We start from the raw sequence: 46200 nt of genomic DNA, 5'->3' as shown, positions 1-46200 counted from the left end.
ACCGTCCGCGTCTGCCACCTTCCCCCGGCCACCAGCAAATGGAACAAGATCGAACATCGGCTGTTCAGCTTTATCACCATCAACTGGCGCGGCAAACCGCTGGAGAGCCGCCAGGTGATCATCGACCTGATCGCCTCGACCACCACCCGCACCGGGCTGAAGGTCTACGCCCGCCTGGACGAGGGCTCCTATCCCGACAAGATCAAGGTCACCGATGCCGAACTCGCCGACGTCCGGCTCGACGGCGATCCGTTCCACCCAGAGTGGAACTACACGATCACACCGCGAACCATCGACGACGAATTACACTGATGTAATTCCCTTCCAAGCTCTTAGTGCGCTCGTCGTCCGTACTGCCGGCATACCTGGCCAGCGGGTGTTCGGGAGCGTCGGGTCCCTCCTCCGCGCCCTCCTCCGACGGCGGGTGCATGCGGGGATCCACCCCCGGCAGGCTCGCCCCCGCCACGAGGTCGGCCACGATCCCGCAGACCCGGGTGTCGTACGGCCGGTCGGTCAGGTCGACCTCCGGGATGGGGATCCCGTCGTACGACCCGTAGCAGGCGACCGGCACCCCGGTCTGCAGCACCACCACGTCGCCCTGCTCGACCGTGTCGCCGGCGGCGTTGACGAAGTAGTCGGTGACGTAGCCGCCCTTGCCTCCGGCGAAGAAGGCATGCCCCTCCTGGTCCACGCCGAACAGCCGCACGAAGTCGTTGCGGAAACCGAGGTGACCGAAAGGTCCACCACCGGAGCGGAAGAAGCTGTAACCGATCATGAACTCGAACGGTCGCTGCCCCACGATGAGCCCTCGGCTGTCCATCTGCAGCTTGAGGTTGTTGGGGGTCAACTGACCCTCGTTGAAGTACGTGCCGTGGGTCAAGATCGCGGCATCGCCGCCGGTCTTGGGCAGCCAGAGATCGCCTTTGAGCGCGACGGCGAGGCTGCCCACGTCCATGGTCAGGCCCCAGTCCGAGGCGACGTTGCCCCAGAGGCCCACCGCGTCGTTCCCGGCCATGCCGACGAAGGCGCGGTCCGCGGCCGCGTCGGTCTGGAACAGCCACAGCCCCGCCGAGGACTCCGATGCCTGCCGCAGCCGGATGCGACCGTTCACGTCGAGCAGGAAGTCCGGGTGGTCGTGGCCGATCCCGACCTGTCCGGCAGGCGTCACCGCCAGCTTGTCGCTTCCCGACCACAGCCGGGCCTTGCCCTCCTTGGCGTACCAGATCCAGCGCTCTCCGTTCCCGGGGTTGCTCACCAGACTCGTCGCGGCGCGATCGGCGAAGGAGAAGCCGGCCCCCACGCCACCGCTGTGGATCTCGGTGTTGCCCTCGACCTGCAGCAGCCGACTGGGCGGCCGGTTCCCGAGCCCGATCCCGACCCGCCCGTCGAACCGCCCTGCCCCGGAGACGGTCAACGCGCCACCGAGCGACAGGTCGCCGTCCAGCCGGGCGTCCCCCCGGACCGTGAGCCCGCCGCTCAGCTCGGCGTCCCCGCCGGGCCCGACGGTGAGCAGGGGTTCGGGCTCCTGCTCACCGAGCCGGCTGAGGACCACGTCGCCCTCAGGGGTGACGGTGAGGGCAGCCACGGGTGCCTGGTCGACCCGCAGCGGCGGCCCGCCGGCGGCACGAGGGGCACTCAACTCGAGCCGGCCGCTCGGCGTGCCGACGGACCGTCGGGGGCCGGGGGTGAGCGCGCCCACCCCGCCCGCCGCGTCCACCGTCACCGCCGCCAGCACCACCGTGTCGCCGCCGTCGACGAACCCGTCGGCGGTGACCAGTCGCAGCCACGGCGCGTGCAGCAGCGCGGGCGCGTTGGCCAGCGAGTTCTCCCCCGCCACCTCCCGCCAGGTGATGGTCAGCAGGCAGTCGCTCGGCAGATCCGTGGTCACCACGGGCACGCCATCCGATCCGACCGGCACCGTGGGCACGTCCTGGATCTGCAGCGGGTCCAGCGACCGCTCCACCACGGCCAGCCCCTGGGGGGCCAGCACGATCGTGCGTCCCGCGGCGTCCAGCGCCACGCCGGGGCTCACCGTGACCCCGGGACTCCCGGAGGTCGCGGTGACGGCCAAGCCGTGTGCCACGCCCCAGCCGAACAGGCCGCTGCCCCGGGCCCGGTCCTGCGGCAGCAGGTAGTTCTCGAGGTCGGTCAGGCTCTCGCCGTGCCCGGTGGCGCCGGTCCGCACCGTGTGGGCGACCGACAGATTCCAGTACTGCGTACGCCTGACCACGCCTTCATCCATGCGCCACCTCCAGGTGGGTCGGCCCGACCGGCAGCGGAACCGGCCGGGGCGTCGTCGTCAGCGGGTCGCTGGTCCCGTGGTGCCGTGCCCCGCCGCGCGTCGGCGGGCGGCCGGCTCGATGGCCGGTCACAGGATCGAGGTGGTCAGGGTCCACACGGTGTGGCCCGGTTTCTGCTCGGTGACGATCGTGCTGATCGTGCCGACGGCCTGGTCGAGCGCCCGCTTGCGGTCCTGGGGATCGCGCGGCAGCCGCGAGTCGGTGAAGTGGACGACCACGTCGAACTGGAACGGCCGCACCCGCCCCCAGTACGGCTCCAGCCCGGCGACCTCGCGCTGACCTGGGTCGCAGACCACCAACCGGTCCCCGGTCGCCACCATCCCGCTGGGGTACACGAACTGACCGGGTCCGGTGATGGGCACCACGCCGGCGCCACCATCGGAGTCCACCTGGTACACCGCCGCGTGTTCGGCGACCGGGCAGATGAACGGGTCGGTGTTCGAGGGCGCGAACGGCTTCAGGCCGACGTCGAGCACGTACATCGCGCCGGCCAGCCGGACGACGGCCGTGGGCGAGACCAGCGGGTTGTCCGCGCGGTCGGCCGGCAGCAGCAGCGACTCGGACCAGGGGTCCTGCCGGGGGTCGACGCGCACCAGGTTGCCCGGGAACTGCGCCGGCGTCGCTGGGGCCTGTTCCCGCCCGTCGCCGATCAGGAACGTGCCGTCGGGTTCCACCGCCAGGCACAGCGGCTCCCGCACTCCGGTGAGCTTGGTCCGGGTCACCTCCAGCGGGTCTGGCCGGACCCGCACCACGCTCGGCGCCGCGGCCTCCGGCTCCCGGGCTCCGCGGTCGAGTGCGAGGAGGTCCCCGCTCCTCGGGTCGACGGCGAGGCCCACCATCGACACCGCGGCGCCGGGTGCGGTCAGCGTGGTGACCAGCGTGGCCGGCGACTGCTCGAGCGGAGCCGGGATCGCGAACAGCCGGCCAGTCCGGGTGAGCACGTAGAGGGTCTCGGGCGCGGCTGCCCGCGGCGGTCGGACGGCCGCGCCGACGACGTCCTTGAGCGGCAGCTGAGGCACCAGCGGGCGCGGCCGGGGCGGCGTCCCGGTGAGCGGGTACCGCCCGGAGGGGTCGAGCTGCCACAGCCTGCTCGGCACCGTGACGGCGGCGCTGTCCGGGAGGCCGATGTCCCCCACCAACAGGTCACCGGCCGCGTCCACGGCGATGGACCACGGCCTGGTCAGCCCCTCGGCACGAAGCGCGTTGCCGATGACGACCGGTCCCTGGGTGACGAGTGCGGCGACGTCGGCGGGCGCACCGGCACGCGGCGTCACCGTGACCAGGCGAGCACCGTCGTCCACGGTCACCCGGGGCCGGGTGTGGCCGACGGCGTACAGCTCGAGGTACTGGTTCAGGCCCGCCCGCCGACCACGCAGCCGGTAGATCTGGGCGATCCCGGCAGTGACCTTGCGGCGCTGGTACTCCTCCCACAGCGGCTCGTCCTGCAGCGTGGGGAAGTCCAGTGCCACCCAGGAGGCCAGCCACGGCAGGAAGTCGGCCGGAGTCGTCCACGGGTCGAACAGCTGGTGCAGGTCCGCGATCTCCTCGGTGAGCGCGCGGTGCTCGTGGACCACGTCCGTTCCCGCCGGATCGTGCCGCCGGTGGGTGAGGACGACGTCGTCGGGGATGCCCGTGGCGATCTTCTCGAAGATGCGCAGCACTGCACCGAGGTCCAGCGGGGACGTCGCCCGTGCTGCCGCGTCCACCCCTGCGGGCAGGTCGGTCCCGCTCCACAGCGCTGGTGGCAGGTGGGCCAGGTAGCTGCTCGGATCCGCCATCGCTCTCCCCGTCCGCTCAGAGCCGCACGGGCGTGGTCTTGACCTGCTGCTGCCCGTCGTCGGCGGCGCACACCAGCTCGTAGTCCGCCAGCCGCACCGACGCCCCCAACGGCGACAGCAGGAAGGGGCGCTCGATCTCCGCCCTGTAAACGCCGCCCGGCCCCAGCGGTGGCGCGTGGTAGGCGGGGGTGTCCGGCTTCACCTGCAGCACGCTGATGTAGCCGACGTCCCGGGCCGGCATCAGCGCCTGGAACACGTCGGAGGTGAAGACCGGGTCGCCCACCTGCCAGCCGGTGCCCTCGGGGCCACCCCGGGTCGGGTGCAGGAACCGCTGGATCCGCTCCCGGGTGTCGGCCTCGATCGCGCTGCGGCTGGCGCCGGCTTCGAGCGCCTGCTGCCAGACCACGATCTCGAGGTTGACGACCACGGGCAGGTAGCGCGGGGCCACGACCTCCAGCCGGGCCGTCAGGTCTCGGCGCGCGTCGAGGTAGCCCTGGACCAGCCGGACCTGGTCCTCGGTCGGCTCCGGCCGGCGGACCGACAGCCCCCGATCGGGGACGACGACCAGATTGACGGTGCCGGGTGCGCGCACGAGTCCGCCGAACTCCCAGGGATCGCCCGCCCGCCACGGCGGCGGGTTGCCGGGGGCGGTCGCGGCGTGCTGACGCGGCGGCAGGCAGCGGATCACGCGGAGGTCGTTGCTGGCCTCCCGCGCGAGGAACTCGTAGTCGTCGACCGTCACCGCCCGGTAGCGGATGCGCAGCTCCTCCGGAGCACGGCGCATCGTCTCCTCGATCGGCTCCTCGTCGGTGCCGTCGCGCGCCGGTCCGCGGTTGCTCACCGTCCCGATGCCGGGCGGGGCCTGACCCTCCGGGGTGGTCCCGAGGATGACCACCTGCTCCGGCCCGACGTTGCCGCCCGCGCCCGTGGCGACGTAGCGGTAGCGGAGCGCCCGGATCCTGCTCCCGCTGGGCGGGATGGAGCCGCTGCCGGCACCGGTCTCCTCGTCATGGTTGCCGAAGCGGATCTCGCCGGCCACGGGTTCCACGCGGTACACCTGGCCGGCTCCGGTCGGCAGGTCGTCCACCAGGTCCCAGGTCTGCCAGGTGGTCGGCGTCCCGGTCCCGACCTGCACCTCGAGATGGGCGTAGGGACCGGTCAACCCGGGACGGCGGTACAGCGGCCGGTTGGCCAGCGGGAACACCTGGAAGGGCCGGCCCGTGCTGGTGCCGAGCAGTTCGGGCTCGCGGACGGTCAACGCCGTCCGGGCCGAGGCGGCGTTGAAGACCAGCCGGTCGATGCCGACCACGACCGGCCGGGCGGGATCGCCGGGTGCCGCGGGGGCGGGAGCGGTGACCGACAGCCGGAGCCAGAACAGCGCATCGGTGACGGCGGCGGCCTCGTCCGGCGGGGTCACCGTCGTCCAGACCCGCACCGGTGCGCGACCGCCGGCATGCTGCGCCGTCCAGTCCGCAGGCACGGTCAGCCGCAGGGGCCCGTCATGGACGAGTCCCTGCGTGCCGTCGACGACGGCGTCGACGCGCGGCCAGTCGGACGGTTCGTCCTCGTCCCGGGAGTAGTGGCAGTCCAGCGTCGCCCCCGGCGGCCGCGCGGTCTGGTACAGGTGCAGACCCAGTGACAGGTCACCGGTGACCGCGCCGTCGAAGCCCAGCAGCAGGGTGCCGGTCTGCCCCGCCGGCACCTCCAGCAGCAGGCCCGCCGTCGGGGGCCCGACGAGGACCGCGGTCAGGTTGCGGTAGGTCCCGGTGACCGATCCCGTCGCCTGCGGCGGCAGGCCCAGCGTGGCGGTCAGCACGGTCGGCAGGACCTCGACCTCCTCGTCGGTCTCGAACACGACCGGGCGCCCGCCCGTGGGGTCGACGGTCTGCGCCTGGGTGCCGGCGGGGACGGCCCGCGGGCCGTCGACGGAGCTCGTGAAGGTCAGGAACGTCCGAGCCGGGGTCGGCGGGTCGCGGGTGATCCCCAGCAGCTGGAGAAAGGCCAGGTAGTTCTTCTCCGGGGTCTGGTTGAGCCGGAAGACGATGCCCTCGGCGAGCCAGGCGAACAACTCGATCAAGGTGATCCCGAGATCGCTCGGGTTGTGGTCGGTCCACTGCGGGGCGTACTTGGGGATGAGCGCCCGCATCTGGTCGACGAGGTCCTGCCAGGTGCGGTCGTCGAGATCGGGCGGCAGGACTCGGCCGCGGCGCGACTCCAGCGTCATCCGGCACTCTCCAGGGGGAAGGGAAGGACCAGTTGGTGCTCCTGGGCGGTGGCTGTCAGGCGGTACCGGACGTCGATGACGAGCTTCGCGCCGGCCAGGTCATTGGTGACCAGCACGTCGAGGACCTCGATCCGCGGTTCCCACCGGGTGAGCGCGTCGGACACGTAGAACGCGGCCAGGCCGGCGGTCGCAGACGTGTTGGGCGCGAAGAGCAGGGACCGCAGGTTGGCCCCGAACCGCGGCCGCATGACCCGTTCGCCGTACTGGGTGCTGAGGATGACCCGGATCGACTCCTCGACCTTGGCGACCCCGGCGGACTCCGCCAGCCCGGTGATCCCGATCCGCAGCGGGAAGCTCAGGCCCCGACCGAGCACCTCGTCGGGGTTCATGGCTCCACCGCCGCGCGCAGCCGGGTCGGCCCGAGTCCCACCTGCACCGGGGCGCCGGTGGGTGGCGGCGTGCCGCTGGTGAGCGCGACGAGCCCGGTCAGCAGCACCGACACCCGTCGCACGGTGAGCCGGGACAACGCCCCGGCGGTCACCGTGGCCACTGTCCGGCACTTCACGGTCGGTGGGGGGCCCGCGGCGTCGGGGGTCGTGCAGCCGCTGACCGTCTTCCCCTCGAGCGGGGCGATCAGCACCGGCTTGAGGGCCACCCGCAGCCGGTCGGAGGCCGCCGCGGCCACCGTGCCCCCGTGCAGGCAGCTGAGGCCGTGTGCAGCGGTCAGCACCACGGGGCCGGTCATGCGGTGCTCCTGGGCGTCATGTCACGTCCACCCCGCCCGGCGTGAGCTCGATCTTGGTCGTGCCGCCGGCGGCCTCGAGGGTGATCTTCCCGGTGGCCGTGATCGCCAGGTCGCCCGCGGCGCTGAGCGAGAGCGAGCCGAGGCCCTGGGTGTCGTCGAAGGTGAGGCTGTGCCCGGAGCGGCTCTTCAGCACCGTCGTCCGATTGGCGCCGTCCGCGTTGGTGGTCGGTGGCCGGCTCGTGGCGTTCCAGAGCGAACCGAGCACGTACGGGGCGCTCAAGCGGCCGTGGTCGAACGCCACGAGCACCTGGTCGCCCTTCTGCGGCAGGGAGAAGAACCCCGCGCCGGCCCCGGTCATCGGGCGGGCGCACTCGGCCCAGTGCGTGACCTGCTTCCCGGTCAGCCCCGGGTAGCACACCTCGATCCGACCGGTCGGCGCCGCCGGCGGTGTGGCCAGCAGCTCGTTGTTGGAAGTCACCTCCGCGACGAGGACGCCGAAGAAGTGCCCGGTGTCGTTCGGCGCCGGCTCCTCGACGAGCTTGTTGCGCAGCAGCCCGAGCAGGCTGGAGTGGCCGCGCGCGGTGATGGAGAAATCGGTCCGGAAGCCGCTGGCGTCGATGCGGTGGGTCACCTTGCGCAGCCGGTAGGTGCCGGAGAAGCGACGACCCACGCCGGCGATCTGCACGAAGCGCCCGGCCGACAGGGCCGGGACGCCGATGCACGAGCCGGACCCCTCGTACATCCCCTCCAGCACGTTCGACAGGACGGCCTTGGCCACCGCCACCGCCTGCACCGGGTTGCTGATGGGCTCCTTCCGGATCCCCTTGCGGACGAAGGACATCAGCAGCTGTGCTGCCTCCGTGCCCAGGCGCTCCAGCAGGTTCTCCGGGTCCAGGTCGGCCGCCAGGATCGTCACCGTCAGGGCCTGCGCGAGCTCCTGGTTGTAGACGCGGATCTGCTGGACGCCGGCCAGGCCGGCGGAGGAGATCCGCGGGGAGAAGCTGGAGAGGTTCCGGCCCCATTCCAGGACGTGCGCGGCGGCCTGCGGCCGGGGGAAGTGGAAGTGCAGCCGGTCCCACTCGACGTACACGTCGAAGAAGTACTGCTCGGCGCAGGCCTTGAGGAACGCCATGTCGGTCTCGGCCTTGACCCGGTCGGTGATGAACGGCGCCGGGTCCACGACCGGGACGAGCCCGTTCTCCGCGGCGATCTGGGCGGCGATCACGCTGTCGTTGATCACGGGATAGGCGCGCGGCTCCGGTTGGGCGTGCCGCAGTCGGTAGGACTTGTCGTAGCCGGACACCGTCACCGTCGGCGCGCCGTCCGCGGGGAACGACGGCTCGACGGCAGCCACCTCGCCGAGGAACGCGGGAACCAACTCCTGGCCGTACCCGAGCCTGATCTCCACCGTCTTGCCCAGGTCGAGGAGGGCGGAGTCGAGCAGGCGGTTGTCGGCGTTGCGCAGGGTCAGGCTGAACGAGCCGGCGAGGTCCAGGTCGGTCTCCACCGTCAGGCCGAGCACCTGGTCGGACAGCTCGGCGGCCACCGTGACGCCGGACAGGCGCACCTGGAAGCGCGGGGCGTACGGCGGCGTCCTCATGGTCTTGCCCCCGGTCCCGTCGCCGCCGCGGTCGAGGCGGCCAGCGGCAGCACCAGCGCAGTGCCGACGACGAGGCCGAACGGGTCGACGATCCGGTTGGCCTGGGCGATGTCGCGCCACCGGGCGGCATCACCGAGGTAGGCGGCAGCGATGCCGCTCAGGGTGTCGCCGGCCAGCACCATGTGCATCACCGTCTCCGCCGCTGCCGACCCACCGACCGCGGCGGTCGCGGCCGCGACCCCGGCGTTGACGGCTCCGGACAACGTGGGCGAGCCGAGGAAGACGCCCTGCCGGACCTCGACGCTGACTTCGACGTACTCCTGCAGCCGCACCGACATCGTCGACCGGACGGGGGTGCCGTCCCGGGCGAACATGGTGAAGCGCTGGCCGGCGTCGGTGAGCACGCAGCGGAACTGGATCTTGCCCAGGGAGAACAGCAGGACCGGTGGCGCGAGGGTCTGCGGGTCCTGGTCCAGCAGCTGCACGATCGGCGCCGTGTGGGCCCGCACGTCCTCGCCGCTCTCGTACGTGTCGAAGAAGAGCTCCATGGCGAGGACCCGGTTCCGTCCCCGCACGTACTGCAGGGGCGATGCGCCCAGGCCGGGGATGCCCACCTCGGCGAACTGGTTGCCCTGCTCGAGCTTGATCTCCTCGGGGTTGTACATCACCGGATGGCCGGCCCCGGTGGACGTGTTGATCAGCACCGCCTTGGCCAGCTCGTGCGTGTTGGACACCTTGCCGAGGTGCCGTTGCAGGGCGAGCGGCACCGGCCTGGGGCGGCCCACCGGCAGGGACATGGTCAAGCTCCCCGCTCGAAGTCGGTGCGCAACCTGCGCATGAGGTCGTCGATGACGCTGCGGCGCAGTGCCTCGACGTCGAAGGAGGCGCCGGCCGCGGGGGTGTCCTCGGCACGGTCGGTGTCCGCGCTCATCGGCACGGCCGACCCCGGGACCCCGGCGGGGTGCGGTGCCGAGGTCGGCAACTCGACCGGGGGCGGGGGCGAGGCGGAGCCCAGCGCGGCCGGCCGGCCGGAGTCGGGCAGGCTGCCGGGCCGCCAGGGCCGGCCGGGGACCGACGGGTGGTCGCCGGGGCCGTGCGCCGCGCCGCCCGCAGTGGGCGCGGCGCTGCGGGCGCGCCGCTCGACCCGCCGGGCGAGGTCCTCCTCGGTTCCGGCTCCCTGCGGGGTGGCGCGTCGGGCGGCGCTGTCCCGGTCGAGTGCGGCGGTGACGTGCCGGGCCTCGTGCGCCAGCAGGGCGAAACCGGCGGGGCTGTCCGGCCGGAACCGGCCGGAGCGCAGGTACGCCTCGGTCCCCACGGTCACGGCGTCGGCCCGGCGCGCTCGCGAGAGTGCATCGGCGTCGGCGCCGGTCCGCACCACCAGGTGGTCCGCGCCCGGCCCCGCGACCGCCCGCAGCCGGGAGCGGACGTCCGGCGGCAGGGCCGGCCCGATCGGGCGCCGAGGCTCCGGCGGCAGCACCGGGCCTCCGCCGTCCGACGCCGGTGGACCCGGATGGACGCCGGCGGCGCTCTCGACGGAGCGGCGGGACCGCCGGGCGGACACGACGGGAGAGGGGCGCGAGGTCTCGTTCCGGGCGAACCGCTCGGCCCACGACCCGTCCAGCTGGTCCAGCCGCTGGAAGAGGTGAGCGAAGCCTGCCTCCCAGCTGTAGACGAGCAGGTGCCGGTCGCGCAGCTCTCCCCCGCTCGTCGCCAGCCGTTCGCCCCGGGTGGGCGGACGGTCCGGGTCGTCCCGCGGACCCACGGCAACGGCGCCCGCCTCCTCGCGGTCGGGTCCTTCGCTCATCCCGCGCTCCTCGTTCCGGTGAGCGGGCGATCAGCCCTGCTCGAGCTGTGCCGCGACCTCCCGCACCCAGCGGAGTCGTTCGGCGTGGTCCAAGGTCAGCACCTCGGTGAGGGTCCAGTGGACGTGTCGTCCGAGGAAGGCTGCCTCCTGGTGAACCCGGTCCAGGGGGTAGCCGGTCATCCCCCCAGGAGGGGCACCTCCACCTCCTGGCCCGCACCGCAGTGCGGGCACACGACCGACAGCACCGGTGGGGTGAGTCCGTTGATCCGGTTGTAGAGGTCCTGCAGGTGGGCCAGGTCCTCGGAGAAGAGGGCCTCCACCACGCCGGGGTTGATGTCCGGCACGGTGCCCAGCCTGGTGACCACCCGGGCCAGCAGCAGGACGACGAGGTAGGCGGGCCAGCCCTGCACCCGCGGGTCGCGGAGGGGGTAGATCTCGTCGGCCGCCGTCGCCAGGCGCATCGTGCCGGCGCGGTGCAACGTCCCGTCCGCGTCGACATAGCCCTTGGGCAGCTCGAACGGCACCTCGGTGACCAGCGCACCGGCAGTCATACCCGCATCAACCCCTCGTGCGCGAGCACGAGCGTCTCGATGAGGATGTCCGACCCCTTGGCGTTCAGCCCCGAGCCGTCCCACTTCGTGGGCCAGGCCCGGGCGAAGTTCCAACGGGCCACCTCGGTGCGGTTGGCCAGGTCGAAGACGACGATCGAGCCGTTCTTGCGGACCACGTTGCCCTGCACGATCTGCAGCCGCCACTCCCACAGCTCGGTGGACGTGGTGGAGCCCCACTTCAGCGAGATGTCGGTGTAGGAGGTCTTGCCGGGGAGCTTGCGCACGGTGACGTTGTCGCCGCCTTCCCGGTTCTCGATCACCTCCGTCGTCGAGCCGAGACCGCTGCACTCGGTGAAACTGCCCTGCGCGATCCCGTCCAGCTCCACCAGGAAGTTGAAGCTCCGGAACGGGTCGACGCGCTCTCCAGTCTTGGGCATCTCCTGCCTCTCCCTCCCGCCGCCGGACGCTGACCGGTCAGGCCTCGCTGATGGTGGCTCCGCCGTCCCACAGCCCGATCCGTAGGACGACGTGCTCGGCCGGCCGGGTCACGGCGAGGCCGATCTCGATGTACACCTCGCCGCGCTGACGCACCGGCTCCGGGTTGATGGACTCGTCGACGGTGACGTAGAACGCCTCCTCCGCGGTGCGCCCGAACAGGCCGCCGGACTCCCAGACGCGGGTGAGGAACTCGCTGATCGACCGGTCCAGGCCCTTCCACAGCGCCGGGGTGTTGGGCGCGAAGGCGGCCCACCGCAACCCCGCCACGAGGGAGTCCTCGACGTAGGACACGAGGCGGCGGACGTTGACGAACCGCCAGGGCAGCCCGTCGGTCAGGGTCCGGGCGCCCCACACCACGGGAGGGCTGCCCGGGAACCGCCGCAGGGCGTTGATGTTGCGGCTGTTGAGCACGCCCTGCTCGGTGTCGTTCAGCGTGTACTCGACGCCGACAGCACCGCGCAGCAGCTCGTTGGCCGGTGCCCGGTGGACGCCGACCGTGGCGTCGCAGCGGGCCATCACGCCGGCGATGTGGCCCGAGGGTGGGACGGCGATCGTCGCCGGCGGGGCGGGATCGGGGTTGGGGATCAGGATCCACGGCCAGTAGAGCGCGCCGAAGCCGTTCCCGGAGGCCAGCCCGCCGCGCTGGGTCAGCAGCGGCCCGTCGTTCTGCAGCGGGGCGGCGTCCTGCGCGCCGTCGAGGACGGCGAAACGGTCCTGCAGGTCCTCGCAGTGCTTGATCACCTTGTCCTGCTGCAGGCCGGCGTCGACGAGTCCGGGCACGCAGACCAGGCCGACCTCCGGCAGCCTGGTGAGCCGGTCGAGCGCAGCGTCGAGGCCGTCCGCGTCCACCGCCTTGACCGGCACCACGTAGGCAAGGGTGCCGCCGTTGTCGAAGAACCCCCGGACGGCGTACGGCAGGTGGAGCCCGGCCCGTAGGTCGCCGAAGGTGCTCTTGTACGCGTTCCAGCTCGTCACCGGCACCGCCCGGCCCGCATCAGCGCCGTTCGGCGGCGCGGCAGGGATGCCGATGAGCGCCGCGATGCTCGTCCCGACGCCGGAGACCGGACCCGCCGGCGTGATCTCCTCCAGGTGCACGCCCGGCGCCACGGTCGAGTAGTCGACCATCTCTCCTCCTTCGCTGAACCCTCGTCGCTGTCCACCCGGACGCCTGCTCGGCCTCACGGGCCGGAGATGACCACCGTGTGGGTCTGGTGCTCGGCCCCGTAGGTCACTCGCACGTCCTGCGGTGGACTGCCGTCCCGCTCCACCTGCAGCGTGTAGGTGCCGAAGCCCGGTCCGGGGACGACGAAGTCCCCGTGCCGGTCCGCGGTCACGCTGTCGCCGGTCTCCAGCACGGTGACCACCGCGCCGGGCACCGGGTCGGCAGCCCGGTCGACGACCCGCCCCGACAGCAGCGGGTCGACGACCGACGTCGGGCGGATCCGGACGCCGTCCTCCTCGAGGGCCGGCACGTCCTCGACGTCGTCGTAGGGATCGATGGAGATCGTGACGGTCAGGGCGAAGGCCGGCCGCGGCGCGATCCCGAGGGCGTTCCAGAACTCCGCGTTGGAGCGCCCCTCCTGGGTGCGGGCCAGCGCGACCGGGAGCGGGTAGGGCTGCGGTGGGGCGCTCAGCGAGCCGCGCAGGAACCGCTCGTCCAGCACCGGGAACCGGCCGAGCCACAGCAGGGCCAGCCCCAGCAGCCGATGCTCCTCGGCCGTCTTCAGCCCCCCCGACAGCACCGACCACGCGGTGATCAGGTACGTGCAGTCCACCCGCAGGGAGGGCATCCGGGACGTGTACCTGTTCCCGGTCCGGGTCATCACCCGGGCCTCGTCGCGCAGTGAACGGTTCTCCGTCATCTCGTGCAGGAACAGGTTCAGCGTCGCCTGGCTGGGCCGGTAGTCCTTGTCCGGCGTCTGGAAGGCGACGTCGGCGTTGCGCAGGTCCCCGGGCGCGACCGCGTCGTCGAAGAGCGCGGCGAGCGAGGAGTCGAGGTCGTTGATCACGGTGTCCCCACGCCCGGGTCGGCGAGGGCATCGGGCACGACGCGGCCCGTCTTGGCGAACTCGTGTCGGACGGCCCGGTGGACGGTCTCGGCGTCGATCGGCCGGCCACCTGCCGCGGCCAGGTAGGCGGCGTGCAGGGCGGCGTTCGTGATCCCCGCCCCGGACAGCCGGAAGTCCCGGCCCAGCTGGGCGGGGTCGACGTCGTCGGCGATCGGTACCCCGGGCGGGAAGCAGATCCGCCAGAGCTCGGCCCGCAGCTCCTCGTCGGGGAAGGGAAAGTCGACGATGAACTGCAGGCGCCGGGTGAAGGCCTCGTCGAGGTTCTCGCGCAGGTTCGTGGCGAGGATGGCGACGCCGTCGTGCTGCTCCATGCGCTGCAGCAGGTAGGAGGTCTCGATGTTGGCGTAGCGGTCGTGCGCGTCGTGGACCTCCGAGCGCTTGCCGAACAGTGCGTCGGCCTCGTCGAACAGGAGGATCGCGTCGGCCTCCGCGGCCGCCGAGAAGATGCGCTCGAGGTTCTTCTCCGTCTCCCCGATGTACTTGCTCACCACCCCGGACAGGTCGATGGCGAACAGGTCGAGACCGAGCTCCCCGGCCACCAGTTCGGCGGCGGTGGTCTTGCCGGTTCCCGGCGGTCCGGTGAACAGCACGCTGATCCCGCGGCTGCGGACGAGCTTCCGCCCGAACCCCCAGTCGGTCAGCACCGTCGACCGCAGCCTGACCCGCGCGCACACCAGCCGCAGCTGCTCCGACGTCCGGGCGGGGAGGACGACGTCGGGCCAGGACCGGACGGGCTCGATCCGCCGGGCGAGGGCGGACAGCCGGTGACTGGTCTGCCGGCGAGCCGCGGCGAACACCTGCGGCGCGGTCGGCAGCCCGTCCGGTGCGGTGGCGACGGCGTTGGCCACCGCCGCAGCGACCCTGTCGGAGCCGAAGGAGAACCGGTCCGCGAGCGTGCCGGCGAGGGAGGCCGCGGAGGCGACGTGCGCGCGCTCCAGCTCGTGCGCCCAGGACGCCCGCCGCAGGTCCAGGTCGGCGCCGGCGAACTCGACGTCCATCAGGCCGATCGCACCCGTGTCGGCGGTCCAGGGCTCCCGGTCGACGAGCACCGTGATGCCGGTCCGGTCGGCGAGCCCGTCGAGCAGGGCCTCGTGCCGCCGAGAGCCGGGCGGCAGGTCGGAGGGCGCGTCGACGCGGAGCAGCGCCCCCCGCAGTTCGGCCTCGCGGAAGGCGCGGAACACCGCGGTAGCCGCCCCGTCGTCGTCCTGGGGCAGGTGCCCCACCTCGAGCGCGAGGAGGGGCAGACGTAGCTCGCCGGCGAGGGCATCCGCCGCCGCCCGCCGGCCGGAGCCCTCGGGCCCGTGCATCAGGATGCCCAGCCGACATCGGCCGAGGGCGGCGTGGACGGCCCGCAGGACCGAGCGACGGACCTCCGCCGGCAGCGCCGTCGACCGCCACCCACGCGGGGACGGCGTGCTCCACCGGCAGCACGACGTCAGCTCGCGATCCAGACCGCCCCCTCCGAGGAGCAGGGCGACCACCTGCGGGTCGGGGACGACGGCGTGCGCGAGGAGCGGCGCCCCCGCCGGGCGGTCGTCCGCGGCCAGCCGGAGCACGTGCAGGCGCAGCAGCCGGGCATCGGCCGCGAAGAGCGCCCGGTGCACCAGCTTCTCGTCCACTGACGTGCTGACCAGGTCCAGCACCAGGTCCACCGTCGGACGCCGCCGGTTCACGTCGTCCTGGAGGTAGCCGTAGAGCCGCTCGTAGCGCAGATCCGCCTCCGGCGCGAGGGCGATCAGCACGGTGTCCAGCTCCGCGTCGCTGAGGCCCAACACGTCACGCAACCACGCCCATCCCGGGTGCGCAGCGGCCACCTCGTGCCACTCCGGTGCAGACGTCCGGCCGGTGCCGCGCAGGGGTGTCCCCAGTGGCCGGGCGAGCGCCGCGAGCACGTCGGCGTCGCTGAGGTAGAGACCCCGGAAGGAGTCGTGGCCCGCGTCGGCCCCGTAGCGCTGCCGCGCCGCGGCCACCGCGTCCGCGACCCCGGTGTCGAGCCGCTGGAACGGCAGTCGCCAGTCGGGCGGGGTGGCCGGCTCGTGGCGGGCTCCGGGGCCATCGACAACGGCGCTCGGAGAAGCTGCCCGACCCATCACCGGCGCCACGGGCCCGCTCCTCCCGACCTCGATCTGCTCTGCGTCAGAGGATCACCGGGCTGCGTCACCGCTCCGTCACCGTGGCCGCCCGCCCAGCGGCGAGTGCGTCAGTGACGTCGTCGTGACGGTCGGCGCCTTGACTGGCGCGGACCATGAACCGACAGCAGACACCGAAGCAACGGCCGTCGCCGCCGGCACCTCGGGACCGGCCCGCTCCCGGGCCGGTCGCGCTGCGCCTCCAGCGACGGTGGGCGCGCCTGGTCGGCCCTGTTCGCCGCCGTCGGACGACCCGCCGGATACGACCGTCGAGACGGGACGCCGAGCGGGACACCGTGAAGTGGCGCAGCGGCAAGCGCGAGATGATGACGTGGGTCCTGTCGATCACGGCGGCGACACTGCTGGTGTCGTGGATCCTCCGCGCCGCCTACGTCGTCCTGTGGCGACGACGGCCGCTGGACCTCCCGCTGGGCTTCAACCCGGATGAGGCGTGCCGGCGGGTCGGCACCTCCTGCGGCACCCTGACCGGCTTCGTGGTGTCGTGGCTGTCGATCGGGGCCGCGATGGCGATCTTCCTGCTGCTCAGGTTGTGGGCGGTGATCAGGCCGTACCGGTCCAGGGCGGTCAAGACGCCGTCGGAGCTCGTGCCCACCGCAGGGACCATCCCAGGCGACATCGTGGGCCGTGACGAGATCTGCGAGGTGATGATCGACGACCTGCGCAACAGTGCTGACCGTCGCCCGCACATCCTCCTGGGCGGCGTCGGAACGGGGAAGACAGCGGTGATGGTGCAGCTCACCCATCTCCTCGCCATGCGGGGTGCCGTACCGGTGCCGATCCGCCTCCGTGATGCGGAGAAGGGGGTGCTCGACTTCCAGGGACTGGCGTGGAAGCAGTTCAGAGCCGAGATCGAGCCATCGATCCTGTCCCAGGGGGAAGGCGAGAGAGCCTGGCGCTACCTCCGGAAACACGACCGCATCGTGGTCCTGGCCGACGGCATGGAAGAGGCACTCAGCGACGATGGGTCCGGAGACGACCGCGAGGCCATGGTCCGCGTCGGCATCCGCCGCGCACGACGGGACCGCCTGCCCCTCGTCATCGCGTCACGGCCCCACGACACGCTCCGTGGCGCGGATGCGGCGATCTTCGAGCTGGAACCGCTGAGCAAGTCGGACTCGCTCGGGTACCTGGAACGGCGCGACGCGGCAGGTGACCGCCAGCGGCTGGACTGGATCGTGGAGACGGCGGACATCGCCGAATCACCGATCTACCTGCGGATCACCCGTGAGCTGCACGACCGGGGACTGCTGCAGCACCTGACCGACGGAGTGCGGGCCCACGGGGTGAACACCCGCGACCTGGACCGTTCCGCCCTGCGGCTCAACCTGCTCGACACGTGGTTGTGGGCACTGGTCCATGGACGGCTCCAACCGGGAGTACCGCTCAACCAGGACGAGCGACTGCTCACCGTCACCTTCGCGTCGGTCATGGCGATCGAGGGGTTGAAGCGCGACTCGTTGGAGGTGCGCTACTCCGACGTCGTGCGTGTCAAGCCAGGGCGCGAGGACGGCGAGAGGGAGATCAGCGCCGAGGACCGCCAGAACGAGGACGACGACGCCGGCGAACACCTGGTCGACGAGGCGCTCCGGGCCCGGGTCACCGCCGTCCTGAAGGCCCGCCGGATCCGCCCGGTGCAGATCCGCCTCGCGGCCACCTGGGCCAGCCGGCTCGGGCTGCTCGAGGCCCGCGGTGAGGAGGTCCGGTTCGACCACAGCATCCTCCAGGCCTACCTCGGTTCCCTCCTCCTCGACGAGGTGATCGGGAACGACGCCTTCCGCACCGAGGCCTTCCAGGCCCCCCGGCGTCCGGGTCGGGAACTGCTGATCGCTGCGGTCCTGATGTCACGTCGTCGGGTCGGGTCGGACCTCGCGGCGAGGAGATTCAGCGCGGACAACCCGATCACCGGAGCCACCGCCGTGGCGCCCGACCGTCTGCACGCCGTGGTCACGGCGCTCACGAAGCGGGCCTCGAGTCGCAAGGACAACAAGTCTCTCGACATGTTCGCCGCAGCGCTGGAGATCGACAGCGTTGTCGACCTCCCGCAGCACCCACAGATCGCGGCCCGGGTCCGCGGGGCCTGGGACGCCTTCACGGCCTCGGACCAGCGCACCCTCGAGGAGGCGAAGATCGGCCTCGTCCGCCGGTTCGGGGATGCCGCGCGGCAGATCGACCGGCGAGCAGCTCGCCGGGAGCAACCCGGGACGGTGGCCCCCGGGTACCACGACCTCTTCCGCATCGGCTGCCTCGAGTCGGCGTCCTACGCCGTCCGGCACGCGGTGGCCCAGGAGCTGGGGGTCAGCGGGCACGGGGCCTTCGACCAGCTCAAGGAGGACTTCGCCGCGGCGCTGGACGACGACTGCGGCGACGTCAACGATCCCGAGGAGTGGTGGCGGACGAGGATCATGTCCGCCTGGCTGGCTCCGCTGCTGTTCGGCTCCGTGGGGCCGAGCGGACCCGGCGGGCCGAGCGCGCAGGACGACGCGGAGCGGAACCTGCGGGAATGGGTGCGGCGGGTCGGTGCGACTCCCGTCGGCGACCGCGAGCCACGGCTGCCCATCTCGGTCGAGGTCGCCCTGGCGCAGGGGTTCACCTACTCGGCGAACCGCAGACGCCGGCACCCGTACTCGGAGACGGGAGCCCGCTCGTTCCTCGTGGAGCAGGCCGCGGACCTCCTCAAGCGCACCGGGTTCTGGGCCGGCCAGCTGCCCCTTCTCCACGCGCTCACCCTGTGGTCGCTGCCGGACGACGGCGTGGACGGCGCCGATCCGCCCCCGCCCAGCAGGCGCGATGGGCCGAGGACCTGGAGCACCGACCCGAGCACACGCGTGCAGCACTGGCTCCAGTCGGCCGGGACCAAGAGGGACCGGACGGCCGACGCGGACCGCGGGAGCACCGTGGACCGCAAGCACCCCTTCGTGCGGGAAGCGGCGGAGCTCGCAGTCCTCGCCCTGGACTCGCGCGAGCCCGAGCGGTTCATCTGGATCGACGTCTTCGGCGTCACCTCGAAGATCGGCTCCAGGAACAAGCACCTCGCGGGCCCCCGCAAGCACAACCTCTGGATCCCGCCGTCCACGGGGTGGAGCTCACTGGCCCCCCGCGCCCAGCAACTCGTGGCCGATGTGCTCCTGCTCATCAACCTGGCCGACCGCGGACCGCGTTCGGTGGAGCGCGAGACGCGACTGGAGCGGGCCAACCGGCCGGATCTGCCGCCTTGTTTCGCGCGAGAGCGCGAGCCGCTGGACCCCAACCGTGCCGCCGGTGACGCCAGCACGATGCAGCCCGGCTCCAACTGCGCAGGCGGGTGCCCCTTCGAGCTCTGCCCCTACCCACCGAAGGGCATCCAGTCCTACCGGGCGGAGATGAGCGAGGCGTTCTGCAGGAGGCAGCAGACGTTGCTCGGCCGCAGCCGCCTCCGGCGACGGGCGGCCCCCTGGCAGGGCACGCTGCCCGAGGACCTCGGCAGGTTCTGGGCAGAGATGGCCCACCGTGCTCGACGCTGATCGTCGACCGGAAGCCCCACCACGCCGCGCCGAGAAGTGGTAGCCCGAGCCTCTCGGAACCCGCCCGCCAGGCGCCGTGAAGGGCACTCGAGGCGGGGTCTGGCGGCCGGAGTCGTCATGGCGTCGAGGACCCGAGCCTGGTGACACTGCCGTGACGGGCCGGTGACGCGCAGGTCCCACCATCTCAGGCAAGGGCCTCTGCGGCTCGACCCGGGACACCGGCCGGCGTCGTCCTTCGTCCTCCATCTGTACATCGGCGTACCACCTTCGAGGCCACGGTGACCACATCAGCGCTTGAGCCGTACCGGACTGTCGGTCGAGACGATCCGTTCTGGATCCTGCAGTACGACAAGAAGGGCGCCAGTCGCTCGCCCGAGACGCTGGAGCGGGTCCGCGACGCCCTGCGATCCGGTGAGTTCACCGACGTCGTCGTCTTCTCCCACGGGTGGAACAACGACTGGGAGACCGCGACTGAGCGGTACGACCACTTCGTCGACGGCGTCGTCGGCCAGTTCCCGGACGAGCCGCGCCGGCGGGCGCTGCTGGTGGGCATCTTCTGGCCGAGCGCCCTCCTGGTGCTCCCCGGCGAGCGGGAACCGGACTTCGCCTCCGACATCGGCGAGCCGACGGGCGCGCCGGTCGATCCTGACGCCGCCGCGCTGGACGACGTGGCGGCAGAGCTGACGCCGGCCGACGCCGCACGCGTTCGCGAGCTTGCCGCGCAGCCGAGGCTCGACCCGGGCGGCACCGCCGAGCTCGCCGAGCTGCTGGCGCCGCTCTACCGCAGCGCGGGACCGGAGCTGGGTGAGAGTGTGGTCGCGCCCGACGGCCCGACGCTGGCAGCGAGCTGGCAGTCCGCTCCCCCTCCGGTGGACTCCCCGGTTCCGGCCCTGGACGGCCCAGACGACCCCGACGACGACGACTTCGGCGCCGTCATCCCCGGTCCACACGATGGTCCCCGGGCCGCTGGCTTCGGAGATCTCATTGATCCCCGCAGCGCCGTCCGCGGCGCCTCCGTGTGGCTCATGAAGGACCGGGCCGGACGTGTCGGCACCGCCGCGGTGGGTCCCCTGGTCCGGCACGCGCTCGCGGAGAGCCAGGCCAGGGTGCACCTGATGGGCCACTCGTTCGGCGCCAAGGTGGTTCTCTCCGCCGTGGCGGCGCAGCCGGTCGCCCGGCCCGTGCACTCGATGTTGCTCCTGCAGCCGGCAGTCAACCACCTGTGCTTCGCCGAGGCCGGCAACGGGGAGCCGGCGGGTGGCTACCGCGTCGTCCTCGACCGGGTCGAGAAGGGGATCTTCAGCACGTACAGCGCCCACGACAAGCCGCTCACCCAGTTCTTCCACTGGGCGCTGCGGCGGGACGGGGACCTCCGCGAACCGTTGCCGGCCCCGTGGCCGGATCCGCCCAGCGTGTACGCGGCGCTCGGCGGCTACGGCCCACACGGCGCCGAAGCCTCCACGCAGTGGCATGCGCTCCAACCTCAGGGCGGCGCGTACCAGCTCGACCCGGAACGGAAGCTGGTCGCGCTCGACGGCACACGCGGCATCGCCGGGCACAGCGCGATCAGCGTGCCCGCAACCTGGTGGGCGTTCCGCCAACTGGTGTGGTCCTGATGCCCGTCCTGCTCAACCGCGCGTACGCGCTCACGGCGATCGGGGCGTCGCTCCAGCTGACCGGGGAGGAGGACGTCCCTGAACCGCGGGGCGTCCACGTCGAGGTCGACCTGCCCGACGACGTCCGCCTGCAACACGACCTCACGCTGGCGGACCTGGGCCTGCCGCTGGACCTCAGAGGGATCGACAAGGCCCTCGCCGACCGGCTTCCGGGCCTCCCGCCGGCCTGGCACACGGAGTTGCTCCGGGCACTGGAGCCCGCGCCCAGGGACCAGCCGGTCTGGCTCGACTTCCGACGGCCCTTCGGGCACCTGCCGGCCATCCCCTGGGAGCGCCTGTTGCTGCCGCAACTGGGGTTCCCCCTGCTGCGGCTGCCCTTCTCCGCGGTCCCCCCGCCCGACGTACCGGCCGACGACCTGCGGGTGGCGGTGTGCGCCCCCTGGTCGGGCACGACGGCGCTACGGGACTACCTCGGCACGGTCGTCCAGATCCTGCCGGGGGCCCGCGTCGACGTCTTCACCGCTGACCGGGAGGCAGTCGACTGGGTGGCGCCCGGCACGATGGTCCGGTTCCACGAACCACCGACTGAGGACGAGCTCTTCGAGCCGACGTCTCCGTCACCGGATGCCCCCGTGGATTCCCGGCCCGACAACCCGTGGTTGCGCTGGATGCTGGACGAGATCGCACCTGGGACGGTCGACGTCGTCCACCTGATCTGTTCCGCGCGGGTGTCGGAGAACTACGGGCTGCTCGACTTCGGCGCCTCACCGGCCGGGGTGGACAGTCCCCGCGCGATCCGCCTGGTCAGCGTCGCCCAGTTGCTGGCCTGCCTGACCGAGCTGGGCGCCTGGAGCCTCAGCGTCGCGATGCCGGAGAGCCGCGCCCCGCGACGCGGCGAGGCAGGGCTGCGGATCTTCATGCACCGGATGACCGGACTGCTCTCCGGACCGGTCATCCTGCACGCGCCGGCCGGCCCCGCTACCGAACTGGCGGCGGCGTACCGGTTCCTGTACACCCCGGGACCACATCAGCTCCCGATGACACCGACCCTGATGGTCGCCTGCCATCCCCTGCTCGTGCAGTCACGGACGGCGTCGACCTCGCCGGCACCGAGGAAGGACGACGTGACGGCGGAGCGGATCGAGTCCGCACTCCGGGACTGCACGCTCGACGCCGGCGTCCTCCGCCAGGCCCGGCGCGACCCGACCGAGCCGTCGGCCTGGGTGGCCTCGAGTCAGCGGATCCTCGAGCGCTGGACGTCGAACCTGCTGGGGACGGAGGTCGATCCCGCAGGCTCCGACACGGCGTCCCGGGGCGTCACCGACGCGCTGTCGTTCATCAGCAGGTCGATCGAGTCCTCGGTCCGGGGCAAGCGGGACGACCGATGAGGCGCGTCGTGGTGCGGGTGGCCACGGTTCCCAGCGCGGACCAGACGGGTGAGGCCGTCTTCGTGTCGGTCGAGGAGCCGACATCGGTACCGGGCTTCGGGCAGCTGTACCCGTTCGTCGGCGATCCCGCGCTGGTCGACCAGTTCAACGAGGACCCGCCCTCCGGAGAGAACATGCGCACCGTGGGGCAGGCCCTGCTCGCCGAGCTCGGCAAGCACGAGGCCACGAAGGCGGCCTTCCACTACGCACTCGACCTCACACCGCCGGACGAGTGCTGCCCTGTCTACCTCGACCTCGAGGGCTCCGAAACGGCCGCCGCCTTCCCGTGGGAGGCGCTCTTCGAACCGGCAGCGGGGTTCCTCGCGCTGGAGGACCGCTGGCCGATCGCGCGCCGGGCCGCCGCGATGGCACCGGAGCGAGGCGTACGGACCTTCACCGCGCCGATCCGACTCATGGCAGTGATGTCGGCCATCGGGGTCTCTGCCGCGGAAGAGTGGGCGGCACTCCGGCGGGCGATCAGACAGAGTCCGGACACGATGGGCCTCGAGCTGTCTCTCTGGGTCGGCGAAGGAGCCGTGGCAGACCAGATCGAGGCCGACCTCAAGCAGGACGGTGTCGAGGGTTCCGTCCAGTTCCTGACCGGCGCCAACGACCTGTTACGCGCTCTCAAGAACTTCGACCCGCACCTCCTGCACCTGTTCTGCCACGGCCAGGGCGGGACGTCGCCGTTGCTCCGGCTCGCCACGCGGCGGGAGCACGACCGCGGGCACGGCAGCTCGGTCGTGCTCGAGCCACTCCAGCTGCACAGCGTCGGCCGGTCCACCTGGCTGATCTCACTCAACGCCTGCAAGGGCGCGAGCGACTCCGCGGGGGCGCGGTCCCTCGCCTACCTGCTCACCCGCGCTGGCTGCCCGGCCGTGGTGGGGATGCGCGATCCGGTGTCGAGCGCTGTCGCTGCGGTGTTCACGTACGGCTTCTACACAGCGCTGCTCACTCAGCTGGGCACCAAGATCGTGCCCGGCGAGGAGGTCGACCTCGAGCTCGCCGGCGCTCTGGCGGCGCCCCGGCGCGACCTACGGGACACCCACCAGGCAGCGGACCTGCGCCAGTCGGCTGCCTGCCACCGTGACTGGACCCTGCCGGTGTTGTACGTCCGCCGCGACCCGCTGGTCATCGAGCAGCTGGTCGCCGACCCGTTGCACGACGCACAGACCCAGAAGGACACCACCGACTACCTCGACACCCTGTTCACGTGGCGCCGTGAGCATCCTGCAGGCACGGCTGCTGACGTCCTGGCGCGCATCGACCAGGAGATCGACCGTGCACTCGAGGAGCTGAGGAGGCCGCCACGGTGACCACCACGGTCTCGCCGGCCCTGCCGACCGCCTTGCGGGTCAACGCCTGGACGGGCGAGGAGCCTGGCCCGGGACCGCTCGGTCCCACGTCCCGCGGCTGGGCACTGGACGGTCACGGCACGACGCTCCCCCGGCTCCTCGCCCCCGAGGACGACGCGGACCCACGGGAGTGGCGCGACCCCCGGGTCGGCTGGGGCCTGGTGCTGCCCGACGACGACGCGCTGGCCGACGACGCGAAGGCCCGGGGGGAAGACGCGCCAGGACCACTCCGGGAGCTGCTGGAAGCCAGGCCGGGCTCCCCCGTGCTCCGGTACCGGACCGAGCCGGCGTTGCGGTTCACCCACCTCCGGCGGTACTACACCGACCGGCCGTTCCAGGACATCGCACTCAGCGGTCCGGACCGGGGCACCGCGGCCGGGGCGCTGCCCCGGTACCTGCTCATGTACGGCGGTCCTGACGTCATCCCCTGGGAGTTCCAGTACCTCGCCAACCAGTCGTCCGCGGTGGGCCGGCTGACGCTGATCGGGGCGGGCCTGGAGAACTACGTCACGGCGCTGCTGGGCGACTGGCCCGCGTCGGCGGCCCAGCCGACGCACACCGTCGTCTGGTCCGTGGACCACGGCCCGGCCGACGTGACCCGGGTGATGCGCCGGGCGATCGGGGCCCGCCTTCAGAAGGCCCTGGCCGGCGACACCGAGATCGGTGTGAACGCGCGCTACCTCGACGGCTCGAAGGGACAGGCCACAGCGGCCGCGCTGTACCAGGCGCTGAACGACCGCCACCCAGGGCTGGTCGTCACCACCAGCCATGGGAAGACGGGGCCGCTGGCCGACCCGATCGCGATGGTGCGTGACCTGGGGCTCCCGGTGGACGGCGAGTACTCGACCGTCGAGCCGGCGCAGCTGCTCGCCGCGTGGGAGCCGGACGGTGCGATCTGGTATGCGCACGCCTGCTGCTCGGCCGGCAGCGACGGCAGCACCATCTACGCGGGACTCCTGGAGGAGGGGTCCTGGCTGGACCACGTGCTGTGCGGGATCGCCGGCATCGGCACGCACGTCGCCCCACTACCCGCGGCCCTCCTCGGGGCGGCACGCCCCCTCCGGGCCTTCATCGGTCACGTCGAGCCCACCTTCGACTGGACCATCCAGAACCCCCACACCGGGCAGAAGCTCACCTCGAGCATCTGCCGCGGCCTGTACAACGGGCTCTTCCGCCCCGCGCCCGTGGGGCAGGCCCTGCGCGAGTCGTACGCGCACGTCGGCGAGTTGTACGCGGCGCGAGACGGTGCCTACCGGGCCTACGACCGGGGGGAGGACACCGCGGGTGTGGCGATGGCCACCACGCTGGCCGCGCGGGACCGGCAGAGCATGGTGGTCCTCGGCGATCCCACGGTGGGCGTGCCACCGCTCCCCTCACGCAGCGCGCCACCCCGTCGCTAGCGAGTCACCCGCCTGCCCTTCGCGGACGCGGTGACGGTGCTGTGACGGGCACCGGCGATGGTTGGTCCCGGCGGACGGGCGGTGACCGTGGACGACGACCGGAGCAGCGTGCTGCTCGTACGTGTGCGGCTGGCGAACGGCGCCGGCGCCGACGAGGTCGACCGTGGCCGGGTCCCGGCTCGTGAGGGGTGCCCTGGACGGCTCGGTTCGTCGGTCCAGCCACACCCGCACGAGCAGCGAGGCGTTCCGGTACTGGTGCCCCGATGAAGAGGCACGGGCTGCTCACGTTCCTCGTGGTGCTGGCGACCTGCGCTGGCATCGGGCTCATCGCCATCTTCAGCAGCCGCGAGGGAGGCCGCAAAGACGACCTCTGGTTCGAGCTCGGCAAGGGTCTAATCCAGCTCATCGTCGTGGTGGTGTTCGGCACAGTGCTCAAGCTGCTCGTCGACCGTTACCAGGACCAGGCGCTGCGAGCGGCGCAGCACCGTGCGTTCCGGCAGGACAAGTACAACCGCCTGGTGGGAGCGACCAACCAGCTGCGCAGAGTGCCGATCCTCATCGCCGCGAACCGCTCGGTGAAGACCTGGAGCGAGCAGATGCTCGCTCTGATCGACACCGGTCTGGACCTGCGGATGATCGAACACGAGATCGCCTCGAGTGATGGGGTGGACGCGCCGTTCCCGGACCACGCGGAGCTCGTCGCCCTGTTCAAGACGATGTACGGATACACGGACTGGGTCACCGAGGATTTCGCTGAGCGCAAGAAGGAGCTGAGCGAGCTGCAGCGCAGGGCCGAGGAGCAGCACCTGCCCGAGGAGCAGCGAGCGCACCGTCAGGCCGAGGTGTGGAACAGGATCCGGGAGCTCCCGTCGGTGGCCGACATGCTGGAGTCACCGGTGCCCACTCGCAGCGCCGACGGGGCCGGATCGCCTCCGGCGGAGAGGCCGTCGTGGGCCGGGTTCGAGCAGGCCGAGCGATGCGCTCTCCGGCGGATCACGACGACGACGCTCGTGAAGCGGAGGTCAGGACGCCTGCAGCACCACCTGGCCCGCCGCCTCCACCTGCCATATCAGCAGCAGCGGGGGGCTGGCGTCGGTCAGCCCTCGAGCGGTGTCGAGGACCACCGGCTGGCCGCCCACCGTGAGTGAGGTGCTGGCGCCGGCGAGCACCGAGGTCACCGTCAGGCAAGGCCCCTGACCGACGTCGGTCTCGGTGTTCGTGCAGCCGGTGATGGTCGCGGCGATCAGGTCGGCCAGCACCAGCACCAGGACCGGCGACGCTCAGCCCGCTGGTGGAAGCGGTGACGGTCAGGGTGCCGCCGTGCACGCAGACGAGCTTCGAGGCGGCGGTGAGCACGGCCGGCATCAGGACACCGCCCCGGCGACTCCGCGCAGTACCCCTGTGCTCCCCGCTCAGCGCCAGACGGTCAGCGTCAGGGTGAGGCTGCCGTCGACGTCCGGGGGCGCGACGCTCGCGAGCACGAGGGCCCCGGCGTCCGTCGTCAGGCAGACGACCGCTCCGCGCGAGACCCGGTCGGCCGACAGCACACCGTCGGACCTGGTCCGCAGCGCCGCCGTGCAGCCGGCCTCGTCGGTCTCCGCGGGGACGATCGCGTTGCGGACCCCGTTGAGGCTCAACACGTTGTTCCACACCAAGTCCGAACCGGTGAGCCCGTTGCCGCCCTGGACGCCGGTGTCGACGTCGAGATAGTCCCCGGCCAGCAGCCGGACCACCGAGCCGGCAGCCACCCGGCCGCCCGCGGGGGACGCCGGGGCCAGGCCGGCGGACGACCCGCCGGAGGAGGTCGGTGCCGGGTCCCGGTCGCCGTCCGCGGCACTGCTGACGTCCCCGGCACCGCTGCCGACCACCGCATCGCCGGTCGCGTCGTGATCGCCGCCGAGAAACAGGGCGCCTGCCGCGACCAGCGCCGTGATGAGCGCCGCGAGGCCGGTCAGGACCCCCGGCACCGTGGTCCAGAACGACGGGCGACCCTCCGACATGCCGACCTCCCCGGACAGCCTCGCGCGGACCGGGCATCACCGGAGCGGCGAGACTCGCAGCGGCCACGTCACTGGCGCGTCACCGCCCCGTCACCCGATCCGGTCAGGTGCGGCGAGGACCACCACGCTGTTGGCCGGGACGGTGAGGCGGCCGGACTGCGCCATGCCGTGCATCGGGCCTCCGTCGGCCGGGAAGCCACCTGCGTTGGTCTGCGCCCAGGGGTTCGGGTGGTGGTCGTAGCGGTCGCTGGTGAAGGCCTCCTCCCACCGGCCCGGTCGAGGCAGGCCGAGGGAATACCCCGGCGCGGTCGACTCGGCCAGGCTGACGAGGACGACCACGTCCTGCCCGACCCCGGGGACCCAGCGGTGCCAGGCGACCACCCGGCTGGCCTCGTCCACGTGGTAGGCGTTCATCCCCTCGGACCGCAGTGCCGGCATGCTCCGGCGCAGCCGTATGAGGTCACGGGTGAACAGGTGGAAGTCGGCGGCGTGCCGGTCGCCGCCCATGACGTCGGCCCACCGGATCAGCAGGTCGGCCCGGTGCGGGTCGTCGGACCACCACCGGTCGGCGAGGAACTCCTGCCCCATGAAGAGCATGGGGGTGCCCGGCGCGGTGAGCAGGACGCCGGTCGCCACCCGGGACCGGCTGCGGGCGTACCACGACCGCGGATCGCTGGAGTCGGCGAGCCGCGCGACGCGCGGGTAGCGGTGGTCGCCGTCCGCATCGAGGAGCAGGTCGTGGTTCTCCACGCAGTTGTAGGCCCGCCACGCGTCGGGGAACCCGGCGGGCCGGGCCAGTCCGTCCGCGAGGCCCCGCAGGGAGACGTGGGCACCGGCACCGCCCGACGCCTGCCCGATCGTCCCGCGGACCGCATCACGCAGACCGTCGGAGTAGCCGAAGTCGAACCCCATCCCCGCGTCGTCGCGGGTCGGGGTCACCGCCTTCCACCGGTGCTCCCCCCAGTACTCGGCGATCAGCGCCGCGGACGGCCGCACGTGCCGCAGCGTGTCGGTCAGGTCCTGGCAGAACGACCAGCCGCCGTTGCGGTCGATGACGGTGACCTGGTCGAAACGGAACCCGTCGACGTGGTACTCCTCGAGGAACATCCGCGCGTTCCCGATCAGGTACTCGACGACGTCGGGCTTCGCGTAGTCGAAGACCTTGCCACCGGCCTCCCGGCCGCTGCCGAAGTACAGACTGTTGCTCTCGTCCTGATGGGCCGGCCGGTCGAAGTAGTCGAGGCTCTGGTCGTCGAGGTTCCCGCCCGCGTGGTTGTAGACGACGTCAGGCAGCACCGCGATGCCGTAGACGTGGCAGACGTCCACGAAGGCCTTGAGCTGGTTGACCTGACCGATGAGGTGGACCGCCGCCAGCGGCGGGTGCCCCCGGGCCGCCAGCAGCCGGTTGACCTCCGCCAGGTCCGGGCCCAGCTCCGCAGCCGGCCGGCAGTAGTCCATCTCCGGGGAGAACAGGTCGGTGCCGTTGTACCCCTGGCTCCACGGGGTGCGGAACTCGATCACCGGGAGCGGCTGGACGGCGGTGACACCGAGGTTGGCGAGGTACTCGATCCGGCGCAGGGCGTCGAGGAACGTGGCCACCCGGCCGGCGCGCACGTCGCGGCCGGTGTCGTCGTCGGCGGCGAACACCCCGATGTGCAGCTGGTAGACCACCAGGTCGTCGAAGGGCGGGGGCACATGGGCAGCGTCGTGCCACGGGTAGGACTGCCGGTCCCGGACGATGCAGTCGGTGTCCAGGTGGTCGCCGAACTCGAGCTCACGCGCCCACGGGTCCCGTTTCGGGCCACTGCCCTCCCCCATCACCCAGAACCGGTAACCGGTGCCGTCGGTGACCCCCGGGAAGAAGCCGGTCCAGTGGTGGCTGGCCCGGTCCTCGAGGAGGGCGTCGGCGGACGTGGGCGTGTACCCCGCGACGCCACCGAGGGCCACGTGCACACTGCGGGCACCGGGTGCCCAGACGCGGAACGTGGCGCCGCCGTCGACCAGCGTGGCCCCCATCGGCGTCGACGCGTCGATGTGCTCCTGCGAGGCCGCCATCGCGGACGCTCTCTCCCTGTCGGACCCGGTCTGCCCTCGAACGGCGCGACGCCGGGCATCGCACCTCACCCGTACGTCACCTCCGGAGGACTGGGGCGCCGGCCGGTGGCGAGGACGCCCGCGCCCACCACCGCTTCGCCGGCGTGCACCGCCGCGTGCAGGTCCTCGATCAGCCCCTGCGTGCTGAGCACCTCACGCGGCGGGCCGCTGCGGGCGAGCGTGCCCGGACGGTGTCACCGGGACATCACGGCGCCCTCCTCAGTCCTGCAGCGTCACGACATCGGCGAGGACACCGTCGTCCTCCCGTGCCGGTGCCGGACTGTCGTACACGACGAGCAGCGAGGTCGCGTCCCCCCGGCCGGCAGCAGCGTGATGCCCTCGGCGTGGTCCTTCCCCGCCGTCTCCCCCCTGCCGTGCGGCAGCTTCCCGACGCGGCGCAGGTCGTCCCGACGCACGACGGTGGCGTCCGGGGTCAGCGCGCCGCCGCGCCAGCGGTACAGGCGCACCGGGCCGTCAAGGTCCATCGTCGGACCGGCCAGCACGATGATGTCGTCGCCGACGCGGCAGAGATCGCGGACCCCCAGCCCGTCCAGGTCCAGGAAGTACGTCCGGTGGGCCGGCCGGTCGGACCCGAGCGTCAGCCGGTCCGACCGCCCGGGCACGCCGCGGGGACGGAGGCGCCAGGACGACGGCCCACCCCCGCAGCACCGGCCCTCGCAGGCCCAGGAGGACCGTGTCCCCGAGCGCGACGATGCCCTCGACGTCCAGGCCGTTGTCCTTGCTGGGGATCGCGAGGAACGGTGCCAGATGCTGGTCAAGGGACAGCTGGTCGGCCAGTCCGCCCACGCCGCCGTCGAGCAGGGCGGCGGCCCGCTCGACGCCGTCCGCGCCAGTGGTCGAGCGGACCGGGACCGCGCCGTCGCGGCCCTCGGCGAGGGGCAGCCGGGCCAGCACGTGCCGGTTGGCGTGCGACCGGACGGTCGCCAGCCGATCCACCGCCTCCGCCTCGGTGTCCTTGGACCGGACCTCCCGCCGGGTGCGGCTGTACGACCCGACCAGCCAGAGGTGGTCTGAGGAGCGGTCCAGACCCTCGACGTCGACCTCTTCGTCGGGCCCCTCCGGGAGGTCGAGGACGTCGCCCAGCCGGAACGACCGGGCATCGGCGTATGACGCGCCGTCGGGCGACTCCGCCAACCGCTCCAGCTGCGGCGCCTCGTCCCCGGCCACCCACAGCCACAGCCCGTCCCGGCACACCGCGGACAACCCGGACGGTGCGGAACCGGAGTCGCGGAACCGGAGGCAGGTCTGACGCGCGACGGCCATCGCGGCCTCCCTTCCGAACCGGCCCGTGCGGCCGTCTCCGGTGATGGTCCGCCGGTGCCGTCACCAGCGCGTCAGTCCGCCGTCACCCCCGGCCGCGCCGGTCGTTGGTCAGTCCTCCGGGAACCCGCAGTCGACGGGTGTTCCGGGGAACCCGGGGACGAGGGCGACCACGATGGGCCAGACCAGCTCGAACTCCGCTGGCGGTGGCCCCGGGGTGCGCACCCGACGCGCCCGGAAGGTGTGCGTGATCGCCGTGTTGGTCGCCCCGACGTCCTGTCTGCCCAACCGCGCCCGAGCGCCGCCAGGACGGCCGGCGAGGTCACCCAGCACTTGTGGCCCTGCGCCATCAGATAGACCTTCGGCTTGGAGTCCTCCTTCCGCAGGGACCCGTCCGGGGCGTCCCAGACGCGGACCGTGGCCGACGCTGGGTCCGACGACAGCGCTGTCACCGCGATCGTCACGGCCGGGTCCGGCACGGTGAAGCTTTCGCCGGCCGCGAACCGGGACCAGATCCCGGGCTGGAGGTAGGAGCGCCCGTCCGTCCGGACCTGGTGGATCGTCACCGCATCGGCCGGGATGGTCGGGTCCCATCCGGCCCGTTCGTGGAACTCGACGTCCAGGTGCTGCCGTCCGGTCGGGCGGGACGGGTCGCCGACGGGAGCAGTTCGAGCACCAGGGCACCACGGCTGCCGATCGCCGGCTGGTTGAGCGGGTCCAGCACGACCGTGGCGCTGACGTCCGGGTGGGCGAGGGTCCACCGCCGGGAGGGGTCGATGACGTCCAGCCGGAGCAAGTTGTGGGCGTTGAGCCCCACGGTGGCCGCCCCCGATGCACCGCGGAACGCGATCGGGCACTGGAAGGTCGTGGAGGCGAAGCTCATCAGGTCCCAGCCGTCCCCGTATCCGATGTCGGGGTGGGCGTAGGAGTGCGGGAGTCCGAAGCCGCGCCCCATCTCGTGGCAGATGAAGCCGAACTCGCACAGCCCGGGATCGGTGTGCACGATGACGACGTCTCCGCTGGCGGTGGCGCCGTGGTCGGGACCGCGGTTCTGGACGACGAGGACGGAGCGATACGGGGTGAGGTCGATTCCGGCCACATGCGCTGCCTCGCGCCCCCAGGCGGCCAGCCGGGCACGGTCCCCCGGGAACGTCAGATCCGCGATCTCCGCGATCTCCGCGGTGCCGTGGCTCATGGGCAGCCAGCCGAAGACCCGGGAGCCGGTCAGGTCGAGCGTCCCGTAGGTCACCTGCTGCCAGTAGTCGACCACTCCGCCGGCGCCGCTCCGGGTGAACAACGCCTCGTACAAGTCCGGCGGTCGTGGCTCCTCCGGCGCGTCGGACCATCGGCAGAGGAGAACCGCCCACGGCCACTGTCTCGGACGCAGGGCGACCTCCCGCGAACGCTCCACGGCACCCCGCCGGGGTGCATCCGAGCCGTTCTCGCCGAGGCTGGCCGCACCGCCGTCACCGGGGTGTCTCCCCGCCGTCACCGCCGGCCGGTCACGGCAGCCGCCATCCCCCGTAGGGCGCGTCGGGGGCGAGCGGGGGGACCTCGGCCCCGGTCTGCGCGGTGAAGGCGGCCGGGTCGACGAGCTGCACCGTCCACGGCGGCTCCGGCGGGCCACCGGCCGGCTGCGGCCAGACCTCCAGCCCGCTGCACCCGGGGGCGCCCGGGCCAGCAGCGAGGCGGGTCAACGACCACCATCCCCCGGCACGTCGCGCGATGCCCTCCAAAGACCGTTGTGGCGGCACCCGCAGGACCGCCAGGTCGCCGGCGGCGTCGGTGCCCCCGGCCCCCGTCACGGCATCCGTGGGACCGCCCGGCCGCAGGTGCGCCAGCACCCGCAGCTCCCAGGCAGGGGCATCCGGCGGCCGGGAGAGTCCCACCCAGACGGCCTCCCCGTCGGCGACCGGCACGACCAGACTGCGCGAGCCTCCCGGCGCCACCGGCAGCGCCCCCCAGCTGCGGGGCAGTTCATGGACGACCGCCGACTCCGGGCACGGGTACCGCTGGAAGGACAGCGAGAGCGTGTCGGCCAGGGCGAAGGAGTACCCCACCCCCGGCGCTCGTCCGTCGGTCATGGGGACGCGATCCGCGCCTGCCAGAGGCCCGCCGCCGCGGTGGCGGGGATCCCGAGGCTCCGGGCGGCGTCCCAGACCCCCGACGGAACCGGCTCAGGGGCACCCCGGACCGGGCTGGAGAGCGAGGTCGCGCCGCCGCGGACGGTGGCCGCCGGGAGCGGGGCCGACCCGTCGGTCTCGACGTAACCGTCGACCCATGCACGGAGCTGACGGCTGTGCGCCCGCTGGGTCGCCGCGTCGGCTGCCCAGATGAAGAGCGGCCCGATCCGGGTGGAGGCGTGCACCCGGGCCCAGGTCGCCGCAGGCACCAGCTCGGGCCGGTCGTAGGAGCCCGCGACGACCAGCTGCCAGCTCGCGCTGAACATCGGGGGGGCCGTGAAGGGCCGGGTGGCGCGCAGCGCCGGGTCGGAGCACCGCAGCGACAGCGCCCGCACGTCGGGGTGCTCGTCGCCCAGCAGTCCCCGCAGCCGCGTCACCGCCTGGTCGAACAGTGCCGCCCGGCCGCTGTCCGTCCCCGCCGGCCCGGCCATCGCCCGGAGCAGCAGGTGGCCGCCGATGATGCCGGCGACCGGGTCCTCGTACTCCTCGAGCAACGCGCGGCGCAGCCCACCCCCGCGTCCGCCGCTGAACACGTCCCGCCCTTGCACCAGTGCCAGCCGCGCGCCCTCGACCGCCTCGTCCTGGTCAGGTGCGGCCGGGGCGCCCGGCCGGTGCATGAAGAGTGCCACGTCGTCCGGGTGCACCACGCCGGCCGCCTCCCCCCGCCCGTCGCGCCAACCGCCGCCCAGGCCGGTGGTACGCCGCAGCACGACCTGGGTCACCCATCCCGCGGAGACGACGACCGAGCCCTCGAAGGTGCCGTGCGCCAGTTCCTGCCGTAGTGCGTAGGTGCCCGGCGCGACGGCCCGCTCCCAGACGGCCACCGGTGCCTCCCGGTCGGCGGAAGCCGGTGGTCCCTCGACCAGGTCGGCCACGACGTGCCCCGCGGGGTCGACCAGCCGCAGTCCGCCCAGTGGATGCGGGAGCACCGGGGTCGGGGCGTCGTCACCGAGTTCGATGCTGTAGCGCCCCATCACCGACACCGCCGACCCGGCGCCGGCGGTGCCGGGGTCCGGCGCCGCTCCCGCGGCGGTGAACAGCGCGGAGTGCTGGGCGTCCGGCGCGGCGCTCCCGGGCAGCGGCGCCGCGGTGAGCAGCGCAGCCCCGTCCGCGGCCACGACGAGGTCGGCGTCCAGCAGGACCACCAGCTCCGACGCGGTGGTGAGGTCGCGGCCGAACAGCGTGCGGACCTTGTAGACCCCGGGCGCCTCGGTCTCCGCCAGGTGCCCGGTGTCGGTGAGCACCCGCTGGAACTCGTGGTCGACGACGACGACCGTCGTGGCCGGGTTGGGGACGTCCACCTCGAGGGTGAACAGCTCCGACCCGTCGCACGGGACCACCGCCGGACCCCGCTGCTCCACGGTGACCTGGACGGCTCCCGACCCGGTCACCTGGAAGCCCTGCCGCAACCCGGCGTCCGGGACGTCGACCACGTAGAGCCCGCGTACCACCTCCCCCGTCCACTCCGGACCGGTGAGCTGCTGGCCGACGACCTGCCGGTGCGGGGCACCCGACCACAGGCGCATCTCCTGACCGGCGGACGCGGCGGGGAGCGCGAGCGTCACGTCGTAGACCGGCCGGGTGCGGAACCGGGCGAAGTCCATCCCCTCGTCGGCCCGCACGAAGGGCTGCAGGTCGACCGCGGCGGTCCGCTTCACCGCAGGTGGCAGGAACTCGGCCATCGCGTTGTGCAAGAAGTCCTGCAGGCTCTCGCCGGTGACCCGGCCGCGGCGGTCCGCGGCCCCGCCCCGCAGGCCCTCCAGCAGCGTCCAGGTGAAGACGCCGTGCACCTCTCCGTCCGGCATCGCGACCTCGAGCGCACTCTTGGTCTGCGCGGCCACCGAGATGAACGCAGGTCCCGGGACAGCCGTCCCCAGCTGGGTCCGCAACGGCACCGGCTGGACCGGGATGGACTGCTGGTAGTTCATGCAGGCGTCCACCCAGAGCACCGACTGCTCGAACCGCTGTGCCTTCCGGAACCAGCGCAGCCAGGCATGGGCGTACACGTGCGAGGGGCTGAGCTGGCTGGCCTCCGCGGTGAAGACGGCCGCCTCCTCCAGGTCGGGGGCGAACCCGTGCCCGGAGAAGTACAGGTAGAGCCGGCGGCCGGGGCTGCCGCGCGTCCGCTTCTCCAGGTCCTCCAGCGCCTCCTTGACCCGCTGGCTGGCCGGCTGGGGGTCGGCGTCGTCGGCCACGCAGTCCGCGGTCCGGATCAGGACGACGTGGTCCGAAGGCAGCCGCCCACCGGTTCCGTCCACGAGCCAGTCCCGGACGGCGAGCGCGTCGTGGTCGGGACCATGCAGGTCGGCGGCGACCCCCTCGGCGGCCAGCTGTGGGTAGTGCGAGATGCCGACGACCAGGGCGTGGTCGCGGGCCATGAGGCCGCCGGCGGGTGCCGTCACCACGGATAGGCCTTCTTGATGAAGTCCGTGTCGGTCGAGGACAGCTCGCGGTTGAGCCCGACGGAGAAGCCGTCCGTCGTCCAGGACGCCGGGATCGGGTACATCATGATCGAGTCCGGGTCCACCGGCGTGCTCTCGAGCGTGGCGGGGTCGTAGCGGGCGAAGATGTTGTTCTCGATGGTCTGGGGACCCCAGTTGTTCGGCGGGCCGGAGAGGTCGGCGATCACCGCATCTCGGTTCCACTGGATGGGCTGGTTGGGGTTCTGGTGCTCGTGGATCAAGCCGAGGGCGTGACCGAACTCGTGCAGGACCACGCGGCGCAGCTCGTCGTCCGGTGAGTCGGGGGTCAGCCAGCCGTAGTTCATCGTCGGCTGGTCGACGTCGATCTGCTGGGCCACCGTGCCGATGTAGGACCAGGATCCATCGCCTTCGAGGAAGGCGACCCGCACGTCCCCGCGGCCCGCGCCGCCGAACTGGAGCCCGACGTTGGCCATGTCCGGGCCGACCCATTCCTCAGCGACGGCCCGTACCCGTTCCTGAAGCGATTCCTCCCCGCCGACGAACTGGACGTTGACCTGGGTCCCGACCGTCCACTTGAACTCCTCGACGAGGGCGGCCCTGGTCTGGAGCTCGGTCGGCTGGTGGGCGATGGCGATGCAGTAGTGACGGGCGTTCTCAGCCATGAGGGTCTCCTCGGGTGTGCACCCGGCGCCGCACCGTCGCGTACGGGAGACGACGGCCGCCGGGCGGTCTCGGATGGGGTCTGCTCGCTCCACTCCCGGCCACGGCCGGCACACCTGACGGCGCACCCGGCGCGGCCTCGTCCCGCACCCGTGGTCACTCCGGACGCTAAAGCTGCGGTGTCACCGGGCTGTCACCGGTGAGGGGCGTCGGCGGGCCCCGGTGTCCGGCCGTCATGAGAACCGGAAGGGGATCGGCATGCCGGCGTCCTGCTCGTAGGCGGGGACCGTCACGGTGCCCTCCGGCCTGCTCCCCATGATCCATCGCTTGGTCTCCTCATCCCACTCCTTCTCCGGGTGGAACGTCATCCGGAACGGCTGGTTGGTCGGCTGCTGGAACGGGGTGTGCCCGCCCGAGGCGTCGTAGTTGTCGACCCGGGCCGTCCCGGCGACCCGGGTGCCGCTCCCACTGTCCGTGGTGACGACGGTGACGTCCGTCGCCCGCCCCAGCCTGATGCCGGCGGGCTCGACCTGGACGCGCAGCCTCCCGGACGCGTCGGTGGTGAGGCCCTCGACCGTCACGAGCAGCGGGTCAGCTGCCGGATCGTTGCTGAGCACCTCCACCTCGGCCCTGTGGTGACCGGAGCCCCCGGGCGCGTAATGACCGCGCAGGGCCCCCGTGCCCCGTGCCGGCACGACCGGCGCGGCCGGGGCGTCCATGGCGAAGACCGCGGGGTCGCCGCTGCGCAGTCGGACGGTGTGCATCGTCACCGGGTCGGGCCCGATGTTGACCACCGGGACGGTGAACTCGGCGGACGGCCCGGCGGGCGGGGCCGTGACGGTGACCGGCGCCGCGGCCAGCCGCGGCCGCCAGGAGACGGCGTACCGGGCCTGGAAGACCTGCCGACCACCCGCACGTGGTCCCCGACCCTGAGCGGTCGGCGCGCACCGGTGGCTGGGTCGCGTACCTCGAAGACGGCGGCCTCGCCCTTCTTCGGCAACGACCAGGCCTGGTCACGGTTGACCGACACGGCCTCGAGGGGATACGTCTCGCAGTGCATCCGCCCGCCGCTCCCCGGGATCAGCGCGACCAGGTGGCGGTAGCCGTCGTCCGGGGTGACGTCGAAGTCGTCCCGCACCGACGTCGTCGCCCGGGTTGCCTCCGTCGGCCGAGACGATGTCGCGCACCTCGACCCGGTCCAGCATCCAGGTCTGCTTGGTGACGAACTGGCCCACGGGCACGGGGGCACCGCCTCAGCCGGCGTCTGGGCGGGGGGCCGGACCGGGGCGCAGGCCCGGGTCGGCCAGCGCCGGAAACCAGCGTTGCCGGCCGCGGATCACCACGAGCTGGACGACCAGCGCCGACGCGACGACGAGCGGGATGTCCACCAGCAGGAACGCCCAGCTCAGCCGGAACTCACCGCTCGCCACCGTGGCGGTGACCCCGGCGATGACCGCGGCGAGGCCACACACGAGCCAGCGCCAGCGGGCCCGCAGCGCCCCGAACAGCAGCCCGACCGCGCCTCCGAGGAGCATCGGCAGCACTTCGCCCATCAGGTGCCTCCCCTCTCGTCATCGCCGGACGTCGGTGCCGGACCCGCGGAGCGGACGTCGTCCAGGTGCTGCTCGGCCGCACCGGCGAGGCTCGCCAGCGACTCGCTCGGCGCCGGACCGGCGTCCAGTGCCGGGGCCTCTCCGGTCGGGGCCTCCGAGGTCGCGGCCGGTGCGCCCGCGGCGTGACCGCGGGTCGTCCGGTCGATCTGGATCGTGATGCGCATGGCTCCTCAGTTCAGAACGGCGTAGCGGCCCTCGAAGTCGATCACCGCGCCGGTCAGGTTCTTGACGGTGATCCAGTAGGTGCAGCGATCCACAGAGGCCCGCTCGACCTCGATGTCCCAGTGCACCTCCGGCGCCCCGACCTGAGGCGTCGTCGGCACGACGTACCGGACGACGTGCCAGGTGGTCGGCCATCCGAAGGTGAACCACTTGAGCGACTGGTTGGGGTTCAACCGGCCGGTGAACTGGGTGCCGGTGCGCATCGGGTCTCCTCCTCAACGGAAGCCGAGGATCGCGTACCGACCCTCGAACGAGATCGGCTGAGCGGTCAGGTTGCGGACGGTGATCCAGTAGGTGAGGAACTGCGCGTCGGCCCGCTCGACGTGCACGTCCCACCAGACCTCGGGTGCTCCGGTGGCCACCGTCGTCGGCATCACCGTCCAGACCATGTGCCAGGTCGCCGGCCAGCCGAACGTGAACCAGCGCCGGGTCTCACGCGCTGCCAGGTTGCCGGTGAACTGGACCCGGCAGATGGGGTCCACGACCTGCTCGATCACCCGCTCCCACACACCGCGGTTGCGGGTGCCGGCGCGCAGCAGACCCGAGTGCCGGTGGTAGAGGAGGTCGGTGATCATGCAGTTCGGCAACCCCGCCGACATGGTCGTCCAGTTCGTGCCGCCGTCGACCGTCTCGTAGACGCCCTTGTCCGCCGCCACCCAGGCCCGGTCGGCGTTCCCGGGGTGCACGTCCACGGCGTTGACGGGCAGGGCCGGCAGCCCGGCCGAACGGTCGGTCCAGGTCGAGCCGCCGTCGTCGGACCGGTAGACCCGGCCGCCGCCCACCTGGGAGTACGTCAGCCACAGGCGGTTGGTGTTCGCCGGGTCCCAGAACAGGTCGCTGATGAAGGCCGCGCGCGGGGACGCCAGTTCCACGGGGGTGCCCCAGGACGAGCCGGACCAGGTGAGCCGGAAGATGCGGCCCCCGGTCGTGCCGACGACCAGCCGGTCGGGTGAGGGCAGCGTCATCGCCGAGGCCACCGCCCGGCCCGGCAGGGCCACCTCGGTCGAGGACGCCCCGTTGTTGCGGGAGAGGAAGACGCTCTCGCCGGCCTGCGCGACGGTGGAGCCGCTGGCCTCCAGGGGAGGGTAGAACAGCTGCCCGTACACGCTGGAGTCGCGACTGCCGGTCGGCGTCCAGGTCCACGTCTGACCCTTGTCGGAGGACCGGTCGTAGCCCATGAAGAAGTAGGAGTGGTAGACGCGGCGGGAGTCGGCGGTGTCCGACCCGCAGTCCCCACCGTCGCCGTCGGCCACGTGGTCCCAGTCGGGGCGCCCGGTGTAGCGGATGCTGCCGTTGTCCTGAGTACCGCCCAGCAGCCAGGAGGCGGAGCCGATGTCCTGGGCCAGGTACTCGATCTCGGTGATGACCAGACCGTCGTTGAGGTCTGCCCAGTTCGTGCCGCGGTTGGGCGACCGGTAGATGCCCCCGTCGCAGCCGGCGTAGACGACGTTGCCGTCCTGGGGGTCGAAGGCGAAGCTGTGGTGGTCCGGGTGGATGCTATCGCCGTTGACCTTGCTGGACACGTTCGTCCACGCCCATCCGGTGCCACTGCGGTCGACCCGGAACAGGTTGATCTCCCCCAGGTACACGGTCGAGTCCGAGTTGGGGGCGGCGTGGACGTGCCAGTCGTACCAGGCCTGGCCGGTTCGGACGGCCGGGTCGGTGGCGATGGTGCCGAAGGCGCCGTCGATGGTGTCCCGGCGCCACAGGCGTGGTGTCGGCTGGGTGCCGCCGGGGATGGTCATCGTCGGGTTCGTCGCCGCCCACACCCAGGCGACGGCCCCGTTGGACCGCGCGTGGCTGACGGCCAGGCGCTGGATCCCCGGCGTGGTGGCCGGGACGCCGCTCAGTGCGACTGCGGTCCAGGTGGTCCCGCCGTCGGTGGAGCGGAACAACCCGTCCGTACAGCCGGCCAGGACCTCCGTGGCGCCACCCGAGGGGTGCGCCGACACGCTCCAGCACATCGCCGTCCGACGGCGCGTCCAGGTCGTGCCGCTGTCGGAGGACACGAACAGCCCGGCCCGGGTGGCGGCGAAGAGCCGCGTGCTGTCGCCGGGGTCCACGACGAGGCGGAAGAAACCGGTCCCGACGAACGGGGCCCCCGCCAGCAGGGCCCAGGAGGTCCCGCCGTTGGAGGACCGATAGACGCCCTGTCCGAGCCCGGAGTAGAAGTCGCCCTCGCCGGAGCCCAGGAACACCGTGGCAGGCGTGCGCGGGTCGAAGGCGAGTGCACCGACCGCGAGGGTCTCCAGCCCGTCGGTCCGCGCTGCCCACGTGGCACCCTGGTCGACGCTCTCCCAGACCCCGCCGCCGGCCGCGCCCACCAGCAGGTGGGCGCGGTTGCCGGGGTCGACGGCAATTGCCGCCACCCGGCCGGAGACGTCGACCCGGTTACCAGTGCCTTGTCCGTATGTCTGGCCGTTGTGCATGATCGTCGGTCCCAGTGACCGCCACACCCCGGCGGTCACGTCGGCCGCAGGTGCTGCCTCGACCCTGGTGTCCGCCAGTGCTCGTGCCCAGTCGACCACGTCCTCCGAGACCGCGCGGGTCACCGGGCCCAGGTCGGCGGCCGGGCCCGGCGCGTCGGGCCCGCCGTCGCCGAGCAGTCCGCGTGAGGTCTCGAAGGCCAGGAGCCGTTGCAGCGGCTTGCCGCCGGCCGGGAGCGGACCGGGCGCCCGCGCCTGACCTGTGCGTTGCAGTTCAGGCTGCTCGATGGGGCTACGCATCGCCGTCCTCCCGTTCGGGTGGCTCCGGGTCCTGCCGTTCGCGCTGCTCGGTCCCGCGCTGCTGCACCGACCGCCCGTCCTCGTCGTCCTCGTGCAGCTCGACCGCGTCCGACTCGCGCTCGGCGGGCTCGCGCTCGTCGGACTCGTGTTCGCCGGGCTCCGCCTCGGATGGCTGGAGCCCGCGGGACTGTTCGAACTGGCGCAGGCGCCCGGCGGCGCCCCCACCCTCGCCCGGGCGTTCCAGTCCAGGTTTCTGCGGCATCAAGGTCACGCTCCTCGCTCGGCAGCGCCGGGCGCCTCCGGCGGGCATCCCGTCGATCCGGCGTTCCAGGAGGATCGTCGCCGCGCGGCGTCACCGGATCGTCACGACTGGCTGAGTGCGCGGGGGCACCAGGCTCGTCGACGCTGACCAACTGTCGCGCCGACGCGAGCCCGGCCGGGGCGTCGGAGCTCGGGCGTGCCAGGGGGCGGCACGGGGGGCACCTCTCCCCGGCCCTCCCGCCGAGCCGGTCCATGGTCCGGCTGACCATCCCGTCCAGGCGGTGGAAGGCCGGGCCGAGTGCGTCGTCCAGCTGTGCCCGGGGCTCCTCGTCGACGGACACCGCGGGGGCGCCCCGGACACGCGACCGGTGCCGATCACGGAGGATGACGGGCACGGCGCGGACCGGCTCGGCCATCTCGTCCCCTTGCCCCGCTCCGGTCCCCGACGTTCGGACCGGTCCCGACCGGCGCTGGTCGTCGGCGTGCGGCATGCCATCTCGGCCGGCTCACCGCCCCTCACCGCCGGTCGGGCTCCTCCGCAGCCCGGACGACGGCCGCTGAGCAGCGGCCCCGGTCAGCGGCCGCGGAGGAAGGCGCCCAGCCAGGAGCGCACCGCCTGCGACACGGCCTCGGGGCTCGACGCGACGGCCACGGTCCGCTCGTCCTCGCCGCTCACGCTCCCGTCCGCACCGGGGCTGGTCAGCCGGGCCCGGAACTGGTCGCTGCCGCCCTCGATCCAGACCCGCACCAGCAGCACGCCGTTCCGGTCGTCGTCCACGGCCCACCGCCCACTCAGCCAGGCGATCAGCGTTCCGGGGGATGCGTCACCCGGGCGTCACGCGGTGCCGCCGGCGGCTCCGTGTCAGCGGACCGGGCTGCGCACCACGCTGCGGCGTACCGGCAGGTGGGCGCGAACGATGAGCTCGGTCATCTGGGCGGTAGGTTCCACGCCGAGCTCTGCGCCCAGGAGGTCGCGGAACGCCGTGTACGCGCGCACCGCCTCCGCGATGTTGCCCTCGGCGAGGTGCACGCGTACCACCGCCCGGTGCGCGCTCTCGCGCAACGGCTCGGTCCGGACGGCGGCGTACGCCGCCTGCACCGCCTCGCCGCAGCGCCCCGCGGCGGCCAACTTGTCCGCGAGCGCCTCCAGGGCGTGCATGCGGAGCTGGCGGAGCCGCTCTCGCTCGAGCAGCACCCAGTCGTCGTACCACCCCGGCAGCAGCTCGCCGCGCAGCGCGACGTCCGGCGTCGAAACGGCGTCCACGCGGACCACGGGGTCCATGACCTGGCGTGCCCAGTCGGTGAACTCGCGGACGTCGACGCGCACCCCGGCGGCCAGTCCCAGGGCGCCGCCACAGACCTCGATCAGCCCGGGGACCACCTTCTGCACCCGCCACAGGGCGGACCGGAGGCTGCCCTGCGCATGGTCCTCAGGGACATCGGGCCACAGCTGGCCGGCAACCGCGCCGCGCCCCGGGCGACCGCACAGACCGAGGTGGGCGATGAGGCGCTGGGCTCCCCGCGGGAGGTCGTCCAAGGGCCGGACTGTCCCGGCCTGCCGCAGCTCGAGGGCGAACCCGTCGAGCAGTGCCACACGCGGCGTCTGAACAGCGTCCACGAGCGTCCACCTCCTGGTGGCCCCCACCGGGCGGTCGCACAGACGCGGCCGTGGGCGATGTTGCGGGGACGAAATCGTCTCGACACGCGTGTGCGGCTGTCAATCGAACAGAGCATGCGGTGCGGGCGGAACGTCTGCGTCCGCACTCTGCGTGACGCAACAGTCACGACCGCACGCTGCCCGGCGTGGGATCACCGGTCGTCATCGAACGGTCGTGTCCCGCACTGACCTCCAGGCACACGGCGTCGTCCTCGAGCATGACCACCACTCCGTACCCGGGATCCGGCCACTGGCCCGTCACCTGGGCGTGATCCTCACCGGCCGTTCGTCGGACGGTGACGTGGCGGTGACGCCTCCAGCTCATGATCACGACCAGCGGACCGTGCCGTCCGGGACCGAGAGGAGCGGCCATGCCGCTGCGGAACTACGGCGTGCTGGCCGGCCGGGTGGTGGACTCCCGGTCGGAGGGCGGGTCCGACAGCCCGCACTTCCAGGTCCAGGTGCAGGGCGGGGAGACCGCCTTCCGGGTGGCGATCAACGTGCTGTCCCAGCAGTCCCCTTCGGAGCTGCTGTACCTCGCCGACGAGGCCTTCACCCATCCGATGCTCGATGGCGTCCTGCGACTCCCCGACGGCTTCACCCCGCTGCCGGGTCAACCGGGGAGCGGGGCGCTGGACTTCATCCGGGGCAACCTGTTCGACCGCACGGCGATGCGCCGGATGCCGGCGACGGCGCCGGGACCGGACAACGACCTGGCCGACGCGCTGGACCACTTCGTCAGCCGGGCCCGCAACGACCCGGAGGCCCGGTTGTTCGCCTTCGGCGAGCGATGGGGTCCCGAGGCCGGCAAGGCCGACAAGGTCTTCGGGTTCACGCCGGGCAACGGCGTTCACGACGTGCACATGAACCAGGGGAACTCCGCGCAGTTCCGGAAGGACGACGGTGTCTGGCAGGACGGCGGCCTCCTGCTGCACTTCCCTGGCGCGGGGCAGACGGTGGCCGTCTTCCTCGCCTTCCAGAGCCAGGCCTGGCACACCGACGACTCGACCGGGCACGCGCTGACCGAAGTGTCCGACGGCGACCACCGGGTCCGCATCGTCGCGGCGCTGGTCAACGGCCCCGGGCCGGCGCCGGAACGGGAGACGGTCACGCTGTTGAACACCCTGGCGGTCGACCTCGACCTCGACGGCTGGGCACTGCTGGACTCCGCCGATCACCGGATGCCCCTGGCCGGGACGGCGCTCGGAGCCGGTGAGGCGGCCCGCATCCGGCTGACCGCCCCCGTCCAGCTCGGCAACTCCGGCGGACTCCTCACGCTGCTCGACCCGGCCGGGCTCAAGGTCGACGGCGTCGCGTACACCAGAGACCAGGCCAGGGACGACGGACTCACGACGGTCTTCTGAGTCGACCACCGCGAGAGGGACACCGTGACCGCCTCGTCCGCTCAGGTACGTCGCCCGTGGCTGCCGGCGGCACTGCGCGCGCACGGCTGGAGCCAGTCCGACGTCGGGACGCTCAGCTATCTCGTCCTGGACGAGATCGTGGGGTCCTCAGCCACCATGCTGCTGTCCGCATGGCCGTGGGCCGACCTCCAGGGCAGGGTGCGCTTCGCCGTCGACGACAGCACCCGCGGGGTCACCGTCGACGTCCACGCCCTCGAACACGCCCTCTACCGCGGCTGGCTGGAGCGGCCACCGCGGATCGGAGACGTGTTCGCCGCCGTCGTGCCGCAGGCCGTGCACGACGTGCAGGAGCCGGACGAGGCGCCGCAGTGGGACCGTCCGATCGCCGACCTCGTGGACGGGCCGGTCTACGACCTCACGCGGGAGGGCCGGACAGTGGCCGCGCTGGCCGACTCCGCCCTGGTGTCCCCCGTCCTGCCGGCCGTCGAGGCGAGCCGGCTCGGACTGGCCGGCCGGCAGGACGTCGACGCCCCCCGGGCGCCGCGGCGGGACTCCGTGGGGCCGGACGGCGATGATGACTGAGCCGGCGTGGGAGCTCCCGGAGACGCTGCTGCGGCCGGACAGCGCCGGCACGTTCGCGGCGGAGTGTCGGGCGGCACCGGACTCGCTGCTCTACTTCCTGCTCAACGTCGGCGACGGCGACACCCAGCTCCTGCTGCTGCCTGAGCGCGCCGGCCGGCGTCGTGCGGTGGTGGTCGACGTGGCGACCACCCGCAAGCTGGGCCGTCTCCTCGATGCCCTGGCCGCGGCCGAGGTGCTGCCGCCTCTGGCGGACGCATCCCGGCTGTTCCCGCTGGTCGTCGGCACCCACCCGCACGCGGACCACATCGGCGGCATGCCGGAGTTCCTGCGCCGTTTCGGCGGACAGGTCGACGAGTACTGGGAGCCCGGGTACCGCCATCCCAGCGCGGCGTTCGTCGAGACGATGGTGGCGCTCGAGGACGCCGACATCGTGCACACCCAGCCGACCAGCGGCACGACGCGGACGATTGACGCGGTCCGGGTGACCGTCCTCACGCCCGGGATCGGGCTGCGCAACCGGTTCGACACCTACGGCGTGGAGATAAACGACTCCTCGATCAGCGTGAAGCTGGAATACCCCGCCACGCGCGTCGTCGAGCAGCCCGACCCCGCGGACGGCGGCTCCCGCAACCGGCTGCTGGTGCGATCGGCCGACCCGTGGGCCCTGGTGCTGGGAGCCGACGCACAGACGACCTCCTGGGCCCAGGCCGCCGTCGACTTCCCTCAGCTCCACTCCCGGTCAGGAGGAGAGACCTTCACCGCGCCCACGGGCGGCGGTGACGACCTGATGCGCGCGCACGTCCTGAAGGTCTCCCACCACGCGTCCAAGCACGGCATCAACCTCGAGCTGGTCGAGCGGATGGCGCCGTTGATCGCGCTCATCTCCTCCGTCGGCGGCGGGGGGAAGTACGGATTCCCGCACGCCCTGGCGACCGAGGCGCTGCGTGAGGCGGCACAACCGAGCACGAGCGGGGGCATCGTGCGCAAACCGGATCATGCACTCGGCATCCACTACACCGCCGGCCTGGAACACCATGACACCGGGGCCGCCACACCGCTGGGCTCGCTGGCCCTGATGGTCCCACCCCGGCGAGGCGCCCCGTTGCGGCTGTGGCGGTTCAGCGACCGGTCCCGGGACGCCGTGGACCTGGCTCTGGGACGGGAGATGACCCGGTTGCGCGTGCCGTGAGGCCCGGTGGGACCGCGGATCACCGCGCAGTGCGGAGAGGTGTCCGCACGGTCAACCGCGGGGGCCGCCCCGGCACCGGCGGGGCCGTTCCCGTGTCAGCCGCCGTCCCCGGAGCCGGGAGCCCCACCGGTGAACTGCGCCAGCCAGGAGCCGACCGCCTCCAGCACCGCCTCCGGTAAGGACGCCACGGCGACGGTGCGCTCAACTCCGCCGTCGCCGAGCGAGGTCGAGACGCTCGTGAGCCGGCCGCGGAACTCGTCGGTGCGGCCCTCGAGCCACACTCGGATGAGCAGCGCTGCGCTGCGGTCGTGCTCCACGGTCACCGTCCGTCCGGATTGCCACGCAGTGACCACCCGGTCCACCTCGTGGTCGTCATCGACGAACGTCCATCCTCGCCCGTGACACTGCGTCAGCGCGTCCCCCGAAGGGATGAGTGCAGTCGACTCAGGAACCACCGTCCGACGGCCACGTGGGCGTCCTGCTTGCCGCGATGGCGCGGTCGGCGCAGTCGGCGCGGTCGGCGGATGGGTGGGGAACTGACGGCCGCAGCAGCTGTTGGTCACTGGACGACCGACAACAGCACTCACCACCAGCGGACCGTGCATCCGTTGCGGGGCACCTCTGGCGCTGCGCCGACTCGCCCGCCGCTTGCTCGAGCGTGACCTCCCCGAACCCGTGGCCGTGGCAGTCGTCGACTTCCTGTACGGGCCCTCGCCGCGGACCCGTACCGCGTCGGCAAGCCGCTGCGCTTCGAGCTCGAGGGTTACCGGTCCGCGCGCAGGGGCCAGTACCAATGCCGCTTAGTTAGGCCGCATCGTCACGTGTCCGCGGCGTCTCCAGCATCCGCGGCTTGACACCAGAGTTCTTGCTAACCGACGGTGACAGCGCCGAGTATCGAAACCAGCGATCGACTCGCCTCAAAGTCAGG

At 72.6% G+C, this 46200-nt stretch carries 42 protein-coding genes and 1 pseudogene; 10 read left to right on the top strand and 33 right to left on the bottom strand.

Annotation, left to right across the window (positions count from 1 at the left end; genetic code table 11):
* A pseudogene (locus BLW04_RS17810) lies at positions 1 to 312 on the top strand (ISAzo13 family transposase); the annotation flags it as partial.
* Here the strand turns inward: BLW04_RS17810 and BLW04_RS17805 are convergent.
* The 14 genes from BLW04_RS17805 to BLW04_RS17740 all read right to left on the bottom strand — a co-directional run bounded on the left by BLW04_RS17805 (position 278) and on the right by BLW04_RS17740 (position 15671).
* Entirely contained in the window at positions 278 to 2230 is a 1953-nt protein-coding gene (locus tag BLW04_RS17805) for a hypothetical protein (protein WP_139306895.1), read from the bottom strand. The pseudogene BLW04_RS17810 and the gene BLW04_RS17805 sit on opposite strands and share 35 nt — an antisense overlap.
* Before the next feature lie 138 nt (positions 2231 to 2368).
* Complete coding sequence (locus BLW04_RS17800) at positions 2369 to 4078, bottom strand: phage tail protein (protein ID WP_091544317.1); 1710 nt, start codon at positions 4076 to 4078, stop codon at positions 2369 to 2371.
* Between the two features lie 16 nt (positions 4079 to 4094).
* Positions 4095 to 6302 (bottom strand): putative baseplate assembly protein, encoded by a 2208-nt coding sequence (locus BLW04_RS17795; RefSeq protein WP_091544314.1) that lies wholly within the window; start codon positions 6300 to 6302, stop codon positions 4095 to 4097.
* A complete protein-coding gene (locus tag BLW04_RS17790; protein WP_091544311.1) occupies positions 6299 to 6691 on the bottom strand; it encodes a GPW/gp25 family protein in 393 nt (130 codons plus the stop codon). The genes BLW04_RS17795 and BLW04_RS17790 overlap by 4 nt, the downstream gene beginning before the upstream one ends.
* A complete protein-coding gene (locus tag BLW04_RS17785; protein ID WP_091544308.1) occupies positions 6688 to 7047 on the bottom strand; it encodes a hypothetical protein in 360 nt (119 codons plus the stop codon). Before BLW04_RS17785 ends, BLW04_RS17790 begins: the two co-directional genes overlap by 4 nt.
* Positions 7048 to 7063: 16 nt before the next feature.
* Positions 7064 to 8647 carry a phage baseplate assembly protein V gene (locus BLW04_RS17780; RefSeq protein WP_139306894.1) on the bottom strand — a complete coding sequence of 528 codons (1584 nt, stop codon included), beginning with the start codon at positions 8645 to 8647 and terminating at the stop codon, positions 7064 to 7066.
* Positions 8644 to 9444 carry a CIS tube protein gene (locus BLW04_RS17775; protein ID WP_091544301.1) on the bottom strand — a complete coding sequence of 267 codons (801 nt, stop codon included), beginning with the start codon at positions 9442 to 9444 and terminating at the stop codon, positions 8644 to 8646. The genes BLW04_RS17780 and BLW04_RS17775 overlap by 4 nt, the downstream gene beginning before the upstream one ends.
* 2 nt (positions 9445 to 9446) lie before the next feature.
* Positions 9447 to 10451, bottom strand: coding sequence for an eCIS core domain-containing protein (locus tag BLW04_RS17770; RefSeq protein WP_091544296.1), 1005 nt, complete (start codon positions 10449 to 10451; stop codon positions 9447 to 9449).
* 30 nt (positions 10452 to 10481) lie between these two features.
* On the bottom strand, positions 10482 to 10631 hold the full coding sequence (locus BLW04_RS26880) for a DUF6760 family protein (protein WP_175484123.1): 150 nt from the start codon (positions 10629 to 10631) through the stop codon (positions 10482 to 10484).
* Positions 10628 to 11002, bottom strand: a complete 375-nt coding sequence (locus BLW04_RS17765) for a hypothetical protein (RefSeq protein ID WP_091544293.1) — start codon at positions 11000 to 11002, stop codon at positions 10628 to 10630. The genes BLW04_RS26880 and BLW04_RS17765 overlap by 4 nt, the downstream gene beginning before the upstream one ends.
* On the bottom strand, positions 10999 to 11439 hold the full coding sequence (locus BLW04_RS17760) for a phage tail protein (protein WP_091544291.1): 441 nt from the start codon (positions 11437 to 11439) through the stop codon (positions 10999 to 11001). The genes BLW04_RS17765 and BLW04_RS17760 overlap by 4 nt, the downstream gene beginning before the upstream one ends.
* Positions 11440 to 11476: 37 nt before the next feature.
* Positions 11477 to 12625 (bottom strand): phage tail sheath family protein, encoded by a 1149-nt coding sequence (locus BLW04_RS17755; protein WP_091544288.1) that lies wholly within the window; start codon positions 12623 to 12625, stop codon positions 11477 to 11479.
* Positions 12626 to 12678: 53 nt separating this feature from the next.
* A complete protein-coding gene (locus tag BLW04_RS26050) occupies positions 12679 to 13509 on the bottom strand; it encodes a Pvc16 family protein (RefSeq protein WP_139306893.1) in 831 nt (276 codons plus the stop codon).
* Entirely contained in the window at positions 13506 to 15671 is a 2166-nt protein-coding gene (locus BLW04_RS17740; protein ID WP_091544281.1) for an AAA family ATPase, read from the bottom strand. Before BLW04_RS17740 ends, BLW04_RS26050 begins: the two co-directional genes overlap by 4 nt.
* 323 nt (positions 15672 to 15994) lie before the next feature.
* Between BLW04_RS17740 and BLW04_RS17735 the strand changes: the two genes are divergently transcribed.
* The 6 genes from BLW04_RS17735 (at position 15995) to BLW04_RS17705 (ending at position 26165) form a co-directional block, all read left to right on the top strand.
* Positions 15995 to 19219, top strand: coding sequence for an NACHT domain-containing protein (locus tag BLW04_RS17735; protein WP_091544278.1), 3225 nt, complete (start codon positions 15995 to 15997; stop codon positions 19217 to 19219).
* Between the two features lie 278 nt (positions 19220 to 19497).
* A complete protein-coding gene (locus tag BLW04_RS17730) occupies positions 19498 to 20835 on the top strand; it encodes a hypothetical protein (RefSeq protein WP_091544275.1) in 1338 nt (445 codons plus the stop codon).
* Positions 20835 to 22223, top strand: coding sequence for a hypothetical protein (locus BLW04_RS17725; RefSeq protein WP_139306892.1), 1389 nt, complete (start codon positions 20835 to 20837; stop codon positions 22221 to 22223). Before BLW04_RS17730 ends, BLW04_RS17725 begins: the two co-directional genes overlap by 1 nt.
* The gene (locus BLW04_RS17720; RefSeq protein ID WP_091544268.1) at positions 22220 to 23578 is read left to right on the top strand and encodes a CHAT domain-containing protein; all 1359 of its coding nucleotides are present in this window, start codon (positions 22220 to 22222) and stop codon (positions 23576 to 23578) included. Before BLW04_RS17725 ends, BLW04_RS17720 begins: the two co-directional genes overlap by 4 nt.
* Entirely contained in the window at positions 23575 to 25017 is a 1443-nt protein-coding gene (locus BLW04_RS17715) for a hypothetical protein (protein WP_091544265.1), read from the top strand. The genes BLW04_RS17720 and BLW04_RS17715 overlap by 4 nt, the downstream gene beginning before the upstream one ends.
* Before the next feature lie 263 nt (positions 25018 to 25280).
* The gene (locus BLW04_RS17705; protein ID WP_091544255.1) at positions 25281 to 26165 is read left to right on the top strand and encodes a hypothetical protein; all 885 of its coding nucleotides are present in this window, start codon (positions 25281 to 25283) and stop codon (positions 26163 to 26165) included.
* Between the two features lie 264 nt (positions 26166 to 26429).
* On the opposite strand, the gene BLW04_RS17700 is transcribed toward BLW04_RS17705, so the two are convergent.
* From BLW04_RS17700 to BLW04_RS26870, 18 genes are all read right to left on the bottom strand, one after another.
* On the bottom strand, positions 26430 to 27017 hold the full coding sequence (locus BLW04_RS17700; RefSeq protein ID WP_091544252.1) for a hypothetical protein: 588 nt from the start codon (positions 27015 to 27017) through the stop codon (positions 26430 to 26432).
* 90 nt (positions 27018 to 27107) lie between these two features.
* Complete coding sequence (locus tag BLW04_RS17695; RefSeq protein ID WP_091544245.1) at positions 27108 to 29072, bottom strand: alpha amylase C-terminal domain-containing protein; 1965 nt, start codon at positions 29070 to 29072, stop codon at positions 27108 to 27110.
* Positions 29073 to 29137: 65 nt separating this feature from the next.
* Positions 29138 to 29263, bottom strand: a complete 126-nt coding sequence (locus BLW04_RS29215) for a hypothetical protein (protein ID WP_256375492.1) — start codon at positions 29261 to 29263, stop codon at positions 29138 to 29140.
* A gap of 81 nt (positions 29264 to 29344) precedes the next feature.
* A complete protein-coding gene (locus BLW04_RS27630) occupies positions 29345 to 29656 on the bottom strand; it encodes a DUF3616 domain-containing protein (RefSeq protein ID WP_254781748.1) in 312 nt (103 codons plus the stop codon).
* Positions 29586 to 30395, bottom strand: coding sequence for a DUF3616 domain-containing protein (locus BLW04_RS17690; protein WP_217631096.1), 810 nt, complete (start codon positions 30393 to 30395; stop codon positions 29586 to 29588). The genes BLW04_RS27630 and BLW04_RS17690 overlap by 71 nt, the downstream gene beginning before the upstream one ends.
* A gap of 559 nt (positions 30396 to 30954) precedes the next feature.
* Positions 30955 to 31701 (bottom strand): metallopeptidase domain-containing protein, encoded by a 747-nt coding sequence (locus tag BLW04_RS17680; RefSeq protein WP_091544238.1) that lies wholly within the window; start codon positions 31699 to 31701, stop codon positions 30955 to 30957.
* A 193-nt stretch (positions 31702 to 31894) separates the two neighbouring features.
* Entirely contained in the window at positions 31895 to 32476 is a 582-nt protein-coding gene (locus tag BLW04_RS17675; RefSeq protein ID WP_139306891.1) for a hypothetical protein, read from the bottom strand.
* On the bottom strand, positions 32473 to 34977 hold the full coding sequence (locus BLW04_RS17670; protein WP_139306890.1) for a caspase family protein: 2505 nt from the start codon (positions 34975 to 34977) through the stop codon (positions 32473 to 32475). The genes BLW04_RS17675 and BLW04_RS17670 overlap by 4 nt, the downstream gene beginning before the upstream one ends.
* Positions 34974 to 35660: a zinc metalloprotease gene (locus BLW04_RS17665; protein WP_091544227.1), complete on the bottom strand. Its 687-nt coding sequence runs from the start codon at positions 35658 to 35660 to the stop codon at positions 34974 to 34976. Before BLW04_RS17665 ends, BLW04_RS17670 begins: the two co-directional genes overlap by 4 nt.
* Before the next feature lie 231 nt (positions 35661 to 35891).
* Positions 35892 to 36452, bottom strand: a complete 561-nt coding sequence (locus BLW04_RS17660; protein ID WP_091544224.1) for a hypothetical protein — start codon at positions 36450 to 36452, stop codon at positions 35892 to 35894.
* A 459-nt stretch (positions 36453 to 36911) separates the two neighbouring features.
* Positions 36912 to 37211: a hypothetical protein gene (locus BLW04_RS17655; protein ID WP_091544221.1), complete on the bottom strand. Its 300-nt coding sequence runs from the start codon at positions 37209 to 37211 to the stop codon at positions 36912 to 36914.
* Complete coding sequence (locus tag BLW04_RS17650; protein ID WP_091544217.1) at positions 37211 to 37435, bottom strand: hypothetical protein; 225 nt, start codon at positions 37433 to 37435, stop codon at positions 37211 to 37213. Before BLW04_RS17650 ends, BLW04_RS17655 begins: the two co-directional genes overlap by 1 nt.
* Positions 37436 to 37441: 6 nt before the next feature.
* Positions 37442 to 37696: a hypothetical protein gene (locus tag BLW04_RS17645; protein ID WP_091544213.1), complete on the bottom strand. Its 255-nt coding sequence runs from the start codon at positions 37694 to 37696 to the stop codon at positions 37442 to 37444.
* A gap of 12 nt (positions 37697 to 37708) precedes the next feature.
* A complete protein-coding gene (locus tag BLW04_RS27625; protein ID WP_091544209.1) occupies positions 37709 to 40219 on the bottom strand; it encodes a WD40/YVTN/BNR-like repeat-containing protein in 2511 nt (836 codons plus the stop codon).
* Entirely contained in the window at positions 40212 to 40481 is a 270-nt protein-coding gene (locus tag BLW04_RS17635; protein ID WP_091544206.1) for a hypothetical protein, read from the bottom strand. The genes BLW04_RS27625 and BLW04_RS17635 overlap by 8 nt, the downstream gene beginning before the upstream one ends.
* A 573-nt stretch (positions 40482 to 41054) precedes the next feature.
* Entirely contained in the window at positions 41055 to 41258 is a 204-nt protein-coding gene (locus BLW04_RS17630; protein WP_091544202.1) for a hypothetical protein, read from the bottom strand.
* Positions 41259 to 41342: 84 nt separating this feature from the next.
* On the bottom strand, positions 41343 to 42098 hold the full coding sequence (locus BLW04_RS17625) for an AfsR/SARP family transcriptional regulator (protein WP_091544199.1): 756 nt from the start codon (positions 42096 to 42098) through the stop codon (positions 41343 to 41345).
* A gap of 163 nt (positions 42099 to 42261) precedes the next feature.
* Entirely contained in the window at positions 42262 to 42399 is a 138-nt protein-coding gene (locus BLW04_RS26870; protein WP_175484122.1) for a hypothetical protein, read from the bottom strand.
* Between the two features lie 109 nt (positions 42400 to 42508).
* Between BLW04_RS26870 and BLW04_RS17620 the strand changes: the two genes are divergently transcribed.
* From BLW04_RS17620 to BLW04_RS17610, 3 genes are read left to right on the top strand one after another with little or no spacing between them, the layout of a single operon-like run.
* Positions 42509 to 43501: a DUF2278 family protein gene (locus BLW04_RS17620; RefSeq protein WP_091544196.1), complete on the top strand. Its 993-nt coding sequence runs from the start codon at positions 42509 to 42511 to the stop codon at positions 43499 to 43501.
* A 24-nt stretch (positions 43502 to 43525) separates the two neighbouring features.
* Positions 43526 to 44083: a hypothetical protein gene (locus BLW04_RS17615; protein WP_091544190.1), complete on the top strand. Its 558-nt coding sequence runs from the start codon at positions 43526 to 43528 to the stop codon at positions 44081 to 44083.
* A complete protein-coding gene (locus BLW04_RS17610; RefSeq protein WP_139306889.1) occupies positions 44073 to 45272 on the top strand; it encodes a ComEC/Rec2 family competence protein in 1200 nt (399 codons plus the stop codon). The genes BLW04_RS17615 and BLW04_RS17610 overlap by 11 nt, the downstream gene beginning before the upstream one ends.
* 95 nt (positions 45273 to 45367) lie before the next feature.
* Here the strand turns inward: BLW04_RS17610 and BLW04_RS17605 are convergent, their stop codons facing one another.
* On the bottom strand, positions 45368 to 45595 hold the full coding sequence (locus tag BLW04_RS17605) for a hypothetical protein (RefSeq protein WP_091544326.1): 228 nt from the start codon (positions 45593 to 45595) through the stop codon (positions 45368 to 45370).
* Positions 45596 to 46200 lie beyond the last annotated feature (605 nt).

This window comes from Modestobacter sp. DSM 44400 (genome assembly GCF_900107175.1).
Taxonomy (GTDB): Bacteria; Actinomycetota; Actinomycetes; order Mycobacteriales; family Geodermatophilaceae; genus Modestobacter.
Note: the sequence above shows the minus strand (reverse complement) of the source record. Positions and strands in the feature narration are given on the sequence as shown.

Excerpts from the sequence above, each read along its gene's own strand:
- BLW04_RS17695 (WP_091544245.1), bottom strand. The coding sequence starts at position 29,072 with ATGGCGGCCTCGCAGGAGCACATCGACGCGTCGACGCCGATGGGGGCC.
- BLW04_RS17795 (WP_091544314.1), bottom strand. The coding sequence starts at position 6,302 with ATGACGCTGGAGTCGCGCCGCGGCCGAGTCCTGCCGCCCGATCTCGAC.
- BLW04_RS17785 (WP_091544308.1), bottom strand. The coding sequence starts at position 7,047 with ATGACCGGCCCCGTGGTGCTGACCGCTGCACACGGCCTCAGCTGCCTG.
- BLW04_RS17645 (WP_091544213.1), bottom strand. The coding sequence starts at position 37,696 with ATGCGCACCGGCACCCAGTTCACCGGCCGGTTGAACCCCAACCAGTCG.
- BLW04_RS17775 (WP_091544301.1), bottom strand. The coding sequence starts at position 9,444 with ATGTCCCTGCCGGTGGGCCGCCCCAGGCCGGTGCCGCTCGCCCTGCAA.
- BLW04_RS17725 (WP_139306892.1), top strand. The coding sequence starts at position 20,835 with ATGCCCGTCCTGCTCAACCGCGCGTACGCGCTCACGGCGATCGGGGCG.
- BLW04_RS17655 (WP_091544221.1), bottom strand. The coding sequence starts at position 37,211 with ATGGGCGAAGTGCTGCCGATGCTCCTCGGAGGCGCGGTCGGGCTGCTG.
- BLW04_RS17610 (WP_139306889.1), top strand. The coding sequence starts at position 44,073 with ATGATGACTGAGCCGGCGTGGGAGCTCCCGGAGACGCTGCTGCGGCCG.
- BLW04_RS17770 (WP_091544296.1), bottom strand. The coding sequence starts at position 10,451 with ATGAGCGAAGGACCCGACCGCGAGGAGGCGGGCGCCGTTGCCGTGGGT.
- BLW04_RS17635 (WP_091544206.1), bottom strand. The coding sequence starts at position 40,481 with ATGCCGCAGAAACCTGGACTGGAACGCCCGGGCGAGGGTGGGGGCGCC.
- BLW04_RS17700 (WP_091544252.1), bottom strand. The coding sequence starts at position 27,017 with ATGTCGGAGGGTCGCCCGTCGTTCTGGACCACGGTGCCGGGGGTCCTG.
- BLW04_RS17705 (WP_091544255.1), top strand. The coding sequence starts at position 25,281 with ATGAAGAGGCACGGGCTGCTCACGTTCCTCGTGGTGCTGGCGACCTGC.
- BLW04_RS17800 (WP_091544317.1), bottom strand. The coding sequence starts at position 4,078 with ATGGCGGATCCGAGCAGCTACCTGGCCCACCTGCCACCAGCGCTGTGG.
- BLW04_RS26880 (WP_175484123.1), bottom strand. The coding sequence starts at position 10,631 with ATGACCGGCTACCCCCTGGACCGGGTTCACCAGGAGGCAGCCTTCCTC.
- BLW04_RS17765 (WP_091544293.1), bottom strand. The coding sequence starts at position 11,002 with ATGACTGCCGGTGCGCTGGTCACCGAGGTGCCGTTCGAGCTGCCCAAG.
- BLW04_RS17650 (WP_091544217.1), bottom strand. The coding sequence starts at position 37,435 with ATGCGCATCACGATCCAGATCGACCGGACGACCCGCGGTCACGCCGCG.
- BLW04_RS17720 (WP_091544268.1), top strand. The coding sequence starts at position 22,220 with ATGAGGCGCGTCGTGGTGCGGGTGGCCACGGTTCCCAGCGCGGACCAG.
- BLW04_RS17620 (WP_091544196.1), top strand. The coding sequence starts at position 42,509 with ATGCCGCTGCGGAACTACGGCGTGCTGGCCGGCCGGGTGGTGGACTCC.
- BLW04_RS27625 (WP_091544209.1), bottom strand. The coding sequence starts at position 40,219 with ATGCGTAGCCCCATCGAGCAGCCTGAACTGCAACGCACAGGTCAGGCG.
- BLW04_RS17790 (WP_091544311.1), bottom strand. The coding sequence starts at position 6,691 with ATGAACCCCGACGAGGTGCTCGGTCGGGGCCTGAGCTTCCCGCTGCGG.
- BLW04_RS17690 (WP_217631096.1), bottom strand. The coding sequence starts at position 30,395 with ATGGCCGTCGCGCGTCAGACCTGCCTCCGGTTCCGCGACTCCGGTTCC.
- BLW04_RS17665 (WP_091544227.1), bottom strand. The coding sequence starts at position 35,660 with ATGGCTGAGAACGCCCGTCACTACTGCATCGCCATCGCCCACCAGCCG.
- BLW04_RS17780 (WP_139306894.1), bottom strand. The coding sequence starts at position 8,647 with ATGAGGACGCCGCCGTACGCCCCGCGCTTCCAGGTGCGCCTGTCCGGC.
- BLW04_RS17675 (WP_139306891.1), bottom strand. The coding sequence starts at position 32,476 with ATGACCGACGGACGAGCGCCGGGGGTGGGGTACTCCTTCGCCCTGGCC.
- BLW04_RS17755 (WP_091544288.1), bottom strand. The coding sequence starts at position 12,625 with ATGGTCGACTACTCGACCGTGGCGCCGGGCGTGCACCTGGAGGAGATC.
- BLW04_RS17760 (WP_091544291.1), bottom strand. The coding sequence starts at position 11,439 with ATGCCCAAGACTGGAGAGCGCGTCGACCCGTTCCGGAGCTTCAACTTC.